This window comes from Corynebacterium mendelii (assembly GCF_017307055.1).
In the GTDB taxonomy this organism is placed as follows: domain Bacteria; phylum Actinomycetota; class Actinomycetes; order Mycobacteriales; family Mycobacteriaceae; genus Corynebacterium; species Corynebacterium mendelii.
In genome coordinates this window covers 321-45601 of the sequence record NZ_JAFLEQ010000015.1, presented here as the reverse complement: position 1 = coordinate 45601, position 45281 = coordinate 321, and the positions used below count along the sequence as shown (strand labels likewise).

The window sequence follows — 45281 nt, the reverse complement described above, 5'->3', positions numbered from 1 at the left end:
GGCAACGGGGGCGCTGTCGCCGATGAAATAGCCGTTCGCGTCAACCCCGTGGGCCTGGTGGACCACCAGCTCAAAACCGGCCCGGGCGACAACCTCCCGCAGCTGGTCGAGATGGTCGCTGACAGGCGAATCCGGCCAGATTGTGGTCCGAATTTCCGCCTCCATGGCTGTGTTCCGGCAATAGCGGCTGACAATATCCAGGCTCCGGCCGGCCACCTCGGCTGCTTTTTTACTGCAGCCGACGACCTGCGGAAGATCGGCTGTGATGGCTTTGACATCCAGGCCCACCCACTCGGGACGGGTCACCGGGTTGGCCAGCAGCGCCTCCAACCGGGTTGGCTGGTAGCCGCAGGTGTGCAGGCCAACCGGGAGTCCCAGCCCATGGATCGCGGCAACAGCCGCCCCCAAGCCGCGGTGCACGGTGGGTTCACCCCCGGAGATCACCGCCCCGTCATAGACCCGCCGCCGGTGGCGGAGCAGAGCCAGAAAATCGGCGAAACAGGGCCTTGGTGCCGTCGTCGCGTCGGCAGGGCCGGTGCTGTGTTCGCTGCTGCCGCAACCGGCCGGAGGAACCATCTCCTGCAGTGCGGGATTGTGGCAGTAGCGGCACCGCCACGGACAGCCCTGGGTAAACAGGGTGGCGGTGATGTTGTCCGGCCAGTCGGTGACCGAAAACGGGATGATTCCGGCGGCGGGCAGCTGCGGGATGGCGGTGGCGGGCACAGTGTCGGGAAACCTTTTTTCTCAGTCGTAAGGGGGTGATCGGTGGGCGGGGGTGTTGAAAAAGGCCTGTGGCCTTCCCCAGGGCCTGCGGGCATGCCCGGGGCGTGTCAGACCGCCAGCTGTTCCCGGAAATACCGGCGCTGGTGGAACTCGCCTTTTTTACCGGTGTTGAAGCTGTGCACGGGCCGGAAATAGCCCATGACCCGGGTCCACACCTCGGTGGGTTTGTCACAGGTGGGGCACAAGAAGTGCTCCCCGGAGATATACCCGTGGTCGCTGCAGATCGAAAACGTCGGGGTGACGGTGATGTAGGGCAGCCGGTAGTTGTCCAGCGCCCGGCGCACCAGTTTCGCGCACGCCTGTGACGACGACATCTTCGCCCCCATGTACAAATGCAGCACAGTCCCGCCGGTATAGAGAGCCTGCAGGTCCTCCTGGTGCTCCAGAGCGGCGAAAGGATCGGGGGTGTGGTCGACCGGAAGCTGCGAGGAATTGGTGTAGTAGGGCTGCTGTGGCGTCCCGGCCTGAATGATGTCGTCAAACCGTGCCGCATCCTCTTTGGCGAAACGGTAGGTGGCGCCTTCGGCGGGGGTGGCCTCCAGATTGTAGAGGTGACCTGTTTTCTCCTGCGCGCCCACCAGCCGCTTGTTGATGTGTTCGAGCAGTTCGAGCACCATGCTCTTGCCGGAGTCGGAGGTGATGTCGGTGGCCTGCGGGCTGTGGCGGAAGAAATTGGCGACCATTTCATTGCAGCCGTTGACCCCGATGGTGGAGAAATGGTTGTCCAGGCTGGGCAGCCACCGGGCGGTGTAGGGGTAGAGGCCGCGGTCAATGAGCTCGCCGATTGTTTCCCGGCGTTTTTCCAGGGTGTCGACGCCCAGGTCAATGAGATGATCAAGCTGCCTGTACAGCCCGGCGGTGTCGCCTGCATACAGGTAGCCCAGCCGGGCACAGTTGATGGTGACAACACCGATGGAACCGGTTTGCTCGGCGGAGCCGAACAGCCCGTTGCCCCGGGCCAGCAGCTGGCGCAGATCCAGCTGCAGGCGGCAACACATGCTGCGGATGTGCCCGGGGGAAAGCTCCGAGTTGATGAAGTTCTGGAAGTAGGGGAGACCATAGCGGGCGGTCATGGCGAACAACCGCTCGGAGAAGTCACTGTCCCAGTCGAAATCCCGGGTGATGTTGTAGGTGGGGATGGGGAAAGTGAACACCCTTCCGTCGGCATCCCCCTCGCTCATGACCTCGATGAAGGCGGTGTTGATCAGCTCCATTTCTTTTTCCAGCTCGCCGTAGGTGAAGTCCATGACTTCCTCTCCGATGAACGGGTGCTGGGCTTTGAGATCCTCCGGCACGCACACATCGAAGGTGAGGTTGGTAAACGGGGTCTGCATGCCCCAGCGGCTGGGCACATTGAGGTTGAAGATGAATTCCTGCATGTGCTGCTTGAGCGTCGGGTAGTCCAGGTTGTCCAGCCTCACGAACGGAGCCAGGTAGGTGTCGAAGGAACTGAATGCCTGGGCGCCGGCCCATTCGTTTTGCAGGGTGCCCAGAAAATTCACGATCTGGCCGCAGGCGGAGGAAAAGTGTTTCGGGGGCGCGGAGTTGACTGCCCCTGGCACCCCGTTGAATCCCTGCTCCAGCAGTTGGCGCAGGGACCATCCGGCACAGTATCCGGCCAGCATGTCCAGATCGTGGATGTGGATGTCACCGTCCCGGTGCGCGGCGGCCGCGTCCGGGGAGAACACCTGGCTCAGCCAGTAGTTGGCCACCACTTTGCCGGTGGAGTTGAGCATCATCCCGCCGAGGGAGAAGTCCTGGTTGGCGTTGGCGTTGACCCGCCAATCGGTGCGGGAGAGATACTCGTCGATGGTGCTGACCGGATCGACCAGCACCCGGTGTTGCTGGTCGATGGGGGTCACGGTGGGGGTGGGGTGGTCGTCCCCGGGGACGGACGGTGCCGCCGTGGGGGTGGAAGGAGCCGTGGTGGCGGGAGCGGAAAAAGTGGTCATGTCCGCTGACAATAGGAGCGATTGGCAACATTGAAAAGTCCCTATCGGCCCACTGGCGCCACAACAGGTAGTAGCTGAGGGAAACCAAAACACTACATCTTGTGGTTTGTCCAAAATTACGTAGCAGCGAAAACTCTCCCGTACAGGGCTTTGCGCACGGGTGCTGCCCGCCGCATCTTGTGGTGAACCATGCCACAAATAACACGTGTGTGATTTTTTGCACACACCGCCTGTGGCGGGCTGTGGGGCGAGGTCCGTGCTCTGTCTGCGGCAGGTGTTTTTCGGACTAGAAGGGCAAGGGAGGGCACGATCGCTGTGCCCCACGGCGTGTGCCCGGTGAGGCGGCGGTGGGACGCAACAAAAATATCCCTGGCCTGCCGGAGTCCTGTGCGGCGGCCCTGCTCCTGTTGCACTTTAACCCCCGAAGCCCGTGGTTTCCGGCTGTTTTGCCGGTTCGTCCAATGGGGCCCGCGGGGCTGAACCCCAAGCGTTGGAGCTGTGCTGAATAACAGTGCCCGGGACGGCGGCTTCGTTCCGGTCACCTGCAGCAAAAGCTCCCCGCACGTGTGTGGATGGTGTGGCGCCGGTAACGGCGGTGCTGAACCGCCGCTTAGTGATCATGGTGATTCGCCGGCCGGTGCCGGGTCAACCGCAGTGTCCGGCTGTGGGGCGCGTGGGTGCCGGGGGACTAGTCGGTGGTCTGTGCCCGGGTTTGGTGGCCGAAACCGACTGCCTGCCAGCCGGTGTCGGTGGGTTCGAAGACAATGGTGGAGTCGCTGTCGAAGACTTCCTCCTGCTGGCCGGTCATCGTGCACATGTTGATTTTGTCCAGCGGGTAGCGGGTGACAACAGTACGGTTGTCGCGGTAGACAATGACCAGAGCGTTGACCGAATCATCCAGGCCATCAGCGGGAATCTGCCGCAGCGGAACTTTTGTGATGGCTTCGGCGCTGCCGCGCGGCAGGTAGGGGCAGGCGATGAAAAAACCGGTCGGTTCGCCCGGGTACAGCCACGCTGGGTGGACCTCCACCGGGTTTGTGCCGCGGGCGACGGCTTCGTTGAGAATCGCCGACATGTCCGGGCCCGCCGACTCGAGGTCAGTGGCGTTTTCCGATGACAATGCGCAGCCGGTGACCGCCAGGCCGGCCAGGGCAACCGACACCGCGGGGGCGGGGGCTTTCCGGCGGATGGTGGGTTGTCCGGCGGATACATCGCGGGTACTCATGGCCGGGACCGGTCCTTCCATGGTGTCGGCGGCAGGGGCAACAGGAGTGGCACAACACCCCCAACCGGCAATACTACGTCACGATCCGTGACTGGGGAAAACGGTGGTGGTCTCCCGGCTGGGCCGAGTGCATGCGGGGGGCAGATCAGTGGCCGCGGGTGAACGGACCGGTGGGATGCGGCGGATCACCGATGACCGTCAACGTTTGTGTCGCGCGGGTGTAGGCGACATACAGGTCATTGAGTCCCTGCACCGAGGCCTCGGCAATGGCTGCCGGGTCGACCACAATGACATGGTCGAATTCCAGGCCTTTGATGTCGTCGACGGTGCGGGCCCCGTCGATACCGGACTGCGGCGGCGCGATGATCGCCGTCAACCGTTCGGGTTCGGCTTTTTCGAGCCGTTGTTTCACCGCCAGCGGGTCGGTGTCCGCCGGAACAATGGTCACCGGCCGGTTGCCGTCCCGGATGGCTGTCGGCGGGGTTTGTTCCGGGGCGATGACTTCCAGCAGTGGTTCGGCGAAATCGGTGATGGTCTGCGGGGTGCGGTAGTTGACGGTCAACTCGTGGCGGACACACCGGGTGCCGGCGAAAGGCTCAAGGGTTTCGGTCCACGAGTCAACACCGGCGGGATGGCCGGTTTGGGCGGTATCGCCGACCAATGTCATCCACCGGGCGGGGCAGCGGCGCATCACCATCCGCCACTCCATGGGGGAAAGCTCCTGTGCCTCATCGACAATGACATGACCAAAGGCCCAGGTGTGGTCGGCGGCGGCCCGCTGGGCGGTGGTGCGGGTGTCGCGGACTTTCTGCCGTTGCGCCAGGGTTTCCGGGTCGATGATGTCGTGGGCGGACAGTATTTCGGCCTCCGATTCATCATCCAGGTCGGTGTTGGCCGAGGACTGCAGAATGTCGAGGGCATCTTCGGCATCGGCGATCTGCTGCCGCCAGGCCCGCCGGTTGTTGTCGTCGGCCTGATCCGGGTCGGGAATACCGATCAGGTGCGCCAGTTCATCGATCAGTGCGGTGTCCGAGGTGGAAAAAGCAGACGGGTCATCGCGGTAGAGGGCGTTTTTGGTTTCCTCGTCGTAGCCTGTGGCCGCCGCATCGATGACTTCGGTGCTGCCGACCAGTTCGGCGAGAACCTCCACCGGATCCAGCTGCGGCCACAGCTGGTCGAGCAGATCGGTGAGCTGCTGCTCGTCGCAGATATCGTCGTGGATTTGGGCGACATCGCCTTCCCCGAGAAAATCCCCGCCCCCCAACGGGTCCGCGGAGATGTGGTGCGCGTAGGCCCGGGCAATGGATTCGGTGAGATGATCCCGGAAAATCGGGCGGGCGAAGTTGTGGGGTTTGCGGGAACGCCTGGCCCTGGTGCGGGAGGCCTTGACCATCGCCGGGGTGACGGTGACCTCCAGGCCCTCCAGGGTGATGGCCACCGGTTCGGAGGGGACCAGTTGGTGGTTTTTCACCGCCCGGTCCAGGATGGTGGCCATCTCCGCCGATCCCTTGATCTCTTTGACCAGCAGGCTTTCGGATTTCTGCGGGGAAAAACCAGGGTAGAGCCCGGCCACAGTCGACAGCACCACACCGGTTTCCCCGAGTTCGGGAAGGACCCGGGAGATGTAGTCCAAAAAGGTGGTGTTCGGGCCGATGATCAGCACCCCGGTTTTACTCAGCTGCGCCCGCCAGGTGTAGAGCAGATAAGCCACCCGGTGCAGGGCGACCGCGGTTTTGCCGGTGCCCGGCCCGCCGGTGACAACCATGATGCTGCGGGTGGAATCCCGGATGATTTCATCCTGCTCCCGCTGAATGGTTTCGACGATATCGCTCATATGCCCGCTGCGGGCACGATTCAAGGCCGCCAGCAGCGGGGTTTCATCGCCCACCGCACCACCGGCATGACCGGCGGCCTCCGGGATGTCGGCCAAATATTCGTCGGTGACATCGGTGACGGTGGTGCCTTTGGTTTTGATGTGCCGGCGGGCGATGACACCCTCCGGCTGGGCGGTGGTGGCCAGATAAAAGGGTCTGGCTGTCGGCGCCCGCCAGTCCAACAGCAGGGTCTCGTAGCCGTTGTCCCGGTCGTGCAACCCCAACCTGCCGATGTAGCGGCGGTCATGATCGGGGTGTCCGGGAACCGGGTGCTCGGGCCCTGCTTTGGTGGTGTCGAATACATCGATGCGCCCGAACACCAGGCCCAGGGAGGCGATGTTGAGCCGGTCGATGCGCTCGTTGAGGGAGTGGTACTCGGTTTCCCGTTCCACCAGGGCCTCCGGATCCGGATTGGAGGGATCGACCCTGAGCATGACCTCATCCAGGCGTTTGCGGGCTTTGGCGACTTCGGCGTCCAGATGCGCGATCAGCGAGTTGAGATGCTGCTGCTGCTCGCTGACGCGATCATCGACGTGGTCGGCTGGGGTGTGGTGTGTCGGCACAGCGGAGTGTTTTTCAGCTTCTGTTGTCGGTGGCAGGAGTAAAAGGGGGCGCCGGGTGGAAAAGGGGAGGATGCACAACACCCTCGCGGCTCTCCCGCGCCCTGCGGAAGAAACCATTTTAGACCACCTTTTTCGTATCGCCCACCGGCAATGCGGTTCGACACCACCACAACAGCGGCCGCCGGCCGGACAGTGGTGGTACTGTCCGGCCGGCGGCCGCGGCACGCAGGGCCATCCGGCGGCGCACCCCGTCCTGCGGCGGGCCGTGCCGGATGACGACGGGGCAGAGTTACAGCCCGAACTTCTTTTGCAGCTTCTTGACGGCCTTCGCCCGTGCCTTGTCGGCTTTCTTGGTGGCCTTACGGCTGGCTTTGCGGGCTTTTTTCGACCTGCTGCCGTATTCATCGGAAGCTTTTTTCGCGGCCTCGTCGGCACGCTGCTGGGCGATTTTCGCCGCCCGGACGGTGCGGTCTTTGGCTGCTTTGGCATTGGAATCGGCGGCAGCCAGCCAGTCATCTTTGTTGTCGTCGACGAAACTCTGGGCGCGGTCGTAATAGTCGCTGGCGAGTTCTTCGGCTTCTTCGAACCATTCACCTGCTTTTTCCGCCGCTGTCTCGTAGATGTCGCGGCCCTTGTCCTCCCAGAAGCCGGTGGCTTTGGCAGAAGCGGTGGCGGCGGTGGTGGCGGCCGCGGCTTTCGCGGCACCGGCGTATTCACCGGCTTTTTCCCGGCTCTGGTCGAGGTATTTTTCGGTCTCCGACTTACCCGGCAGCGCGGACTGCATCTTTTTGTTGGTGACCTTCGCGGCATGGCGGGTCCGCCAGACCAGATCCGGCTTGCCCTGGGTGTCGGAGACCGTGATCAACAGCCCGCCCAACAGGGCAACATTGGTCAGGAAACCGTTGCGGCGGGTGGTTTTTTCCTCCCCGTCCTCAGCCGCCCAGAATGCGTGGCGGGACAGGATTGTCGGAACCGCGGTCAGCGCCAGGGCGGCGGCGGACAGGCGCTGGAATTTACCCAGGGCCAGAAGCGTTCCGGCGGTGATTTTGGTCGCCCCGGCGGCTTTGACCACCAGTTCCGGGTTATCCGGAATAACGGAAGCATACGTGCCCGGCAGCAGTGACTTGGTGCGGTCGATGACCGCTTTCGCGCTGTCGCTGTGCTCGTTGGCGTTGATGACGGAATCGACACCGTCGGCAACATAGACCGACGCCAGCATTGGTCGTGCAATTTTACGGAACATGGTGGAAAACCAGCCTCCTTTTGGCCGGAGATTATCCGGCGGAATGATCGGTGGCACGCCTTGTTGCGGCGCGGCCACCGTGTCACATGGGATGGATGAACAAGTGTCGCGCATCCCGCCACCGGCAGCGTGGTGCCGCCTGCAGCGGGACACGGATGCGATTTAAAAAAACGTGTCCCGAAGTCTACCCGCAGCAGGCCTGCGGGTGTCTACCAGCCGCGCTCGCGCCACTGGTCCAGCTGCGGGCGTTCGGCCCCCAGGGTGGTGGGGGCACCGTGACCGGGATGAACCACGGTGTCATCGGGGTAGACGGTGAACACCCGGGTGACCACATCGTTGAGCAGCCGGGTGAAATCATTGCCGCCGGTGGTTTTGCCCACCCCGCCGGGAAACAACGAATCCCCGGTGAACAGGTGGTGCACCCCGTCGATGGTCACATCCAGTACCAGCCCGCCCGGGGTGTGTCCGCGCAGCACAATCACCGGAATCTCCAGCCCCGCCCAGTGCAGCACATCACCGTGGTCGAGTTCATGGTCGACCGGGGCGGGCAGGGCGGGGGCATCGAGCCGGCTGGCCACATGGACGGCCCCGGTGGAATCGAGAACCTCTTTCAGGGCGCGCACATGGTCGTTGTGGCGGTGGGTGGTGGCCACACAGGTCACCTCAACCCCGGCGCGGCTGATGAGGGAAGAAATCGCCGGTGCATCGTCGGCGGCGTCGATGAGCAGTCCCTCGCCGTCGTGGCTGAGCAGATAGACGTTGTTGTCCATCTCGGAGACGGAAATTGTGTCCAACCGGATCTCATGGGTCATGTGGTCCAGGGTAGCCCAGGCGGCCGGAGTCGATGGTGATAGCGTTTGGGTTGGCCGGCAGCCCGGGGACAACACCATTGACCCCCGCGGCCCGCGGCCCTCCTGCGTCCCCGGATCCGCCCCGGTCGTGTGTCCCGCAAAAAACAGGACAACCACCGGTGCCGCGGATTGCGGGATACACCCTTTTGTTCTAGCCCCCGACCAGCGTGAAAGACCGAGTGAACCGAAGTGGCTGACCGCCTGATTGTCCGTGGTGCCCGCGAGCACAACCTCAAAAGCGTCGACATTGACCTTCCCCGCGACCAGCTGGTCGTGTTCACCGGTTTGTCGGGTTCGGGTAAATCCTCCCTGGCTTTCGACACCATTTTCGCCGAAGGGCAGCGCCGCTATGTGGAATCCCTGTCGGCCTATGCCCGGCAGTTTCTGGGGCAGATGGACAAACCGGATGTCGATTTCATCGAGGGATTGTCCCCGGCGGTTTCAATCGACCAGAAATCGACCAACCGCAACCCGCGTTCGACCGTCGGCACCATCACCGAGGTCTATGACTATCTGCGTCTGCTCTACGCGCGGGCCGGGACCGCCCACTGCCCGGAGTGTGACGCGGTCATTGAACGGCAAACCCCGCAGCAGATCGTCGACCAGGTGCTCGCCATGGAAGAAGGCACCAAATTCCAGGTGCTGGCCCCGGTGGTGCGCACCAGGAAAGGTGAGTTCCAGGAGCTGTTTTCCGACCTGGCGGCGCAAGGCTATTCCCGGGTCCGGGTCGACGGGGTGGTCCACCAGCTCAGCGACCCGCCGACGCTGGAAAAACAGGTCAAACACGATATTGAGGTCGTCATCGACCGGCTGAAGGTCAAGCCCTCCGGTAAACAGCGCCTGACCGATTCGGTGGAAACCGCCCTCGGGCTGGCCGACGGGGTGGTGGTGCTCGACTTCGTTGATTTCGACGACACCGATCCGAACCGGACCCGCCGGTTCAGCGAGAAAATGGCCTGCCCCAACGGCCATGTGCTCGGGGTGGATGAACTCGAGCCGCGCAGTTTTTCCTTCAACAGCCCCTACGGCGCCTGCCCGGCGTGTGACGGATTGGGCACCACCCTGGAAGTGGACATGGATCTGATCATCCCCGATCCCTCCGCCCCACTGGTGGAAGCCATCGCCCCGTGGAACACCGGGTTCAACATCAAGTATTTCCGCAAACTGCTCACCGGCCTGGCCGACGCGATGGGCTTTGACCCTGACACCCCGTTTGACCGGCTGACCAAACCGCAGCAGAAAGCGGTGCTGACAGGCTCGAAACACAAGGTCAGTGTGCGCTACAAAAACCGCTACGGGCGTATCCGCAACTACACCGCCCCGTTTGAGGGGGTGCTCAACTACATCACCCGGAAACTGGACACCTCCGACTCGGAGACCCAGAAAGAACGCATGCTCGGCTACATGCGGGAGGTTGCCTGCTCCACCTGTTCCGGTGCCCGGCTGCGCCCGGAAATCCTGGCGGTGCGCCTGGCGTCACACTCCCACGGGGAGATGTCGATTGCCGATGTGACGGCCCTGAGCGTCGCCGACGCCGCGGATTTCCTCAACGATCTGGCCCTGGGCGCCCGAGAGGAAATGATCGCCGGGGCCGTGCTGCGTGAAGTGCAGGCCAGGCTGAAGTTTTTGATCGATGTCGGGCTGACCTACCTGTCGTTGGGCCGGGCGGCGGGCAGCCTGTCCGGCGGGGAAGCCCAGCGCATCCGGCTGGCCACCCAGATCGGCTCCGGGCTGGCCGGTGTTCTCTACGTCCTCGACGAGCCGTCGATCGGCCTGCACCAGCGTGACAACCAACGGCTGATCGCCACCCTGGAGCATCTGCGCGATATCGGCAACACCCTGATCGTGGTCGAACACGACGAGGAAACCATCCGCACCGCCGACTGGCTGGTCGATATCGGCCCGAAAGCCGGCGAATACGGCGGGCATATCGTCTACCAGGGAAAACCCAGTGGTGTGCTGGACTGTGATGAGTCGCTGACCGGCCAGTACCTGGCGGGGAAGAAAACACTCGGTATCCCCAACACCCGGCGCGCGACCGACCCCGGCCGGGTGTTGACCATCCGCGGGGCCCGGGAAAACAATCTCCGCAATGTCGATGTCACCATTCCGCTGGGGGTGCTGACCTGCATCACCGGCGTATCCGGATCCGGTAAATCCACCCTGATCAACCAGATTCTGGCGACAACCCTGGCCAACAAACTCAACGGCGCCAGGCTGGTGCCCGGTAAAGCCACCGGGGTTGACGGGTTGGAGCATCTGGACAAACTGGTGCAGGTCGACCAGTCGCCGATCGGCCGCACCCCCCGGTCGAATCCGGCCACCTACACCGGGGTGTTCGACAAGATCAGGAACCTGTTCGCCGAAACCAATGAGGCTAAGGTCCGCGGCTACAAACCCGGCCGGTTCTCCTTCAACGTCAAGGGCGGCCGCTGTGAGGCCTGCCGGGGCGATGGGACACTGAAAATCGAGATGAACTTCCTGCCGGATGTGTATGTTCCCTGCGAGGTGTGCCACGGGGCGCGCTACAACCGGGAAACCCTGGAGGTGAAATACAAGGGAAAAACGATCTCTGAGGTCCTGGACATGCCGATCAGCCAGGCGGCGGAGTTTTTCGCCCCGATCACCTCCATTGCCCGGTATCTGGACACCCTGGTGGATGTGGGCCTGGGCTATGTGCGTCTGGGGCAGTCGGCCACCACCTTGTCCGGCGGTGAGGCGCAGCGCGTGAAGCTTGCCAGCGAACTGCAGAAACGCTCCCGCGGCCGGACGATCTACATTCTCGACGAGCCGACCACCGGCCTGCATTTCGAGGACATCCGCAAACTGATGCTGGTCATCCAGGGCCTGGTGGACAAAGGCAACTCGGTTGTCGTCATCGAGCACAACCTGGATGTGATCAAGGCCGCGGACTGGATTGTCGACATGGGGCCGGAAGGCGGGGCAGGCGGCGGCACTGTGGTCGCCGAAGGCACCCCGGAAGATGTGGCCGCCGTGGCGCAGTCCTATACCGGCGGATATCTGAAACAGATTCTTGCCGGGCACCATGTCACGATGAAGTCCTAGCCTGCGTCTCCCCGGCGGGCGCGAGGCGGGCTGCAGATGATCTGCAGGGTCTTGTTTGTTTTCGGTGAACTCGGAATATTCAGTTGAACCAGGCTGTGGCCTGCTGCTGCAAGAAATGGCGCCCCGGCGCCCGGCATATTGGTGGTGTCACAATGAGCGAGACGCGAAAAAATAAAGGAGACCGCATGCACACCCGACGTGTGAGCGCCCGCACTGCCGTCCTGGCTGTTTGTTTCACTCTTGCCTCAGGCCAGGCGCCGGCAGTGGCCGATGAGACTTCCACCCCGCCCGTCCTCGGTACCGGGGAGACCAAAACCGACAGCTCGTCTGCGCCTGGATCGGCCCGGGCGCTGTCAGCTGAGCCCTTGGGCGCTGTCGGGGAGCTGGTCCGGTTGATCGCATCCTGGATGGGATCATCGACTGCCGATGTGCAGAACTCGTCGGTGACCAAAACTCTGGGCAATTTGGGCCGGAAAAGCCGGACAATCACCCCGCAAACACCGGTGATGGTGCATCAACAGCAGGTGCGGTCCACCAGTTGGTGGGTGGCCGACGATTCCACGATCCGCGTGGAGGTCACCACCAACGGCTGTAACCTGCTGCGCGGCTGGACCGACACCACCACCGACCGGGTGGTGTTCGGGGTGATCAACGGCAGGTCGCCTGAGCACCCGGAAGGCCCGTGCACCGACAATATTGTCTTCTCCACCATCGACATCCCGGTTCAGGGCGGTATCGGCGGCAGGCGTATCTCGGAAGGAACCATTCCCCGGGAGCAGCTGGCCGACTAAGAGAAACAACCACGCCATCACGCGGCATCCCCGCGGTCTTTTACCTTCACTGGGCAGGTCGGTGACCGGTTGGCAACCGGCCTGCCCGTGTGCTGGTGCCGCAGGCGCACGTGCAAGGAAACAACCGGCGGGGCAGATCTGTGGGGGTGCTCAAGCGTGCTTTTTTCGCCTAGTCGCTGGTGTCGCCCAAATCCTGCCGCTCCGGCTTGCCTTGCGTATAGGGTGATGTCCAGCCCGGGCGGTTATTGCTGTTGTCGACGGTGCCCGTGTCCGTTGTTCCCGGGGTGGCGGTGTGCGCCGCGGGCACGGGGGCGCCGGCAGCAGTGGCGGTGGCGTGGCTTACCGGGGTGGTGTTGTGTGTGTCCGGCAGTGTCGCACGGTCGCGGCGGGCGCGCAGGACGGCAATGACCAGGGTGCTGCTGCCGCACAGCAAAAACACCGCGATACGGATCCAGTCGTTGCTTCCGGCCAGATCCACGACCACCAGTTTGATGCTGGCTGCCACTGCCAGTGCCAGCCCCAGTGTGCCGCGGATCGCCGACTGGGTTGAACCCGGCCCAAGAAGCAGCCAGCCGGCGGCGACCAGCCACACCAGCGACACGGTGCCCTGTCCGACAAACACCGCCCAGTCGGTGGTCGAGACGGGGCTGAGGATAAACGCCACCACCGTGACAATGCCGGTGTAGGACAACAGCAGGGCGTAGAAAAACACCACCACCGCATTGAGTTTCGGCAGTGGGCCGAAGCGTGTGGCGACCACCACGGCCACCACCGTGACCAGCACACAGGTGATACCGGTGAGAATGCTCATGGTGCCGGAAAGCCACAGCGGTTTGAACTCCAGGGTGGATTCGATCAGCGGCAGGGGACCTGCGACCATCACCAGCGACCAGCAGACAACCGGCAGCGACATCGATTCGAACCGCACCAGGGCCAGCATCACCGCGGCCCCGGCAACCAGCATGCCCAGCCGGAGGACCTCGAAATCGACATCGGTCAGCGGGGAGGTGTCAATCAGCGCCTGGTAGAACGCCAGCAGATGCAGCGCCACCAGTGACAGCCCGGCGACAATCATGTGCATCCGCCTGTCGGCCAGGTCGCTTTGCACACCGGGGGCGGGGTCGGCAGCGGTGGTGGTGTCCCCGGGGGTGATCTCCCCGAGACGGGCACCGGCCAGGGCGACAGCCAAATAGAGGACGGTGACAACTGTGGCCAGGCCACGGGTGGCCCATGATTCGAACAGGATAATCACCACGCTGAGCACCGTGGCCGGTAAAACAACCAGCAGCAGACTGTCGCTGAGTGCACCCGGGGAGGGGCAGCGGCCGGACAGGGCGACAATAACCACCACCAGCACCACAACTGCTTCCCCGAGCAACACATAGGTTTCTTCCGTGGGGGAAAGCCACACCGCAACCAGGTGGGCGGCCGACGCAATCGAGCAGGTCACAGCTGTTGACGCGCGTACCGCCGACCAGGGTTTGCGCCGGGTGACGGCGACAACAACCAGTGCCAGCGCCACCGGGGACGCAAGAATAATCGCCGGTACATCCCACGAACCGGGTGATGGCGCATCTGCGGTGTTGACGGTGGCCACAACCATCATCAGCCCGGCCGCCCAGGCGATCGCCGTCGGCCGGTTGCGCCGGGTGAGCCAGAACAACAATCCCGCGTTTCCGGCCACCAGGAGCACACTGCTGACAATCGGCGGCCACAGGCCATAAACCGCCGACCCGGAGAGCACCGTTGCGGCATAGCCCAACAAAGCGGCCACCACGAACACCGAGGAAATCCCCTGCGGCAGCCGGGAACGCCCGGTGAGTACACCGGCGCCAAACAGAACAGCCGACAGCACCAGCCCGGCCGCCACAATGGCGCCGTCGGTGACAAGCCCGGCGTTGACGGCCGTTGCCACCAGCAGCCAGATACCGGCGATGGTCACCCCGGCGCCGAACAGCATGAGCACCCCGACCACACCCAGCGACCGGGACGGGCCCGGCCGGGCTGCGGGGCGCTGACGGCGGGACTGCTGCCGCCGGGATACGGGCGAACCCTTACCGGGGTGTCCCGGCCGGTTCCCGGCAGCAGCGCGCGGGGCGGCAGCTTTCGGGACAGTGTCGTGCACGGACTGTCCGTCCCGCTGCCGTGTGCCGGATGCGTCGGCCACCCGGCGGTGCGCGGCAGCGGGCTGCCGGTCGTCACCGGCGGGCAACCCGTTTCCGGGTTCACCGTCCACGGCGTCGATCAGCCGGTCGACCTTGTTTTCAAGCTCGGTCAGCCGCCTGGCAAGAAGGTCGACACGGTCGTGTTCATGGTCCGGACAATCGGTCATGGGCGCCCACTATACCGCTCCACCTGCCGCGGCCGACCGGCTCGCGTGTGGGGGATGACCGTGTCCGGCACCGTGCGCCGACCACCGGTGATGGCCTACCGTGGACCGGAAAACAACCGGATCCGCTCCGCATGTGGCCGCGGCTGAACAACAACTTCCAGGAACAAGGTGCCTCCATGACCCCATATCCTCCACCGCAACCCCGCCCGGGTGGTGGCCGCGGGCGTTTCACCCTGGCCGCCATGGTGGCCGCCATCGTTTTGCTGCTGGTTGTTCTCGGCAGCCTGGTTTATGCCGGGGTGAGACTTCTGGGCTGGGGAAGCCACGGCACCACGCAGCCGTCACCGGATGCCGCGACAGTGGTGGTGACCACCACCCGGGAACAACCTGCCCCCGGCAGCCACGCCCCGGCCCCGGCCAGTACCGCACCAACCACACGCACCACCGTCGATGGAGCTGCTCCACCACCCACCACCCGGGCTGATCAAGCCGCGCAGACACCATCCTCACCAACCACAACCACAACCACCGCCGCCGGCAGGCCGAGTGGCTTCACCCCGCCGGAAGGTGAGGGTGTGGAAAGCTGCGGGGCGGATGTGTGGGCGGAAACAACAGCCACCAGCTGCCCGTTTGCCCGCCAGGTTGCCGCGGTACTCGGCACCCCGCCGCCCGCCCAGGGGCGGGTGAGCATCACCGCCACCAGCCCGGTGACCAACAACGACTACCAGCTTGACTGTGTGCGGATCGACCAGACAACCGGGTGGCGCTGCCGGGGCGGCGACAATGCGGTCGTTGTCGTCAATCCGGGCCGTTGACATCTCACCGCCCCGCAGGACACACACCTTCCGTCGTTTTTGTTCCCGGCAGCCGGATGTGCTAGGTTGTTGGGCACTACCGCCGTGGCGGGCGCACGTGTGTGCCTGCGCGGTAGCAAGCGGAGATCCCTCCCACCAGATGCCTCCGGGAAACCGGATGGATAATGGTCACCACCCACGGCGTCACCACCAGCTGCACCAGCACAGCAATCCGCGGACCCGCATAAAGTCCGGCATGTTGTTGCGCAGGTTGTTTTCTGGCGTGACAGCCGACGGGGGTTTGAAACAGGATCTCCCGCGACCGGATCACCGGCCGCGGGATTTTTTGTGGGGTCTGACCGCCGGAGTGATCCGGCGTCAACCGGTTGGCGGTAGGACGCACACCGGCTGTGTCTGTTTGTTTTGAATTTTATCCCTTACATCTCACGACTCTAGGAGTTCCCATCAGCGCTGAAGCTCGCATCAATGAGCGCATTCGAGTACCCGAGGTACGTCTCGTCGGCCCCGACGGTGAGCAGGTGGGCATCGTCCGCATCGAAGATGCCCGCAAAATCGCCTACGACGCCGATCTTGACCTGGTGGAGCTTGCACCCAACGCCAAGCCCCCGGTCTGCAAGATCATGGATTACGGCAAATACAAGTACGAACAGGCCCAGAAGGCCCGTGAGTCCCGCCGCAACCAGCAGCAGACCGTGGTCAAGGAGCAGAAGTTCCGCCCCAAGATCGACGACCATGACTACGAGACCAAAAAAGGCAATGTCATCCGTTTCCTTGAAAAAGGCTCCAAAGTCAAGGTGACGATCATGTTCCGTGGCCGTGAGCAGTCCCGCCCCGAACTCGGTTTCCGGCTGCTGGAGCGGCTGGCTGACGATGTCGCCGACTACGGTGTCGTCGAAGCCCGGCCGAAGCAGGACGGACGCAACATGACGATGGTCCTGGGACCGGTCCGCAAGGGCAAGAAGTAAACACACACAAAGCCGGGCGTGTTCCACCACCCGCCCACACATGAAGGGCACACAGTTTCCCGGTCGACGCCTCTGTCCGGCCAATCCCCGGCAGGGGAGACCAACCGGTTGAAGGGGCCGTTGACCTTGTGCCCGTCAAGCCGGGCGTGCCGGATGATGCGGGATAGCGCAAGACGACCGTCTTCGCCCCGCGGCATCCGTCAGACCGCTTGAGGTAATCATCAACCACGATCATTGAAGACAAAGAAACGATCCGGAGAACACCATGAAGCAGAAGACCCACAAGGGCACCGCCAAGCGCGTGAAGATCACCGGCTCCGGCAAACTCCGCCGTGAGCAGGCCAACCGCCGCCACCTGCTGGAAGGTAAGCCGTCGACCCGTACCCGCCGCCTGAAGGGCACCACGGATGTCGACAAAGCTGACACCCGCCGCGTCAAGAGGCTTCTGGGCAAGGCCTAAGGCCGGGCCCCGGCCGTACCGGCAAGGTTGCATCAACCCCCGGTGGCCATCAGCGTCTCAGTTACAGATATTCAAACCCCGATCTTTTAACATTTAAGGAAGTTTTACCGTGGCACGTGTCAAGCGGTCCGTCAACGCCAAGAAGAAGCGTCGCGAAATCCTGAAGTCCGCCAAGGGCTACCGCGGCCAGCGCTCCCGCCTTTACCGCAAGGCCAAAGAGCAGTGGCTGCACTCCATGACCTACTCCTACAACGACCGCCGCAAGCGCAAGGGTCAGTTCCGCCGCCTGTGGATCACCCGCATCAACGCTGCGGCCCGTATGAACGGCATCACCTACAACCGGCTGATCCAGGGTCTGCGCCTGGCCGGTATCGAGGTCGACCGCAAGATGCTGGCTGAGCTGGCTGTCAGCGACTTCGCCACCTTCACCACCATCTGTGAAGCTGCCAAGGCCGCCCTTCCGGAGGACGTCAACGCCCCCAAGGCCGCCTAACAAGGCTTTAAAATAAGCACAACAAAGCCCGGGTGTGGTGGCCACCACCACCCAACCTCGGCCCTTGTGCCTGTGAATGCCGGATCCGCTCCGCGTGCCCCGACGGGCCACGGGGGATGGGTCCGGTTTTTCGTTGTCCACCCACCCATTGCCGCGACAAAGGACTGTTGTTCATGGACCACACCGACGGCCCCGGCCGCCCGCTCACCCGGCCCCGCGTTCCGGGGGAAAAACAACGCCGCCTGGTACTGGCTGTCCTGCCGGGGGCGGTGTTGTTCGCCGGATCCACACTGCTTCTTGGCGCCAGCCGCATGATTGGCGGCGATCTGCCGGAGATGGTGGATATGCTCTGGTATGTCCTGCAGGGCATGGTCGGTGTTTTCGTTGTCGGCACCGGGTTTTCCACCAAGCATCTCGGGACCGGATACCGGTGGCTCACCGTGGTCGGGGGCGCGGTATTCGCCGCTGCCGCCCTGAGCAATCTTCTGGCCCCGCCGGAAGGCGCGGAGCTGACCGGTCCCGGTGGATTCATCGGCGTGGTCGCAGGTGTTGTGGCACCGGTTGTCGGCTGGATCATCGGCCGCCGCCACATGGCAGGCCCCACCGCCGTCGGGGCAACCTAGATCACAACCACCCACTCCCTGGAATCACACCCAGCCCTTCCCGCCGCCGCACCTAGGCGGGAAGGGCCGTTTTTTGTTCCCCCACAGCCCAGCCGCACCACGCCTGTTGCACCCGCCACCCGACCTGAACCCTGCGGGTGTGGCCCACCACCGTTGATGTCCTCACCAACCCCACCGGCCCCAACCACCGGAGCGGTGGATGCGCCGGGGCGCACCGGCCATTCCAGGCCAGCAGCTTTCCCGGTTGAAGCAGCGTCAGGGGGAGTTGCTGAAACACAACGGTAAAACAATTCGAATATCTTTTAACAAACTGTTAAAAAAGCGCCGATAAAACACGCGGAAGAAAACAGATTTAATATCATGACGGGAAAAAATAAGTAGTCAGGATCGATACAAAAAAGAATGCAAAAATAAGGGTGCGGTAATAGCTGATCCGGGCATAAGGGAAGGGGTGTATCACAGGGTGTGCCACACGGATAAAAATGAAGGGTGGAAAAAAATAAGCCACCCCCGCTCCCTGTGGGAATGCGGGGGTGGTTGGGTGGTGTGTGGGGGGTGCTGCCCACCGGCATGGGGGTGGGTTAGTGACTGACGCCCCTGTCGCTTGTCGCTGCGGCCTCGCTGCCGGTGGGGGCGATGTTTTTGGCCATCAGCACCGCGTCGCTGGACAGCGGGGTGCGCGGCTTGTGGTAGCGGTTGTCCTTCTTCCACCAGGGCATCCAGCCGACCCAGCCGTCATCCGGCGGGGTGTCGGTATCCGGGGCAAAGCCGAGTTCAACCGGGGTGGGTTTGATCATGTCGGTCATCCACCACTTGTCTTTGTTGTCGGCGTGCTCGTTCATGATGGTGCGGAACTCTTTCATCTCCGCGTAGAGGGGATCGCGCAGCGGGTTGCGGCCGGTGGTGCGGATCTTGTACAGCCAGTAGACAAACAGCGCCACATTGGAGATGAACGCCGCCCAGGCGCAGACTTTGTTCGCGGTGGGATCCATCGTGGAGAAGTTCTGGATGGAGCTCGGCGGAACCAGCAGCTGCGGCAGCAGGTTGTTCATGGCGATCCAGAACATCAGGGTGAAGCAGCGGAACCAGATCCACTGGCCTTTCGCCCAGGTGAACGCCGGAATGGTGGCGGCCAGCAGCAGGGCGAGCGTGCAGTACCAGGTGTAGTCCGACAGGGCGTTGTAGAGGAAGGCATGGTTCCACAGGTCGTAGGCGATCACCCACGGCCAGACCATGTCGGCCCAGATCAGGCCTTTGACTTTCTGGTTTTTGTTGCTGGTGACATAGATTTTGCCGAGGCCGGTGATGGTGATGATGTTGAGCACACCGGCAATGGCGGTGATGATGTTCCAGTAGCCGCCGATGGTGCGGAAACCGGTGGCCGGGTCGATGCCGACACCGTTGGCGGCGAAGTTTGCGGCCACGGCCGCATACCAGGCATCGGAGCCGACGGGTTCACTGATGCCCCGGGACTCGGGCAGCCCGTTGATCATGTCGATGCCCACATGGGACTCGTTGATCGCCTTCAGGCACGACGGATCGGCGGCGCAGGCCAGGTAGGTGTCGTTTTCGAAGAAGATCGTGATGTCACGGATATTGGCTTCCATGATGTTGACTGCCAGGCCGATCCACAGCGCCACGCCGAACCAGATCGCGTACCGGCGGGCTTTGGCCGGGTTCTTTGTGCCGTACCACAACAGGAAACCGGTCATCGTCGCTGTCGCGACCATGATCACGTATTTGCCGAAGGGGAACCAGCCCACCATCGGGGTGCCGTGGATGGCTGCGTAGGGCATCAGGGCAATGCCGCCGATTGTCCACAGGGCGAAGATCGTCCAGGTCCAGCGGCGGTTGATTTCGGAGATCAGTATCTGCGCGGCGAACACGATGATCCACATCACGTACACCACGGGGGTGCCAATCTCCCAGAGAAATAATGAAGACATAATGACTCTTTCTCTATCGCGGAGGAGATAAACATCACCCTACACCCAGAAAAGGATTTTGTATATAATTAAGGAAGGCATTCAGAGCGGGTTTGGACGGCTTTCGTTAGCCGTGAAAGAATGAGTGCCTATTCCTAATTATCCGGCCCTTTGGAAAGAAAGGTTTGCGATGTCTGACACCCACAAAAAGGGTTCGAATTCGTGGCGTATGCCACTTCTGGCCACAGGCGGTGCCGCCCTGGCCGGTTTGGCCGGGATGTACACGTTCAGTCAGTTGACCGGACAGGCCACCGACAAGGAAAAGGCGTGGCGTTATCCGGGTGACGATCTCATCGACGCCAACTACGACAACGCCTACTCATCGACCTATGCGGTCACCATCGACGCGCCCGCCTACGCGGTCTACCGGTTGTTCAAACAGCTCGGCGCCGACAAGTCGGGATCGTTTTCCTCCGAGTGGCTGGAGCGCACCTTCGCCCGGCTGCCGTTTTTCAACAGCTACGAAATCCAGGAAGAGTTCCAGCAACCTGATTCGCTCATGCCGGGGGACATCGGTGCCTTCGATTTCCACGGCATGTCAATGGAGTGGGCCGATGTGGTGCCCGGCAAGTACGTCGTCCAATGGGTCGACACGAAAAACCCGCCGGCGGCCCCGGGTTCCTATGCATTCCGTTTCCCCGGCATGAAACACTTCGCGGCCGCCTGGTGCTTCTACATGGTTCCGCTCAAAGGCGGCAGAACCCGGCTGATCAACCACTGGCGCATCGGCTACGAGCCGGCAAGTACCGCGATGAAAGCACTCAACTGGGTCAATATCGAACTGATCGGTGGGGTGATGACCCGGTTGCAGAACATCTACGTCAAGCGCACCCTCGAGTTCAACAAAAAGCAGCAGCACACCGGAAAGTTCATGCGCGGTGTGCTCGGTGGCCGCTGGTTCAATTCCGGGACCCCGGCCGGGCGGTGGGATGGCACGCCCCTGTTTGAGGACACCTACACCCAGTGGTTCCGCTACGGCCGGCACAATCCGGCGGTGAAGGAAATCCGCGAACCTGTCACCGACAACCCGGACTGGCCGCCGACGGGGCCCGGCACCCCCTGGCACGGCCATGTCGATGAAGACTACTTCACCGATTGGGAGGAACCCGCCTTCAGCTGGGAGGAACAAATCCGCCAGAAGCGGGAACGCACCTACCTGCCCGACTGGGGCAAGAAGAAAAAATAGCACCGGCATCCGCCGGCTGGTTTCCCGCCCGCCGCATCTTCCGACCGAAGATGCGGCGGGCGGGTTGTTGTTTTCAGGCTCCCTCGCCATCCGGGGTGATCCACGATCCGGTGACCGGCCGCCGCGAAAAGGGGCGCACACAACGGCGCCCGGACCATGTCGCATCCGGGTGGATGCTGTGACATGGTCCGGGCGGGCAAAGGGGGAAACAATGTTCCGGCACTGTGTCCGGGATCCCGGTCGGGATTCCGGCAGGCATGTGCGTGGAATCCGAAGGTTGTGTTCGGTGCAACGCACGGCCAACCGGAAAGACCCCTAGGCTGTCACCCGGTCGGGGCCGGTGGATGTTGTCCGGTAGCCGCGGTAGCCGATTTCTTCGGCGGGCATGCCCAGACGGCGGGCAATGGCATCCTGGTCTTCCGGCGAGGCGTTGTCGCGGATGATCTCGATGCACTCGTCGGTGTCGGAGTAGACCTCCTGGGTGAACGGGTTGCGTTTGGTGGCCCGGATTTTCCGGATGTGCCAGACAAACACGACAATGTTGAGCACCAGGGCAACAAACGACAGCAGGAACATTGCATAGGGGTTGTGTGCCGAACGGTGGGCGAACAACGAATCCTGCATGAAGTGCGGGAAGGTGAGCACCACCGCCGACCACAGGGTCAGGGTGTAGGCACGGTACTGGATCCAGGCGCCGCGGCCGAACTTGAACAGCACCGGGATGGTGCAGGAGGCCAGCAGTGCCACGCCCGAATACCAGGCCCGGTCGGCCAGGCAGTTGTAGACGTACGCCAGATTCCAGGCGTCGTAGGCGATGATCCACCACAGGGTCAGATCAGGCCACAGGACAGCCCTCGACTTTCCGCGGGCGATGAAAATACCCACCCAGCCGGTGATCGCCAGCAGGTTGAGAATGCCGGCCACACCGTTCATGAGATTCCACGGACCTCCCCAGGTGACCATGCCCTGCTCCGGGTCGACACCGTGGATGAAGTAGCACTGGAAGTCACGGACGACCGCCTCGGCGATATTGACGGCGAGGATGAGCGGCGGGATGCACAGGTACCAGTATTTGTGGCGCAGCTTGTTGAAGTGCTGCAGGGCGACCAGGCTGAGCGAACCCGCCAGCGCCGAATACTGTTTGACGATGGGAAACCAGCCGGCCGAGTTGGTTCCCTCGGTGGAATGGGGCCACCAGAAAATGGTGAGCAATACAGGCGCGACGACGAACACCGCCAGCACCACCCATTTGTTGCGCTGCGCCAACCAGGCGGTCAGCGCCAGCGCGGCGGTGACCACAATCAGCATGATGTAGTCGGCGAACTCGCCGCGCTCGAAGAAAAACAGGGTGGGGTAGTCCGGGGCGGTCATTTCTTGCCACATGGCGGATCAACTCCGAATACTCGTGGTGTTGGCAGCTGCCGCGGGCCGGGGGTTGCCGGTCCGTTCGTGCCAATCAATAACCTCAATATAACCCGGCATAAAGCTCCTAAATGGTATAGAAAATACCGGTGGCGATAAAGATCACAAAGGCCTGTGCCTCGAGAAGAGAAAAGATTTCTTTGTCACAGCCTGTGAATAAATAATCTGGCTGCGGCGATGGAGCAATAACCTTGCTGAACTGGTGTTTTGGGTATGTGTGCGGCACACGGGCAGACACCGCCGCAGCTTTTTCCGCCGCGAGGGGAAAGCGTCCGGAAAAAGTCTGTCGTGGGCTTTCCGGCAGAGATGCCGGGAGCGTCAGCAAGCGGTGGGTGAAAACGGCGGTGACCCTTTCCCGGGGGCAGGTTGAAGCCGGGTGCGGGGGAGTTTTTTCCGGTGGCTGTCGAACCAGCACCCGGGGTCCGGCAAGTTCATGGTGGTGCGGCACCGGCTGACACCGCAGTGTGGTCGACACCCCCGGATCACCGGACTGGCTGCCGCTGCGGGTGTGCGGCGGCCGATGGGAAAAGCAGCCATGCCGCCGGGGACAAGGGGGGCGGGGCATCAGGAACGGCAAAGATACCGTTGCGGTGCCTGCCGGGATCGGTGTGCCGTCCATGCGTGCCCCGGGTTTTCCCGCGGATTCCTCGTCGGAGAGCAACCGGAGGTGGTTTTTCCGCCCCGGGCCAGCCGCATACCCGGCACCAGTAATCAGTGACTGACAACACGGTGACACCGCCGCCCACGCCGGGGTTGTGTCCACCCACGGACCCGGCAATGTCAGTCCCCCGGGAATCCGCAGATCAAAAACCGGGCGGGGGAGACCATCCGGGAGAAGTCCCCGCCGAGCGCGGATCAGCAACCGTGATGGTGCGGGGAGGCGGGTACCTACGGATCAGCCGGGATTGACCGGGTCCCGGCCTTTTCCGGGGCACCAGCGGTGGCGGACATCCGCCAGACTGTCACTGGGGGGCGAAGCGACGGGAAGGGGACGGCGGGACCGGTGTAGCCGTTGGACAGACAGGACAAACGTAGTAGCTTTAACTGCCGTGAACCCCGACGAAAAGCAGCTTTTCACCGAACGCACCCGCAGTGTGGTCAATGCGGCGAAACTTTTGTCCAGCTCCGGGCGGAAAAAAGCCGGACGGTTTCTGGTCGAAGGCCCCAATCTCGTCGAGGCCGCAGTCGCCGCCGGTAAAGCCACCGACATTTTCACCACCGTCGAAGCCGACGACCGCTATGCCGGTATCACCAACCCCGCCCGCTCCGGCGGGGTGTATGTGCACCTGATCAATGACCGGGCGGCCGCCCACCTGTCCGATACCGTGACAACAACCGGACTGTTTGCCGTGTGTGAACCGGTGGTGGTGCCGCTTGATCAGGCCCTGGGGGACAGCCCCCGGGAAGTGGTGGTGGCCGTCTCGACAACCGAACCGGGAAACACCGGAACCCTGCTCAGGCTGGCCGCCGGCCTGGGCGCGGACTGTGTGGTGCTGGCCGGACAGTGCGCCGACCCGCAGTCGGGCAAAGCGGCCAGGGCCAGCGCCGGATCATTGTTCACCGTCCCGGTGGCCCGGGTCGATGATGTCGACCGGGTGCTCGCTGAGGTGAAGAAAAGGTCCCTGACTGTGGTGGCCACCGCCTTGGACTGTGACACATCCCTTGGTGATCACCGGGCCGATGAGCTGCTGGCTGGTCCGGTGGCGTGGCTTTTCGGCAATGAGGCCCACGGCTTGGATCCCCGGGTGCTGGAGCAGTCCGATGTCAGAATGAATATTCCGATCACCGGCAAAGCCGAATCGTTGAATGTGGCCGCAGCCGCCGCCATCTGCCTGTGGGAGACCGCCCGGGTACGCGGCCGGCAGTGACCACTGCACGGTTGCGCCCCCGCTGCGGTGTGGTGGCGTCGGGTGGGTGACAGCCGGTGGCGGTTGGTAGGATGAGCGGCGTTTGCGGCGGCGCTGCGCACCGGAGGTTTTCTCCCCGGTCAGTGCGGCCTCCCGCAGCCCGCCGGTGGGGCGTTGCCCGCCGGTGGCGCATAACGGCGAAAGCTTGTTTTTCTTTTCCATCCCCAGTCGTCGAAGGACCGGACGTATACCAAGTGAGTGCACCAGAGCTGACCGAAGAAAATCTTGGCCGCGCAGCCGAAGAAGCCATCGCCGCGTTTGCCGCATGCACCAATCTCCAGGAGCTGGCCGGTGCCCGCAAAGCCCACCTGGGCGATGAGGCGGTGATCCCGCAGGCCCGCCAGGCGATCGGCCAGATGCCCAAAGACCAGCGCAAAGACGCCGGCCGTCTGGTCAATATGGCCCGCGGCAAAGTGGAGAAAGCCTTCGCCGCGACCAAAGTTGAGCTGGAGGAAAAACGCAACGCCGAAGTGCTTGTCGAAGAACGTGTCGATGTCACCGTGCCGGTGGGGCGACGCCGCAAGGGAGCGCTGCATCCTATTACCAGCCTGTCGGAGACAATCGCCGATATTTTCGTCGGCATGGGCTGGGAGATCGCCGACGGCCCGGAAGTGGAAGCAGAATACTTCAACTTCGATTCCCTGAACTTCCTGCCCGACCATCCGGCACGGACCCTGCAGGACACCTTCCACATCGCACCGGCAGGCTCGAAACAGGTGCTGCGCACCCACACCTCACCGGTGCAGATGCGCACCATGCTCTCCCGGGAGGTCCCGATCTACATCGCCTGCCCGGGACGGGTGTTTCGCACCGATGAACTCGATGCCACCCACACCCCGGTCTTCCACCAGGTGGAAGGTCTGGCCGTCGACAGGAATCTGACGATGGCCAACCTCAAAGGAACCCTGGACCATCTGGCCCGCACCCTGTTCGGCCCGGACACCACCACCCGCATGCGCACCAACTACTTCCCGTTCACCGAACCCTCGGCCGAGGTCGACGTGTGGTTCCCGAACAAAAAAGGCGGCGCAGGCTGGATCGAATGGGGCGGCTGCGGCATGGTCAACCCGAATGTGCTCACCGCCGCCGGCATTGATCCGGAGGTCTACAACGGATTCGCCTTCGGTATGGGACTGGAACGCACCCTGCAGTTCATGAATGGACTGTCCGATATGCGCGACATGGTTGAAGGGGATATCCGTTTCACCGAACCCTTCGGCATCCAGGCCTGACACGCGCCTGTCTGGCGGTAGGCCCACCGGTTACCCGCCGGACGAGAAAAAAGCCCCACACAGTCTTTTCCCCGAATCTTGCAAAGCAGGTTGTTTCCACCCCATGCTGATCTCCAAGAACTGGATCACCTCCATCCTCAACCGCACCAGCGGCAGCCAGGCCGACTGGTCGGTCACCGACGACGAGTTCGACAAGGGCTTCGTCCGCGTCGGATTCGAAACAGAAGGGTTTGCCCCCATCGAGGAAACCACCGGCCCGCTGGTGATCGGCCGGGTCGACTCGATCGAGGAACTCACCGGATTCAAAAAACCCATCCGGCACTGCTTCGTCGATGTCGGTGACGCCAACGGCACCGGCGAGAAACAGTCCATTGTCTGCGGCGCCCGCAACTTCACTGAAGGCGACCTGGTGGTTGTCTCCCTGCCGGGAACTGTTCTGCCCGGTGGATTCGCGATCTCCGCCCGGGAAACCTACGGGAGAATGTCCGCCGGCATGATCTGCTCCGCGGCGGAACTGGGTTTGTGCGACAAGCAGACCAAAGGCATCATCACCCTGGATGAATCAGCCGGTCAACCCGGTGACGATGCCCGGGCGGTCATGGGTCTTTGTGACACCGTGTTCGACGTCAACGTCACCCCGGACCGCGGCTATGCACTCTCGGCCCGCGGACTGGTGCGGGAAATCGCGTCCTCCTTCGATCTCGACTACACCGATCCGGCCGCGGATCCGTCGGTGGCGGGTATCAGCGTCACCGCCCCTGAACCTGCCGGTGAGTTGATCCCGGTGGAGCTGGAACAGGAAACCAAAGCCATCCGCTTCGGGCTGGCGAAAGTCACCGGCTGCAAGGCAGGTGTGGAATCGCCGATCTGGCTGCAGCGGGAATTGATGCTGTGCGGGCAGCGCCCGGTCAACGCCGCAACCGATGTCACCAACTACGTGATGATGCTGCTCGGCCAGCCGATGCATGCTTTTGACGCGGCAAAAATCGACGGCGGACTGGTGGTGCGCAACGCCACCGCGGGACAGACACTGGTCACTCTTGACGGAGTGGAGCGCACACTCGACGGGGAAGATGTCGTCATCTGCGACAACACCGGCATCCAGTCGCTGGCCGGGGTGATGGGCGGGGTAACAAGCGAAATCTCCGACGGGACCGAAGATGTGTTCCTGGAAGCCGCTACCTGGGATCCGGTCACCGTGGCCCGGGCATCCCGCCGCCACAAACTGACCAGTGAAGCCTCCCGCCGTTTCGAGCGCAGCGTCGATCCGGCCCTGGTGGACACAGCCCTCGATATCGCCACCAGTCTGCTGGTGCAGATCGCCGGCGGCACCATCGAACCGGCACGCACCGTGGTCGGCGAGGTTCCGGCCATGCCGCAGGTTCCTATGCCCGCCACCAAACCCGGACACATCGCCGGCAAAGCGATCAGCGACACCACAGTCATCAACCGCCTGGAAGAAGTCGGCTGCACCGTCGACAACAGTGACGGCGAACTGACCGTCACCCCGCCGACCTGGCGCAGCGACATCACCATGCACGCCGACCTGGTGGAAGAAGTCCTACGGCTGGAAGGCCTGGAAGACATTCCCTCGGTTACCCCGACCGCACCGGCCGGACGGGGACTGTCAGTGGCACAGAAACGCCGCCGCGCCGTCGGCCACGCCCTGGCCTACAACGGCTACCTGGAGATCATCCCCACCCCGTTTATCGCCAACGATGTTTTCGATGTCTGGGGACTGGACAAGGATGATCCGCGGCGCACCACCGTCAAGGTCCTCAATCCGCTGGAAGCCGATCATGCACAGCTGGGCAGCACACTGCTTCCGGCCATGCTGGAAGCCGTCGGACGCAACGCCGCCCGCGGCAACGCCGATGTCACCCTGTTTGGTGTGGCCCAGGTGGTGCAGGCCCGCGGTGGGGGAATCTCCCCCATGCTCGACGTCTCGTCCCGCCCGGCCGACAGCGAGGTCGAAGACCTGAAAAACACTCTTCCCGCCCAGCCGCTGCATGTGGCCACAGTCGGTGTCGGAAAACTGGAACCGACCGGCCCCTCGGCATCGGACAGTGTCTACGACTGGTCGGATGCGGTTGATGCGGCGCTGACCGTTGCCCGGGCGACCGGCACACATGCCACCGTCACCCAAGCCGAGCAGCTGCCCTGGCATCCCGGACGCTGTGCCGCGATCCTCGTCGACGGGGAAGTGGTCGGCTACGCCGGGGAGCTGCACCCGCAGATCCTCGACAAAGCCGAACTTCCGGCCCGCACCTGTGCGATGGAGATGGATCTGAGCAAACTTCTGTCCGCCACTCCGGTTCTTCCCGCCCCTGTGTTGAGTCCCTTCCCGGCGCTGCTGCAGGATGTGGCCCTGGTCGTTGACGAAGACACCCCGGCCGAGGAAGTCCGTGCCACCGTGCAGGAAGCCGCCGGTGAACTGGTCGAGACAGTGGAGCTGTTCGACATCTACCGCAGTGAATCTCTCGGTGAGGGAAAGAAATCCCTGGCTTTCGCCCTGAAGTTCCGGGCGGGCGACCGCACCTTGACCGACGACGAATGCAACGAAGCGAAAAACAAGGCCGTTGCCGCCGCCGCCGACAAACACGGTGCCGTCCAGCGCGCCTGATCATCGACCACCCCCGGTCACAGTCAACCAGTGACCGGCCCGAACCAAGCCCCTGCCATCGGCATGTTCCCGCCTGACCGGGAATGACCTTCGGCAGGGGCTTTGTACCGGCCGCGGCAACCCCGTTGACCAACCCGGCAACCACGAGTCGAAGAACAACGACGGCACACAGGGTGACAAGTCCAAGGGCAGCTCAGAAGGAAGCCCACCGGTGCTGATCGTGGTCGGTGTTCTGGTGGCTCTGGCGGCGGCTGCCGCAGGTGCAGTCGGTGCAGGCCTGATTTTTCCGGTTCCGGGTCTTCCCGGGGTGCCGAAATAACCGGATCACACCAAAAAAACCGGGCTGACAGCCCGGTCGTCGTGAAGTATCCGGCCTGTTGACCGGGGCGGGAAGCCGAGTGTTTCGCCCGCCCCGGTTCCTCTTTTTTCACGATTGTTCCCACCGGCCGGTTGACGGCAGGCTCCTGCCGCTGCCGGGAGGAGATGTTTTATTCCGGCACCCACTAAAGTGGGTTCCGTGTCGAAACGCAAACAGCGCAAACTCGAAGAAATCAGGGCCTCCGGCAGGCCGGTGAAACTCCGGGACACCCAGACCAAGCCGGGGCAGATCGGCGTGATCATCGATGCGGCCTTTTTCGTCGGGGCGACGGCGGCAACCGTGGTGTTCGCCGTCTACCTTCTGCGGTATTCGTTCAGTTTCGACCTGCTGCATCTGCTGGTTCTGGTGCCGTTTTGGGTGATCGTCGCCTACCTGCTGTTGCCGCGCATCCACAAGCTGCTGACCTCCATTTATGTGCCCGCCTACTTTTTCGGCCGGGCACGCACCAGTGACGGTCTGTTGGGGGATCCGATCAACCTGGCTGTCGACGGCACCGCCCGGCAGATTCACGCCGCCATGACCAGGGCCGGGTGGCATGTCGCCGACGATGTGACAGTGAAAAGCTCCGTCGGAATCATCAGGTCCGCGGTGCTGAAAGCCTCGTACCCGAATGCACCCGTCAGCCCGCTGATGGTCTTTGGCCGCAAACAGTGCCTGTCCTACCAGCAGGAGGTGGACGGCAACGCCTCCCAACGGCATCATGTCCGCTTCTGGCGGTGCCCCGACGGCTGGTTTCTGCCCGGTGGTGCCAGGGTCGGGTGGCTCGGCGGAGGGACCTACGACAAGTCGGTGGGCCTGAGTCTTTTCACCCTGCAGGTCACCCACAAAATCGACGAGAACATCGATATCGAACGCGACCACATTGTCTCCTGTCTGGAAAAAGCGAACCCGGAAGTCACCCACCACGTGATCGAGAACTTCTCGACCGGCTACCACTCCCGCAACGGCGGCGGCGACCTGATTGTCACCGACGGTCACCTGCCGGTCATCGATGTCACCGGTGTTGATCCCGGACAGTTGACAGACGATCTGCCCCCGCAGGTCCTTCGGGCCGCCGCCGGCTATGACGTTCCCGAGCAGGTGCGGATTGCCGGTCACGGTGGTTGCGCCAGTCCCGACGATGACGTCGACCCGGAGGTGCTCGACAACTATCTGGTTGAAGCCACCCGCCAGGTCAGGCCGTGGACGCTGGTTCTGGGGGTGGTGATGGCCGTGGCGACCGTGCTTGTGGAGGCGCTGGGCACATGGATCTTTGCCGCGGAGGCGGTAAAAGTCCTCGGCGAACAGGGTTTTGTTGCCCTGGTGGCCGGACTGCTGGTGCTGTGGGGGCTGGTGGTGTGGGCTGCCGGGCACACCTTCACCGGATCGGTGTTGTCCCGGATCTCGCTGATGGTGCTGGCGGTGGTCAGTCTCGGGTTGTCCGCGGTGGCCGGCCAGTTCACCCAGAATGTGCCCACCTCGCCGGTGGCACAGGTGATTCCGGTGGTGGTACCGGCGTTGAATCTGGTGCTGCTGCTGGCATTGTCCGGGGATGCGGCGCGTGAATGGTCCCGCATTGTCACCACCCGGCGCTACCGGAACAAAAAACGCCCCGCGAAAATGCGGCGCGTGGTCGACAAACTCTAGGTTTTCACACATCGCCGGACAACCTTCCCGGTCCGGGGCACCGGCAAAGCCCGGCAGGGCATGCCACCGGGTGTGTCGCGTGCCGGTGGGTGGGCCGGAGGGGTTCTTTCATCCCGCGGGCGAAGAAAAAGGCGGGGGTGCCGTCGGAAACGGCACACCCGCCCGGTGGTGGGGTGAGGGGAGTACCTCGGGTGTGGGTCAGGCCAGGTGGCCGGTGACGATCACATTGAAGGGAAGATCACGGCCTCCGCCGACGGCGCAGGTGAGAAGAACAATGCGGCCGGGGATGTGGGCGTTGTTGAGTTCAATGTCGTTGATCGAATCGGTTTTGCGGATCAGGTAGGCGTTGTCGACGATCCACTCGCGGCGCACATGGTTGTGGCCGTTCATGTAGATGCGGGTGCCGTTGAGAACGGTGGTGGGCCAACGGGGAACCTGTCCGCCGCCGTAGGCCGGAACCATCTGCGCCGGGCCACCGGTGTTGACCGAGGCCGCGACTTTCTCTGAGACGCCGTTGAACACCAGTTTCTGCTGTGCCCAGGCGTGGCCGAGAATGTAGAGGGTGCCGTGCTGGGCGTGCTGCGGGGCCACACCCCAGCCGTCAACCCAGCGGACCATGGAGGCCTGCGGGCCGGGCGGGTTGAGTGGCAGCTGGTAGGCCATCCGGTCATAGTCGGCCCGCGGCACACCCCACGGTCCGGTCATCGAAAACGATCCGGTCGGCGACAGGGCGCCGATGAAGTTGAGGGGATTGGCGACCTGGACCGCGGACGCAGGCGGTGGTGTGGTGGCCGGGGCATGCGGGGCCGCCGGATCAACCGCCGGGTCAAGAGCCAGGGTCGTCGGGTCGGCGAAGGTGGTTTCGGTGGCCGGATCAATCGGCTCGGCGCCGGGCTGCGGGCCGGATTCGGCGGCGATTTTGTCCTGTTCCTGAACCTCCGGGGGCGGGGGAACGGTGCTGGGCAGGGTGGTGGTCGGCGCCGGGGGTGACATGGTCGGTGCCGGCTGCGCCAGAATCGTGGCCGGGGTGGCCTCGGGTGCTGGTTCGGCGCCGGTGGTGTGGCGGGCCACACCCCATCCGGCGACGGTGACCAGCAGCAGCGCGATCACGGCGATCAGCGCTGCCACGGCTTTGTTATTGCGTGAAGTACTCTCCATAAGAGTTCAGTCTATTGATTAGCGGGTGTGATTGGTTAACCGAAGCGGCCGGAATTTCCCGCCTGCCTGCGGTTTTTACCGTGTGAACTGGTATTACATCAGCTTTTGCTGTCCGCCACCCCCACCCGCCCGGAGTGGTGGCTGCACCGTTGCACCCGGGCCAGCGTGTCGTTGCCGTTGTTTTCCCGGCCATGCAGGTGGGATAGTGTCGGTTGAAAGGTCCGGTCCGAATAATTGTTTCCGCCCGCCCGGCGTTCGTCGTCAACCACGCTCTGGTGCGGCTGGCGGGATGACTGTCTGAAAGGCAACCTGTGGCACCTCGTCGACGCCGTCACCCGGCCCCCACACCACTGGCTGTGGGGCTGTTGTGGCTGTCCCCGGCCGTGGCTGCCGCGGCCACCGTGGCCGCCGGTGCGGCAGGTCCCACCGCCGCCAGCAACGGGTGGGTGTTTGCGGCGGGTCTCGGGGCCGGGGGCGTGGCTGCGGTGGTGGGGCTTGTGCTGGCGGTCGCCGTGATCGTTGACCGTGCCCCCCGGACAATCGCCGGGCTGCCGGCATGCGGGCGCATGCCGGCCCTGGGGGTGGCTGTGTGCCTGGCCGGCTGCGCCGCACCGGCCGGGGTGGCCGGATATCCGGGGCTTGCCGGGATACTGCTGCTGGTGTCTTTGGGGGTGTGGCTTGTCGGCGGGCAAACGGCGTTGACCGCCATGATGGTGCGCCCCGGCGGGCAGACACAGGTGGCCGACAACGTGGCCGCCGCCCTGGCCGCCACGGCAGCCGCCCCCGCACCCGGCCGCCCGCCGGTGGCGGACACTGTCACCGAGGCGCTGCGCCTGGCCGGCAACACCCGGGATCATCCCGGGGACAACAACACCGGCACCGGCGGCAGCGGGGAAAGCGGCAGCCACCACCAGCGCCGCGGCAGGGGGGACACGCGGAACGGGCGTGCATAATTTGCAACCGTGTGCATAAAAGGTAGACTGTCGGCCATGTCCACACGAATTGCTGTTGCCGGTGCCTCCGGGTACGCGGGCTGCGAGATTTTGCGTATTCTGCTCGGCCACCCCGCCTACGCCGCCGGGGACATCGAGATTGGTTCCCTCACCGCCGGGTCCTCGGCCGGGACACCGATGGCCGAGATTGCCCCGCACCTTCCCGAGCTTGCCGACCGGGTTATCGAGGAGACCACCCCCAAGGTTCTCGCCGGGCATGACGTGGTGTTCCTGGCGCTGCCCCACGGCCATTCGGCAGCCATCGCCGAGGCGTTGGGGGAGTCGGTGATCATCATCGACTGCGGGGCCGATTTCCGGTTGCGTGACGGCAACGCCTGGGAAAAGTTCTACGGCAGCGAGCATGCCGGAAGCTGGCCCTACGGCATCCCGGAGATGCCCGGCCACCGTGAGCAGCTGGCCGGGGCCACCCGGATCGCGGTCCCGGGCTGTTTTCCCACCGGTGCCACACTGGCACTGTGGCCCGCGGTTCAGGCGGGTCTGATTGACCCGGTCATCAGTATCGTCAGTGTCACCGGGGTGTCCGGGGGCGGCAAAAAGGCCTCCGTCGGGCTGCTGGGGGCGGAAACCATGGGTTCACTCAAGGCCTACAACACGGCCGGCCGGCACCGCCACACCCCGGAGATCATCCAGAATCTGTCCGAGTTCACCAGCGCGCCGCTGTCTGTGTCATTCACCCCGGTCCTGGCCCCGCTGCCGCGCGGTATCCTGACCACCGCCACCGCCCCCCTGGCGGCCGGGGTCGATGCCGGTAAAGTCCGTGGGGTCTACCGTGCCGCCTACGCGAACGAGCCGTTTGTCCATCTGCTCGCCGAGGGCCTGCAACCGCAGACACAGTCGGTGGCGGGATCGAATATGTGCCATCTGCAGGCCGAGGTCGACCAGGCCGCAGGCCGGCTGGTGGTGGTCAGCGCCATCGACAATCTGACCAAGGGCACCGCCGGGGCGGCGGTGCAGTGCATGAACCTGGCGCTGGGACTTGAAGAACAGTCCGGCCTGTCCCGGGCCGGTGTCGCCCCCTGAAAAAAGACGCCCCACCCGCCACCGGCCAGACCGCCGGCTGCCACCGGCCTGAAAAAAACGTGAAGGCCCGCCGACCCGTGTTCCACCCCGCCCCACCCCGGTGGCGCCGGGGAGGGGGACATGGGCGGCCGGCCGGGGTGTTTTTTCTGCTTCCCGCCCGCCGGAAGGGGCCGGGTGCAGATAGGCTTGACCGGTGACACCGTCGGCGGTGGGTGAGACACCGCCCGTCGTTTTTTCGCTTTCCCCCCAAGTGCAAAGGAATTTCATCCGCTATGACCATTACCGGCATCACCACCCCGGAGGGCTTCGCCGCCGCAGCGGCCACGGCCGGGATCAAACAATCCGGCAAGCCTGATATGGCCCTGGTTGTCAACAAGGGGCCGAAATATGTGGCCGCCGCCGTGTTCACCCGCAACAAGGTGGTGGCAAGCCCCGTGAAACTGACCAGGAAAGCGGTCGCCGACCACCGTTTGAAAGCCGTGGTCTACAACTCGGGCTGCGCGAATGCCTGCAACGGTGTGCAGGGGGACAAGGATGCGGCGAAGGTGGTCGACGCCTTCACCACCCGGCTGGGACTGGCCGGTGATGATGTGGCCATGTGCTCGACCGGTCTGATCGGCGCGCTGCTGCCGGTGGACAAAATGATCGGTGCCGCCGACGGGCTGATCAAAAACCTGGGCGACAACGGCAACCGCGCGGCGGAGGCCATTTTGACCACCGACACCGCCCGCAAACAGGCCTGCATCCGCGCCGAGGGCTTTACCGTCGGCGGCATGGCCAAAGGCGTCGGCATGATCGCGCCCTCCATGGCCACCCTGCTGGGTTGTTTGACAACGGATGCCGATGTTGATGCCGAGATGGCCCAAAACGCCCTGGATGCGGCCGTGGAACAGACCTTCAACCGGCTCGATATCGACGGTTCGACCTCCACCAACGACACCGTCATCCTCATGGCCAACGGCGCCTCGGGAACAAAACCCGATGTCCGCGACTTCAACAAAGCGGTGCTCAACGCCTGCGAGGACCTCTGCCGCCAGCTGCAGGCTGATGCGGAAGGCGTGACCAAACGGGTGGTCATCAGGGTCATCGGGGCGGCAACGGACGAGCAGGCACTTACCGCCGCCCGCACCATCGGCCGCGACACCTTGACCAAATGCGCGCTGTTCGGATCCGACCCGAACTGGGGCCGGGTGCTGGCGGCGGTCGGTATGGCCGACGCGGAGATGGACCCGGACGAGATTTCGGTGTTTTTCAACGAAGAAGCCGTCTGCCTGCACTCGACCGGCACCCCCGATGCCCGCGAGGTTGATCTCACCGGTGAAGACATCACCGTCAAAGTCGATCTGGGTACCGGCGGGCACGGCACCGCCACGGTCTACACCACCGACCTGTCGCACGACTACGTCGAAATCAACTCCGCCTACAGCACCTAGCATCCGGTGGCCCCCGCAGCCGGAGGGCACCCGGGCAGTGCCCGCCATCGCGCATTCCGGGTGGGGAAGGGGTTGTGCTGTCCCTTCCGCCCCACACCGGCCGCCCGGTCCAGGGCGTCCCGCGCCGAATGATGTCCACCCCCCGATTTGTCAGTGAAGAAACCCCCACCATGACCGACCACATTGTCGACCAGCTCACCCCCAAACAACGGGCGCATGTTCTCTCCGAGGCCCTGCCCTGGCTGATGCACTACCGCGGCAAGATCGTGGTGATCAAATACGGCGGCAACGCCATGACCGACGAGCATCTGAAACAGGCGTTCGCCAAGGACATGGTGTTTTTGCGCACCGTCGGGGTCAAACCGGTGGTCGTCCACGGCGGTGGACCGCAGATCTCCGGCATGCTGGAACGCCTGGGCATCAAAGGTGAATTCGCCGGCGGCTTCCGGGTCACCACCCCGGAGGTCATGGATATTGTCCGCATGGTTCTTTTCGGCCAGGTCGGGCGGGATCTGGTCGGCAAAATCAACTCCTTCGGCCCCTTTGCCGTCGGCTGCTCCGGGGAGGACGGTGGGCTGTTTACCGCCAAGAAAAGGCTGGTCACCGTGGACGGCGAACAAACCGACATCGGCCAGGTCGGCACGATCACCCATGTGGATGCCTCCTCGTTGATGGACATCATTGACGCCGGGCGTATTCCGGTCGTGTCCACCATCGCCCCCGGTGAAGACGGCGAAGAAGTGTTCAACATCAACGCCGACACCGCCGCCGGTGCGCTGGCCAGTGCCATCGGCGCCGAACGGCTGTTGATTCTGACCAATGTGGCGGGCCTGTACACCAACTGGCCGGACCAGGGATCGCTGGTGAGCAAAATCGGGCTTGCCGAACTCGCCGGGATTTTGCCCGGTCTGGATTCGGGCATGATCCCGAAAATGGAATCCTGCTACAACGCGGTGAAAAACGGGGTCGAGGCAGCCCACATCATCGACGGCCGGGTGGCCCACTCGGTGCTGCTGGAACTTCTCACCGAAGGCGGCATCGGCACCATGGTGCGCCCCGAGATGGCCGACTTCGACGATGATGTCCCCGGCGGCACCGTCTACCGCGACACCCCGGACCAGTGATCCGCTTGATCGGGTGCGCGACTGAACCAGTGACTGTTGTTTTCTTTATCCCATCCCGCCGGTTGATGTGACCCGCGATTGTGCAAGGACGTGTTTTCGTTGACTACTTCATCTTCTTCCCCCACCGATCCCGTGGCCGTGTGGCCGACGGTTCTCATGGACACCTACGGACAGCCGAAGCTGGGGATTGTCTCCGGGCACGGCAGTGTGCTGCACGGCGCCAACGGCCGTGACTACATCGACATGCTCGCCGGTATCGCGGTCAGCTCCTTGGGGCAGGGTCATCCGGCGGTGGTGGCGGCGGTGACCGAACAAATCTCCACCCTCACCCATGTCTCCAACCTGTTTGCCACCACCCCGGTGGAACAGGTTGCCGCCGGGCTGATCGAGCGTTTCAGCGCCGGGGACGACTCGATCAAAAACAGCACCCGGGTGTTTTTCTGCAACTCGGGGGCCGAGGCCAACGAGGCCGCCTTCAAACTGGCCCGGCTCACCGGCAGGAAGCGGATCCTGGCCAGCGTCAACGGCTTCCACGGCCGCACCATGGGATCGTTGGCGATGACCGGCCAGCCGGACAAACGGGATAAATTCGCCCCGCTTCCCGGTGGGGTGGAGTTTTTCCCCTACGGTGATATCGACTACCTGACCACACTGGTCGAATCCAATCCGGCGGATACTGCCGCGGTGATCCTGGAGCCGATCCAGGGGGAAACCGGTGTGATCCCCGCCCCGGAGGGTTTTTTGGCGGCCGTGAGGAAACTCACCGCCGCCCACGGCATCCTGTTTGTCTGTGACGAAGTGCAAACCGGTGTCGGCCGTACCGGTGATTTTTTCGCCCACACCCACGACCGGGTGATCCCCGATGTGGTGACCATGGCCAAAGGCCTGGGTGCCGGCCTGCCGATCGGGGCGTGTCTGGCCACCGGGGACGCCGCCCGGCTGTTCGGCCCGGGATCGCACGGCACCACCTTCGGCGGTAACCCGGTTGCCTGTGCCGCAGCCACCGCCGTTCTTGACACCATCGACGATGCGTTTCTCGCCGAAGTCCGGCGCAAGGGGGACTACCTCGCCGGACAAATGCGGCAGCTCGACCACGTCGACCATGTGCGCGGCCGCGGTCTGATGCTGGGTGTTGTGCTTGACGCCCCCATCGCAAAACAAGCCGTCGACGCCGGATTGACCCACGGGGTGATCCTCAACGCACCGGCGGACACTGTGCTGCGCCTGGTGCCGCCGCTGGTGATCACCGACGACGAGATCGACCGGGCTGTGGAACGGATAGACCGCTGCCTGCACCAGGCCGCAGGTGACTAGTCCGGCCGACGCCGGCAGAGCACGTTTGCAAGAAAACTCCCCGACTGTCCTGCCCGAAGAAAAAACAAAGCAAATCCGGAAAGAAAACTGATGACTGTGCGCCATTTCCTCGCCGACGACGATGTCACCCCCGCCGAGCAGGCGGAGATTCTCACCCTGGCCGGTGAACTGAAAAAAGACCCCTACCGCGAAAAAACCTTCGCCGGCCCGCAGTCGGTGGCGGTGCTGTTTGACAAAACATCGACCCGCACCCGTTTTTCCTTCGACGCCGGTATCGCCGCGCTGGGCGGAAACCCGATTGTGGTTGACACCGGTTCCTCCCAAATGGGAAAAGGGGAAACCCTGCAGGACACCGGGGCCGTGCTCAGCCGGTTTGTCTCCATGATCATCTGGCGCACCTTCGCGCAGTCCAATCTCGAGCAGATGGCCGAAACCGCCACCGTGCCGATTATCAATGCGCTCACCGACGACATGCACCCCTGCCAAATTCTGGCCGATCTTTTCACCTGTGTGGAACACCTCACCGACAACCACACCCCGCGGGAACTGGCCGGCAAAAAAGCCATCTATCTCGGCGACGGGGCCAACAACATGGCCAACTCCTACATGCTGGGATTTGCCACCGCCGGGATGGACATGACCATCTGCGCCCCGGCCGGTTTCCAACCGGAGCAGCCGTTTGTCGACCGGGCCCGTGCCATCGGCCGGAGCACAGGTGCCACCATCACCGTCACCGACGATGTGGCCGCGGTTGCCGGACAGGATGTTGTCATCACCGACACCTGGGTGTCGATGGGGCAGGAAAACGACGGCAAAGACCGCACCACCCCCTTCCTGCCCTACCGGGTGACCGAAGAGATGATGGATACGGCGGGTAAAGACGCCATCTTTTTGCACTGTCTGCCCGCCTACCGGGGCAATGAAGTCACCGCCGGGGTCATCGACGGGCCGCGCAGCCGGGTCTTCGACGAGGCGGAAAACCGTCTGCACGCCCAAAAAGCACTGATGGTGTGGCTGGCCGCCCACCAGCCGGGCGCCTGACAACCCGCCGCGGGAGAATGCGAGGGCCATACCTTTTTTACCGGTGTCCCGCTTGCCCCGCGTCGTCGTGGAGTCCCTTTTTTTCAAACACGTACCGAAGAAACGAGCCGCCGCCGTGCCGACACCGCGCACCGACCCAAAAAACGTCAGCCGGGCTGCCCGGCAGGCGAAAATCACCGAGATCCTCACCACCACCAAGGTCCATTCCCAGGTGGCGCTGTCGGATATTCTGCTCGACGAGGGAATCGACATCACCCAGGCCACCCTGTCCCGGGATCTCGACGAGCTGGGGGCGAAAAAAGTCCGCGGCGGCAGCGGGCGGGCCTGGTATTCACTGGGCGGGCAGGAAGCCCAATCCACCGAAGCGATCAGCGGCACCGTCGACAAACTGCGCCGGGTGCTCGACGACATCCTGGTCAGCGTGGATTCCTCCGGCAATACCGCGGTGCTGCGCACACCCCCGGGGGCGGCCCAGTACCTGGCCAGTTTCATCGACCGGGCCGCCCTTCCCGAGGTTGTCGGCTCCATTGCCGGCGACGACACCATTTTTGTCCTGGCCAGACAGCCCATGACCGGCAGTGAACTGGCGCAGCGGTTTGCCGGGGGGCTGGCCTAACCGTCCCCCGCGGCGCCACAACAACTCCCGCCCGACCGGGGTGGGGGCGGTAGCGCTACAGTGGGGTACTCCGGTACGACAATCACGCAACCGAAAGCAACGAGACGGTGAAAAAGATCGGCCTGATCGGCGGAATGACCTGGGCCACCACCGAGGGCTACTACCGCATCATCAATGAATGCGTGCAGCAGCGCCTCGGCGGCCTGCACTCCGCCCGGATCGTGGTGTCCAGCCTCGACTTCGCCGAACTCGAACAGCAGCAGCGCCTGGGGGACTGGAACCGGGTTGCCGACATTGTCTGCGCCGCGGCCGCCGACCTGGAGCGGGCGCAGGTCGACATGGTGCTGATCTGTTCGAACACGATGCACAAAGTCGCCGATGCCGTCGCACAGCGCATCTGTCCACCGCTGCTGCATGTTGCCGAAGCCACCGCCCGCAGCGTTCGTGCCGCGGGCATCGACACCGTGGGGCTGCTGGGCACCCGCTACACGATGTGCCAGGATTTCTACACCGGCATTCTGGAAAGCCACGGCATCAGGGTGGTGCTGCCGAATTCCTCCGATATCGGGGCCGTCAACTCGGTGATCGTCAATGAACTCTACGACGGCACCGCGTCACCGACCTCGCGGGAAGATTTTCTGCGGATCATCTCCGGGCTGGGGGACAAAGGCGCTCAGGCCGTGGTGACAGCCAGTGCCCAGGTGGCGTTGCTGATGGATGTCTCAGGCTCGCGTCTGCCCGTCTTCGACACCGCCAGAATCCACGCCGAAGCCGCCGTTGACCTGGCGTTATCGGGTATGGAACAGACCGGCGGACAACCCGGGACCCATCGGATGCGGCTCCGCCGCACCACCCCGTGAATGCATAATTTGCATTTGAATGCATAAACTGGCTAGAGTGTGACACGTTGTCCGCTGCGGCGGGTAAGTTTTTCCCGCCACGCGGTAGGCTTGCCACCGTTGGACGGGGCACCGATGCTCCACCGGCGGCGGGATGGACCGCACAGAGATTTCCGACAGACATTACCTTTCAAGGAGCTTGTTTCACCATGACTGACCGCGTTGTTCTCGCCTACTCCGGCGGACTGGATACCTCCGTTGCCATTCCCTACCTCGCCAAGCAGACCGGCGGTGAAGTGGTGGCGGTGTCCATCGACCTCGGGCAGGGTGGCGAAGACATGGAATCGGTGCGCCAGCGCGCCCTGGACTGCGGTGCTGTCGAAGCCGTCGTCGTCGATGCCAAGGATGAATTCGCCGAAGAGTACTGTCTGCCCACCATCAAGGCCAACGGCCTGTACATGAAGCAGTACCCGCTGGTGTCCGCCATCTCCCGGCCGCTGATCGTCAAGCACCTGGTGCAGGCTGCCGAACAGTTCGGCGGCACCCACCTCTCGCACGGCTGCACCGGCAAGGGCAACGACCAGGTCCGCTTCGAGGTGGGCTTCATGGACAACAACCCGGATCTGAAGATCATCGCCCCGGCCCGTGATTTCGCCTGGACCCGCGACAAGGCGATCGCCTTTGCCGAAGAGATCAACCTGCCGATCGAACAGTCGAAAAAATCGCCGTTCTCCATCGACCAGAACGTCTGGGGCCGGGCCATTGAGACCGGTTTCCTCGAGGATCTGTGGAACCCGCCGACCAAGGACCTCTACTCCTACACCGAGGACCCGGCCCTGGGCAACGCCCCCGATGAGCTGATCATTTCCTTTGAGGGCGGAAAACCGGTCGCCATCGACGGCAAGAAAGTCACCGTGCTGGAAGCGATCGAGGAACTCAACCGCCGCGGCGGCGCCCAGGGGGTCGGCCGGCTGGACATGGTCGAGGACCGGCTGGTCGGCATCAAGTCCCGTGAGGTCTACGAAGCCCCGGGTGCGATGGTGCTGATCACCGCCCACCAGGCCCTGGAAGACATCTGCCTGGAGCGTGAACTGGCCCGCTACAAGCGGCTGATTGACGCCCGCTGGTCCGAAGAGGTCTACGACGGTTTGTGGTTCGCCCCGCTCAAACGCTCCCTGGACGCCTTCATCGACTCCACCCAGGAGCATGTCACCGGCGATATCCGGCTGGTGCTGCACGAGGGCCGGGTCACCGTCAACGGCCGCCGCAGCGACCATTCGCTCTACGACTTCAATCTGGCCACCTACGACACCGGCGACACCTTCGACCAGACGCTGGCCAAGGGCTTTGTGGAACTGCACGGCCTGTCGTCGAAGATCGCCTGCAAACGCGACCGGGACGCCAGCGGCAAATAAGTAAAAGACCACGTGCCCCCGCCGGCGGGAAGCTCGTCTTTTCCGCCGGCCGGGACAGATCACCGCCCGGCACCGTGTGCCAGCACCGTGCCGGGCGGATTTTTCTTGTCTCCCCCGGTGGTGCCGGGCAGAGCCCACCGGCTCACCAGGGCCTTGTCATGGTAGTCTGCGGGCAGGAAAAGCCCCGCTTATCACGGGTGGGATAGCCCCCGGCCGGGAAAGTGCCGGTGCGGAAAAAACTATGGAACGGAAAAAAATCAAGCATGTCAGCCGACAAGCACACAACAAACCAGGGAGCACTGTGGGGCGGACGGTTTTCCGGTGGTCCCTCCGAGGCGATGTTCGCACTGAGCGTGTCGACCCACTTCGACTGGGTGCTCGCCCCCTATGACGTGCTGGCCAGCAAAGCACACGCGAAGGTGCTGCACAAAGCCGGTCTGCTCACCGACGAGGATTTCGCGACCATGATCGACGGCCTGACCGAGCTGGGCCGCAAAGTCGCCGATGGAACCTTTGGTCCGGAACCGACCGATGAAGACGTCCACGGGGCCATGGAACGTGGACTGATCGAGATTGTCGGGTCCACTGTCGGCGGGCGGTTGCGGGCCGGCCGTTCCCGCAACGACCAGGTGGCCTGCCTGTTCCGGATGTGGGTGCGCGACGCGGTGCGGGAGACCGCTCTCGGGGTGACCGAGCTGATTGAGGCCTTATCCGACCAGGCGAAAAAACACCCCTCGGCAATCATGCCGGGCAAAACCCACTCCCAGGCCGCCCAACCGGTGCTTTTGGCCCACCAGCTGCTGGCCCACGCCCAACCGCTGCTGCGCGACATCGAGCGGATGCGGGATCTGGACAAACGCCTGGCCGAAAGCCCCTACGGCTCGGGCGCCCTGGCCGGGTCCTCCCTTCAGCTCGACCCGGAGGCCATTGCCGCGGAACTCGGCTTCAACACCGCCTGCGAGAACTCCCTCGATGGCACGGCCTCCCGGGATTTCGCCGCCGAAACCGCCTACGTTCTGGCCCAAACCGCCATCGACATGTCACGGCTGGCCGAAGAAATCATCTACTGGGCAACCCCGGAATACGGATACATCACCCTCGATGACGCCTGGTCGACCGGCTCGTCGATTATGCCGCAGAAGAAAAACCCGGACGTAGCGGAGTTGACGCGCGGCAAAACCGGCCGCCTGATCGGCAACCTCACCGGGCTGCTGGCCACCCTGAAAGCCCAGCCGCTGGCCTACAACCGGGACCTGCAGGAAGACAAGGAACCACTGGTTGATTCCTTCGCCCAGCTGGCACTGCTGCTGCCCGCCATGACCGGGCTGGTCGCCACCCTCGTCTTCCACGAGGACCGGATGCGTGAGCTGGCACCGAAAGGATTCACGTTGGCGACCGACCTGGCCGAATGGATGGTCCGGCAGGGGGTGCCCTTCCGGCAGGCCCACGAAGCCTCCGGCGCCTGCGTGCGCATTGCCGAAGACAAGGGCTGTGACTTGATTGATTTGACCGATGAGGATTTCGCCTCGGTTGATCCCCGCATCACCGCCGGGGTCCGCGAGGTGCTGACCATTGACGGGGCAGTGGCATCCCGCTCCACCAAGGGCGGCACGGCCGCGTCGCGGGTCAGTGAACAGCGCCAGCTCGTCGAGGAGAAAACCCGCCGCCACCGCCTGTGGGCCGCGACCCCGGTCCGTGGCAGCTGAACAAACGCCACCACCGTTATTTTCCCGCATCTTCCGCCGGGCCGTCAGCGGCCACCAGCACACGACGGCCGGTGTGTTCCCTCCGTGGCGCCACGTCTCCGCGCCGCCGGACGCACCGGCCGGGTAGGATAATCACCCATGAGCCTTGATCCGCACCTGCTCGAGATCCTCGTATGCCCGAAGGACAAAGGTCCTCTCGACTACCACGAGGAGGAGGGCCTTCTGGTCAATCCCCGTTTGTCCATCGCCTATCCGATCGACAACGGCATTCCCGTGATGCTGGCCGATGAAGCCCGTGACTATCCGGCTTCCTGACAACACCGCAACGATCTGATTGATCCGTGCCACATCGCATACCGGGCACACACCAGAAAACCCGACGACGAAATCTTTTTTCTCAAACATTAGGCGGCGTACCACCATGTCTTCCCCGATCATCGACGAACTTTCCTGGCGTGGGCTGATCAACCAGTCCACCGACCTGGAGGCCCTGTCCGAGGCCACTGACGGAAAATCCATCACCCTCTACTGCGGCTTCGACCCGACCGGACCGTCGCTGCATGCCGGCCATCTGGTGCCGCTGCTGATGCTCAAACGCTTCCAGAAACTTGGCCACCACCCCATCGTGCTGGCCGGTGGGGCCACCGGCATGATCGGTGACCCGCGCGATGTCGGCGAACGCAGCATGCTCGAAGACGATCAGGTGGCCAGCTGGGCGGAACGAATTTCCGGCCAACTGTCCAGGTTCGTCGACTTCGAGGGCGACAATTCCGCCCGGCTGGTCAACAACCGGGACTGGATCGAAAACATGAGCGTGATCACTTTCCTGCGGGATGTCGGAAAGAACTTCTCGCTCAACACCATGCTCAACCGAGACACCGTCAAACGGCGTCTGGAATCCGACGGTATTTCCTACACCGAATTTTCCTACATGCTGCTGCAGGCCAACGACTACGTGCAGCTGCACAACAACTACGGCTGCTGCCTGCAGATCGGTGGTTCCGACCAGTGGGGCAACATCGTCTCCGGCGTCGACCTCAACCGCCGGATCAACGGTGCCACCGTCCACGGCATGACCGTGCCGCTGGTCACCGACAGCGAAGGCAACAAGTTCGGCAAATCCACCGGCGGCGGGAAACTGTGGCTGGATCCGGAGATGACCAGCCCCTACAGCTGGTACCAGTACTTCTTCAACACCGGCGACGCCGATGTCATCAAATACCTGCGGTGGTTCACCTTCATCACCAAAGAAGAACTGGAGGCCCTGGAAACCGAGGTTGCCGAGCGCCCCTTCAAACGCGAAGCGCAGCGTCGGCTCGCCCGGGAGATGACCACCCTGGTGCACGGCGAAGACAACACCACAGCAGTGGAACTGGCCGCCCAGGCGCTGTTCGGTCGTGCTGAACTGCACGAACTCAACGAGCAAACCCTGGCCGGTGCACTGTCGGAAACAACCATCGCTGAGGTGGCTCCCGGGGATCCGGCCACGATTGTCGATCTTTTGGTGGCATCCGGACTCGTCGACTCCAAGGGCGCTGCCCGACGTGCCATCAAAGAAGGTGGGGCCTACGTCAACAACACCCGTATCGAAGACGAACAGTGGGAACCCGCCGACGACGATTTCCTCCACAACCGCTGGCTGGTGCTGCGCAAAGGCAAGAAGAACTTCGCCGGCGCACGGTTTAGCGGCCGGTAGAAAAAAACCGGGCAACCCCAAGCATTCCAGCGCGCACCGGGCACCACAGTGCCCGGTGCGCGCTGTCGCATATGCCGCAATTCCACGATTCACGTGGCCGCAAAGTGTCCGGCACATGGCATAAAAATGCTCGGTTACCTGCGGGGTTGCCATAAAGTGAAGAAGCGGTTAAAGTTCTATCTCACGCCGCCGGAACGGGTAACACCGTCCAACCGGAAAAGGCGCGGGAGACAACCACCCGGGCCGGTTTGACAGAGATGTCACCGAGCCACTAGGTTGAGTCAGGCCGCAGACGCCGCAAGAGCAGTAAACAAGCTCCTGTCAGGCGGTGCGTGCACATGATGTGTGAGAACTCGATAGTGTGCCAATGTACTTTTTTTCAAATGTTTGGCGTTTGAGATGAATGGTTTTTTTAGGCTGTTTGTTGATGGCGTTATTGTTTGTTGTGTTTGTCTGGGTGTGGCGTGTGCCGGGGACCTGGTTGGTTCCTTAACGTCTGCAACGTTTGGT

The 45281-nt window shown here is 63.5% G+C and carries 35 protein-coding genes; 24 read left to right on the top strand and 11 right to left on the bottom strand.

Features of this window, described 5'->3' with window-relative positions; translation table 11 throughout:
* From JZY06_RS08115 to JZY06_RS08090, 6 genes are all read right to left on the bottom strand, one after another.
* Nucleotides 1-723 (bottom strand): radical SAM protein (locus tag JZY06_RS08115; RefSeq protein ID WP_207279059.1); only part of this gene is annotated, 723 nt, incomplete at its 3' end.
* 107 nt (nucleotides 724-830) lie between these two features.
* Nucleotides 831-2735, bottom strand: a complete 1905-nt coding sequence (locus JZY06_RS08110) for a ribonucleoside triphosphate reductase (protein ID WP_207279058.1) — start codon at nucleotides 2733-2735, stop codon at nucleotides 831-833.
* A gap of 688 nt (nucleotides 2736-3423) precedes the next feature.
* Nucleotides 3424-3960 (bottom strand): hypothetical protein, encoded by a 537-nt coding sequence (locus JZY06_RS08105; RefSeq protein ID WP_207279057.1) that lies wholly within the window; start codon nucleotides 3958-3960, stop codon nucleotides 3424-3426.
* Nucleotides 3961-4105: 145 nt separating this feature from the next.
* Entirely contained in the window at nucleotides 4106-6397 is a 2292-nt protein-coding gene (locus JZY06_RS08100; protein ID WP_330617210.1) for a HelD family protein, read from the bottom strand.
* Nucleotides 6398-6686: 289 nt separating this feature from the next.
* Nucleotides 6687-7640 carry a DoxX family protein gene (locus tag JZY06_RS08095; protein WP_207279055.1) on the bottom strand — a complete coding sequence of 318 codons (954 nt, stop codon included), beginning with the start codon at nucleotides 7638-7640 and terminating at the stop codon, nucleotides 6687-6689.
* A gap of 209 nt (nucleotides 7641-7849) precedes the next feature.
* A complete protein-coding gene (locus JZY06_RS08090; RefSeq protein ID WP_207279054.1) occupies nucleotides 7850-8452 on the bottom strand; it encodes an MBL fold metallo-hydrolase in 603 nt (200 codons plus the stop codon).
* Nucleotides 8453-8680: 228 nt separating this feature from the next.
* On the opposite strand from JZY06_RS08090, the gene uvrA reads away from it, so the two are divergent.
* Together uvrA and JZY06_RS08080 are read left to right on the top strand one after the other, a co-directional pair.
* Complete coding sequence (gene uvrA / locus JZY06_RS08085) at nucleotides 8681-11557, top strand: excinuclease ABC subunit UvrA (RefSeq protein WP_207279053.1); 2877 nt, start codon at nucleotides 8681-8683, stop codon at nucleotides 11555-11557.
* Between the two features lie 185 nt (nucleotides 11558-11742).
* A complete protein-coding gene (locus tag JZY06_RS08080) occupies nucleotides 11743-12348 on the top strand; it encodes a hypothetical protein (RefSeq protein ID WP_207279052.1) in 606 nt (201 codons plus the stop codon).
* A gap of 169 nt (nucleotides 12349-12517) precedes the next feature.
* Here the strand turns inward: JZY06_RS08080 and JZY06_RS08075 are convergent, their stop codons facing one another.
* Nucleotides 12518-14680, bottom strand: coding sequence for a hypothetical protein (locus JZY06_RS08075; RefSeq protein ID WP_207279051.1), 2163 nt, complete (start codon nucleotides 14678-14680; stop codon nucleotides 12518-12520).
* A gap of 176 nt (nucleotides 14681-14856) precedes the next feature.
* Here JZY06_RS08075 and JZY06_RS08070 point away from each other — a divergent pair, with 176 nt between their 5' ends.
* The 5 genes from JZY06_RS08070 to JZY06_RS08050 all read left to right on the top strand — a co-directional run bounded on the left by JZY06_RS08070 (nucleotide 14857) and on the right by JZY06_RS08050 (nucleotide 18036).
* Nucleotides 14857-15495 carry a hypothetical protein gene (locus tag JZY06_RS08070; protein WP_207279050.1) on the top strand — a complete coding sequence of 213 codons (639 nt, stop codon included), beginning with the start codon at nucleotides 14857-14859 and terminating at the stop codon, nucleotides 15493-15495.
* A gap of 389 nt (nucleotides 15496-15884) precedes the next feature.
* Nucleotides 15885-16460: a translation initiation factor IF-3 gene (infC, locus tag JZY06_RS08065; RefSeq protein WP_207279049.1), complete on the top strand. Its 576-nt coding sequence runs from the start codon at nucleotides 15885-15887 to the stop codon at nucleotides 16458-16460.
* 265 nt (nucleotides 16461-16725) lie between these two features.
* Complete coding sequence (rpmI, locus tag JZY06_RS08060; RefSeq protein WP_123930834.1) at nucleotides 16726-16920, top strand: 50S ribosomal protein L35; 195 nt, start codon at nucleotides 16726-16728, stop codon at nucleotides 16918-16920.
* Between the two features lie 109 nt (nucleotides 16921-17029).
* Entirely contained in the window at nucleotides 17030-17413 is a 384-nt protein-coding gene (gene rplT / locus JZY06_RS08055) for a 50S ribosomal protein L20 (RefSeq protein WP_207279048.1), read from the top strand.
* Between the two features lie 173 nt (nucleotides 17414-17586).
* Nucleotides 17587-18036 (top strand): hypothetical protein, encoded by a 450-nt coding sequence (locus JZY06_RS08050; RefSeq protein ID WP_207279047.1) that lies wholly within the window; start codon nucleotides 17587-17589, stop codon nucleotides 18034-18036.
* Nucleotides 18037-18617: 581 nt separating this feature from the next.
* Here the strand turns inward: JZY06_RS08050 and JZY06_RS08045 are convergent.
* The gene (locus JZY06_RS08045; protein ID WP_207279046.1) at nucleotides 18618-19982 is read right to left on the bottom strand and encodes a DUF5692 family protein; all 1365 of its coding nucleotides are present in this window, start codon (nucleotides 19980-19982) and stop codon (nucleotides 18618-18620) included.
* Between the two features lie 169 nt (nucleotides 19983-20151).
* Between JZY06_RS08045 and JZY06_RS08040 the strand changes: the two genes are divergently transcribed.
* Nucleotides 20152-21207 carry a hypothetical protein gene (locus JZY06_RS08040; RefSeq protein WP_207279045.1) on the top strand — a complete coding sequence of 352 codons (1056 nt, stop codon included), beginning with the start codon at nucleotides 20152-20154 and terminating at the stop codon, nucleotides 21205-21207.
* A 315-nt stretch (nucleotides 21208-21522) separates the two neighbouring features.
* Here the strand turns inward: JZY06_RS08040 and JZY06_RS08035 are convergent, their stop codons facing one another.
* The gene (locus tag JZY06_RS08035) at nucleotides 21523-22578 is read right to left on the bottom strand and encodes a DUF5692 family protein (protein ID WP_242516856.1); all 1056 of its coding nucleotides are present in this window, start codon (nucleotides 22576-22578) and stop codon (nucleotides 21523-21525) included.
* 118 nt (nucleotides 22579-22696) lie between these two features.
* Entirely contained in the window at nucleotides 22697-23290 is a 594-nt protein-coding gene (locus JZY06_RS08030) for a hypothetical protein (RefSeq protein ID WP_207279044.1), read from the bottom strand.
* Between the two features lie 388 nt (nucleotides 23291-23678).
* Here JZY06_RS08030 and JZY06_RS08025 point away from each other — a divergent pair, with 388 nt between their 5' ends.
* The 4 genes from JZY06_RS08025 (at nucleotide 23679) to JZY06_RS08010 (ending at nucleotide 30396) form a co-directional block, all read left to right on the top strand.
* Nucleotides 23679-24497, top strand: coding sequence for a TrmH family RNA methyltransferase (locus JZY06_RS08025; protein ID WP_207279043.1), 819 nt, complete (start codon nucleotides 23679-23681; stop codon nucleotides 24495-24497).
* Nucleotides 24498-24730: 233 nt separating this feature from the next.
* Nucleotides 24731-25768 carry a phenylalanine--tRNA ligase subunit alpha gene (gene pheS, locus JZY06_RS08020; RefSeq protein WP_330617209.1) on the top strand — a complete coding sequence of 346 codons (1038 nt, stop codon included), beginning with the start codon at nucleotides 24731-24733 and terminating at the stop codon, nucleotides 25766-25768.
* 103 nt (nucleotides 25769-25871) lie between these two features.
* Complete coding sequence (gene pheT, locus JZY06_RS08015; RefSeq protein WP_207279041.1) at nucleotides 25872-28391, top strand: phenylalanine--tRNA ligase subunit beta; 2520 nt, start codon at nucleotides 25872-25874, stop codon at nucleotides 28389-28391.
* A 517-nt stretch (nucleotides 28392-28908) separates the two neighbouring features.
* The gene (locus JZY06_RS08010; RefSeq protein ID WP_330617208.1) at nucleotides 28909-30396 is read left to right on the top strand and encodes an LssY C-terminal domain-containing protein; all 1488 of its coding nucleotides are present in this window, start codon (nucleotides 28909-28911) and stop codon (nucleotides 30394-30396) included.
* Between the two features lie 198 nt (nucleotides 30397-30594).
* Here the strand turns inward: JZY06_RS08010 and JZY06_RS08005 are convergent, their stop codons facing one another.
* Nucleotides 30595-31554, bottom strand: coding sequence for a hypothetical protein (locus JZY06_RS08005; protein ID WP_207279040.1), 960 nt, complete (start codon nucleotides 31552-31554; stop codon nucleotides 30595-30597).
* Nucleotides 31555-31865: 311 nt separating this feature from the next.
* On the opposite strand from JZY06_RS08005, the gene JZY06_RS08000 reads away from it, so the two are divergent.
* The 12 genes from JZY06_RS08000 to tyrS all read left to right on the top strand — a co-directional run bounded on the left by JZY06_RS08000 (nucleotide 31866) and on the right by tyrS (nucleotide 44771).
* A complete protein-coding gene (locus tag JZY06_RS08000) occupies nucleotides 31866-32507 on the top strand; it encodes a hypothetical protein (protein WP_207279039.1) in 642 nt (213 codons plus the stop codon).
* Between the two features lie 36 nt (nucleotides 32508-32543).
* Complete coding sequence (gene argC / locus JZY06_RS07995) at nucleotides 32544-33587, top strand: N-acetyl-gamma-glutamyl-phosphate reductase (RefSeq protein WP_207279038.1); 1044 nt, start codon at nucleotides 32544-32546, stop codon at nucleotides 33585-33587.
* Between the two features lie 272 nt (nucleotides 33588-33859).
* Nucleotides 33860-35020 carry a bifunctional glutamate N-acetyltransferase/amino-acid acetyltransferase ArgJ gene (gene argJ, locus JZY06_RS07990; RefSeq protein WP_207279037.1) on the top strand — a complete coding sequence of 387 codons (1161 nt, stop codon included), beginning with the start codon at nucleotides 33860-33862 and terminating at the stop codon, nucleotides 35018-35020.
* A 170-nt stretch (nucleotides 35021-35190) separates the two neighbouring features.
* A complete protein-coding gene (gene argB / locus JZY06_RS07985; RefSeq protein WP_207279036.1) occupies nucleotides 35191-36144 on the top strand; it encodes an acetylglutamate kinase in 954 nt (317 codons plus the stop codon).
* Nucleotides 36145-36243: 99 nt separating this feature from the next.
* On the top strand, nucleotides 36244-37458 hold the full coding sequence (locus tag JZY06_RS07980) for an acetylornithine transaminase (protein WP_255568502.1): 1215 nt from the start codon (nucleotides 36244-36246) through the stop codon (nucleotides 37456-37458).
* Nucleotides 37459-37548: 90 nt separating this feature from the next.
* The gene (gene argF / locus JZY06_RS07975; RefSeq protein WP_207279035.1) at nucleotides 37549-38499 is read left to right on the top strand and encodes an ornithine carbamoyltransferase; all 951 of its coding nucleotides are present in this window, start codon (nucleotides 37549-37551) and stop codon (nucleotides 38497-38499) included.
* 115 nt (nucleotides 38500-38614) lie between these two features.
* Entirely contained in the window at nucleotides 38615-39115 is a 501-nt protein-coding gene (locus tag JZY06_RS07970) for an arginine repressor (protein ID WP_207279034.1), read from the top strand.
* A gap of 107 nt (nucleotides 39116-39222) precedes the next feature.
* Nucleotides 39223-39975: an aspartate/glutamate racemase family protein gene (locus tag JZY06_RS07965; RefSeq protein WP_207279033.1), complete on the top strand. Its 753-nt coding sequence runs from the start codon at nucleotides 39223-39225 to the stop codon at nucleotides 39973-39975.
* 188 nt (nucleotides 39976-40163) lie between these two features.
* A complete protein-coding gene (locus tag JZY06_RS07960) occupies nucleotides 40164-41369 on the top strand; it encodes an argininosuccinate synthase (RefSeq protein ID WP_207279032.1) in 1206 nt (401 codons plus the stop codon).
* 263 nt (nucleotides 41370-41632) lie between these two features.
* The gene (gene argH, locus JZY06_RS07955) at nucleotides 41633-43075 is read left to right on the top strand and encodes an argininosuccinate lyase (protein ID WP_207279031.1); all 1443 of its coding nucleotides are present in this window, start codon (nucleotides 41633-41635) and stop codon (nucleotides 43073-43075) included.
* Between the two features lie 138 nt (nucleotides 43076-43213).
* Nucleotides 43214-43390 (top strand): Trm112 family protein, encoded by a 177-nt coding sequence (locus JZY06_RS07950; RefSeq protein WP_207279030.1) that lies wholly within the window; start codon nucleotides 43214-43216, stop codon nucleotides 43388-43390.
* A 106-nt stretch (nucleotides 43391-43496) separates the two neighbouring features.
* Nucleotides 43497-44771 (top strand): tyrosine--tRNA ligase, encoded by a 1275-nt coding sequence (gene tyrS, locus JZY06_RS07945; RefSeq protein ID WP_207279029.1) that lies wholly within the window; start codon nucleotides 43497-43499, stop codon nucleotides 44769-44771.
* Nucleotides 44772-45281: the final 510 nt, after the last annotated feature.

Bases quoted from the DNA above. Each gene is read 5' to 3' on its own strand.
- JZY06_RS08110 (WP_207279058.1), bottom strand. From the start codon at position 2,735: ATGACCACTTTTTCCGCTCCCGCCACCACGGCTCCTTCCACCCCCACG.
- JZY06_RS08105 (WP_207279057.1), bottom strand. From the start codon at position 3,960: ATGAGTACCCGCGATGTATCCGCCGGACAACCCACCATCCGCCGGAAA.
- JZY06_RS08095 (WP_207279055.1), bottom strand. From the start codon at position 7,640: ATGTTCCGTAAAATTGCACGACCAATGCTGGCGTCGGTCTATGTTGCC.
- JZY06_RS08090 (WP_207279054.1), bottom strand. From the start codon at position 8,452: ATGACCCATGAGATCCGGTTGGACACAATTTCCGTCTCCGAGATGGAC.
- JZY06_RS08080 (WP_207279052.1), top strand. From the start codon at position 11,743: ATGCACACCCGACGTGTGAGCGCCCGCACTGCCGTCCTGGCTGTTTGT.
- JZY06_RS08075 (WP_207279051.1), bottom strand. From the start codon at position 14,680: ATGACCGATTGTCCGGACCATGAACACGACCGTGTCGACCTTCTTGCC.
- JZY06_RS08070 (WP_207279050.1), top strand. From the start codon at position 14,857: ATGACCCCATATCCTCCACCGCAACCCCGCCCGGGTGGTGGCCGCGGG.
- rpmI (WP_123930834.1), top strand. From the start codon at position 16,726: ATGAAGCAGAAGACCCACAAGGGCACCGCCAAGCGCGTGAAGATCACC.
- JZY06_RS08050 (WP_207279047.1), top strand. From the start codon at position 17,587: ATGGACCACACCGACGGCCCCGGCCGCCCGCTCACCCGGCCCCGCGTT.
- JZY06_RS08045 (WP_207279046.1), bottom strand. From the start codon at position 19,982: ATGTCTTCATTATTTCTCTGGGAGATTGGCACCCCCGTGGTGTACGTG.
- JZY06_RS08040 (WP_207279045.1), top strand. From the start codon at position 20,152: ATGTCTGACACCCACAAAAAGGGTTCGAATTCGTGGCGTATGCCACTT.
- JZY06_RS08035 (WP_242516856.1), bottom strand. From the start codon at position 22,578: ATGACCGCCCCGGACTACCCCACCCTGTTTTTCTTCGAGCGCGGCGAG.
- pheT (WP_207279041.1), top strand. From the start codon at position 25,872: ATGCTGATCTCCAAGAACTGGATCACCTCCATCCTCAACCGCACCAGC.
- JZY06_RS08005 (WP_207279040.1), bottom strand. From the start codon at position 31,554: ATGGAGAGTACTTCACGCAATAACAAAGCCGTGGCAGCGCTGATCGCC.
- argC (WP_207279038.1), top strand. From the start codon at position 32,544: ATGTCCACACGAATTGCTGTTGCCGGTGCCTCCGGGTACGCGGGCTGC.
- argJ (WP_207279037.1), top strand. From the start codon at position 33,860: ATGACCATTACCGGCATCACCACCCCGGAGGGCTTCGCCGCCGCAGCG.
- argB (WP_207279036.1), top strand. From the start codon at position 35,191: ATGACCGACCACATTGTCGACCAGCTCACCCCCAAACAACGGGCGCAT.
- argF (WP_207279035.1), top strand. From the start codon at position 37,549: ATGACTGTGCGCCATTTCCTCGCCGACGACGATGTCACCCCCGCCGAG.
- JZY06_RS07960 (WP_207279032.1), top strand. From the start codon at position 40,164: ATGACTGACCGCGTTGTTCTCGCCTACTCCGGCGGACTGGATACCTCC.
- argH (WP_207279031.1), top strand. From the start codon at position 41,633: ATGTCAGCCGACAAGCACACAACAAACCAGGGAGCACTGTGGGGCGGA.
- JZY06_RS07950 (WP_207279030.1), top strand. From the start codon at position 43,214: ATGAGCCTTGATCCGCACCTGCTCGAGATCCTCGTATGCCCGAAGGAC.
- tyrS (WP_207279029.1), top strand. From the start codon at position 43,497: ATGTCTTCCCCGATCATCGACGAACTTTCCTGGCGTGGGCTGATCAAC.